Source organism: Streptomonospora alba (assembly GCF_000826685.1).
In the GTDB taxonomy this organism is placed as follows: domain Bacteria; phylum Actinomycetota; class Actinomycetes; order Streptosporangiales; family Streptosporangiaceae; genus Streptomonospora; species Streptomonospora alba.
Genome location: NZ_JROO01000044.1, coordinates 1 through 57,671 on the forward strand (window position 1 = coordinate 1; position 57,671 = coordinate 57,671).

The 57,671-nt window shown below is 72.0% G+C and carries 48 protein-coding genes (1 of these 48 running past the window's edge); 17 read left to right on the forward strand and 31 right to left on the reverse strand.

Features of this window, described 5'->3' with window-relative positions; translation table 11 throughout:
• Positions 1–555 (reverse strand): TetR/AcrR family transcriptional regulator (locus LP52_RS21275; RefSeq protein WP_040276140.1); only part of this gene is annotated, 555 nt, incomplete at its 3' end.
• A gap of 143 nt (positions 556–698) precedes the next feature.
• Between LP52_RS21275 and glpX the strand changes: the two genes are divergently transcribed.
• Together glpX and LP52_RS28790 are read left to right on the forward strand one after the other, a co-directional pair.
• Complete coding sequence (gene glpX, locus LP52_RS21280) at positions 699–1,730, forward strand: class II fructose-bisphosphatase (RefSeq protein ID WP_040276141.1); 1,032 nt, start codon at positions 699–701, stop codon at positions 1,728–1,730.
• A 216-nt stretch (positions 1,731–1,946) separates the two neighbouring features.
• Positions 1,947–3,431, forward strand: a complete 1,485-nt coding sequence (locus LP52_RS28790; protein WP_157036428.1) for a hypothetical protein — start codon at positions 1,947–1,949, stop codon at positions 3,429–3,431.
• Between the two features lie 70 nt (positions 3,432–3,501).
• Here the strand turns inward: LP52_RS28790 and LP52_RS21290 are convergent, their stop codons facing one another.
• Together LP52_RS21290 and LP52_RS21295 are read right to left on the reverse strand one after the other, a co-directional pair.
• Positions 3,502–4,335 (reverse strand): ABC transporter permease, encoded by an 834-nt coding sequence (locus LP52_RS21290; protein ID WP_084723387.1) that lies wholly within the window; start codon positions 4,333–4,335, stop codon positions 3,502–3,504.
• A complete protein-coding gene (locus tag LP52_RS21295) occupies positions 4,332–5,402 on the reverse strand; it encodes an ABC transporter ATP-binding protein (RefSeq protein ID WP_193790023.1) in 1,071 nt (356 codons plus the stop codon). The genes LP52_RS21290 and LP52_RS21295 overlap by 4 nt, the downstream gene beginning before the upstream one ends.
• Before the next feature lie 197 nt (positions 5,403–5,599).
• Here LP52_RS21295 and LP52_RS21300 point away from each other — a divergent pair, with 197 nt between their 5' ends.
• On the forward strand, positions 5,600–6,988 hold the full coding sequence (locus LP52_RS21300; RefSeq protein WP_040276143.1) for a class II fumarate hydratase: 1,389 nt from the start codon (positions 5,600–5,602) through the stop codon (positions 6,986–6,988).
• A 194-nt stretch (positions 6,989–7,182) separates the two neighbouring features.
• Here the strand turns inward: LP52_RS21300 and LP52_RS21305 are convergent, their stop codons facing one another.
• The 6 genes from LP52_RS21305 to LP52_RS21330 form a co-directional block, all read right to left on the reverse strand.
• Positions 7,183–7,842 carry an aggregation-promoting factor C-terminal-like domain-containing protein gene (locus LP52_RS21305; protein ID WP_040276144.1) on the reverse strand — a complete coding sequence of 220 codons (660 nt, stop codon included), beginning with the start codon at positions 7,840–7,842 and terminating at the stop codon, positions 7,183–7,185.
• A 437-nt stretch (positions 7,843–8,279) separates the two neighbouring features.
• Positions 8,280–8,495, reverse strand: a complete 216-nt coding sequence (locus LP52_RS21310) for a hypothetical protein (protein ID WP_040276145.1) — start codon at positions 8,493–8,495, stop codon at positions 8,280–8,282.
• A gap of 204 nt (positions 8,496–8,699) precedes the next feature.
• Positions 8,700–10,304 (reverse strand): alkaline phosphatase D family protein, encoded by a 1,605-nt coding sequence (locus tag LP52_RS21315; protein WP_157036429.1) that lies wholly within the window; start codon positions 10,302–10,304, stop codon positions 8,700–8,702.
• Between the two features lie 301 nt (positions 10,305–10,605).
• Complete coding sequence (locus tag LP52_RS21320) at positions 10,606–11,874, reverse strand: PhoH family protein (RefSeq protein WP_040276147.1); 1,269 nt, start codon at positions 11,872–11,874, stop codon at positions 10,606–10,608.
• A gap of 375 nt (positions 11,875–12,249) precedes the next feature.
• Positions 12,250–13,011 (reverse strand): isoprenyl transferase, encoded by a 762-nt coding sequence (locus LP52_RS21325; protein WP_040276148.1) that lies wholly within the window; start codon positions 13,009–13,011, stop codon positions 12,250–12,252.
• A 133-nt stretch (positions 13,012–13,144) separates the two neighbouring features.
• Complete coding sequence (locus LP52_RS21330; RefSeq protein WP_040276149.1) at positions 13,145–13,732, reverse strand: RNA polymerase sigma factor; 588 nt, start codon at positions 13,730–13,732, stop codon at positions 13,145–13,147.
• A 182-nt stretch (positions 13,733–13,914) separates the two neighbouring features.
• Here LP52_RS21330 and LP52_RS21335 point away from each other — a divergent pair, with 182 nt between their 5' ends.
• On the forward strand, positions 13,915–15,288 hold the full coding sequence (locus tag LP52_RS21335; RefSeq protein WP_040276150.1) for a serine/threonine-protein kinase: 1,374 nt from the start codon (positions 13,915–13,917) through the stop codon (positions 15,286–15,288).
• A 56-nt stretch (positions 15,289–15,344) separates the two neighbouring features.
• Here the strand turns inward: LP52_RS21335 and LP52_RS21340 are convergent, their stop codons facing one another.
• The 3 genes from LP52_RS21340 to mca form a co-directional block, all read right to left on the reverse strand.
• On the reverse strand, positions 15,345–17,345 hold the full coding sequence (locus tag LP52_RS21340) for a thioredoxin domain-containing protein (RefSeq protein ID WP_040276151.1): 2,001 nt from the start codon (positions 17,343–17,345) through the stop codon (positions 15,345–15,347).
• Positions 17,346–17,626: 281 nt separating this feature from the next.
• Positions 17,627–17,887: a hypothetical protein gene (locus LP52_RS21345; protein ID WP_040276210.1), complete on the reverse strand. Its 261-nt coding sequence runs from the start codon at positions 17,885–17,887 to the stop codon at positions 17,627–17,629.
• A 5-nt stretch (positions 17,888–17,892) separates the two neighbouring features.
• Positions 17,893–18,771: a mycothiol conjugate amidase Mca gene (gene mca, locus LP52_RS21350; protein ID WP_040276152.1), complete on the reverse strand. Its 879-nt coding sequence runs from the start codon at positions 18,769–18,771 to the stop codon at positions 17,893–17,895.
• Positions 18,772–18,928: 157 nt separating this feature from the next.
• Here mca and LP52_RS21355 point away from each other — a divergent pair, with 157 nt between their 5' ends.
• The 3 genes from LP52_RS21355 (at position 18,929) to LP52_RS21365 (ending at position 20,818) form a co-directional block, all read left to right on the forward strand.
• Positions 18,929–19,381, forward strand: coding sequence for a DUF4307 domain-containing protein (locus LP52_RS21355; protein WP_238581036.1), 453 nt, complete (start codon positions 18,929–18,931; stop codon positions 19,379–19,381).
• 171 nt (positions 19,382–19,552) lie between these two features.
• Positions 19,553–20,059 carry a transcription elongation factor GreA gene (greA, locus tag LP52_RS21360; RefSeq protein WP_040276154.1) on the forward strand — a complete coding sequence of 169 codons (507 nt, stop codon included), beginning with the start codon at positions 19,553–19,555 and terminating at the stop codon, positions 20,057–20,059.
• Between the two features lie 189 nt (positions 20,060–20,248).
• Positions 20,249–20,818 carry an RDD family protein gene (locus LP52_RS21365; RefSeq protein ID WP_040276211.1) on the forward strand — a complete coding sequence of 190 codons (570 nt, stop codon included), beginning with the start codon at positions 20,249–20,251 and terminating at the stop codon, positions 20,816–20,818.
• Between the two features lie 60 nt (positions 20,819–20,878).
• On the opposite strand, the gene LP52_RS21370 is transcribed toward LP52_RS21365, so the two are convergent.
• Positions 20,879–22,543, reverse strand: a complete 1,665-nt coding sequence (locus tag LP52_RS21370) for a hypothetical protein (protein WP_040276155.1) — start codon at positions 22,541–22,543, stop codon at positions 20,879–20,881.
• Positions 22,544–22,678: 135 nt separating this feature from the next.
• On the reverse strand, positions 22,679–23,839 hold the full coding sequence (locus LP52_RS21375; protein WP_040276156.1) for an FIST signal transduction protein: 1,161 nt from the start codon (positions 23,837–23,839) through the stop codon (positions 22,679–22,681).
• Between the two features lie 257 nt (positions 23,840–24,096).
• On the opposite strand from LP52_RS21375, the gene LP52_RS21380 reads away from it, so the two are divergent.
• Complete coding sequence (locus LP52_RS21380) at positions 24,097–25,494, forward strand: sigma 54-interacting transcriptional regulator (protein WP_040276212.1); 1,398 nt, start codon at positions 24,097–24,099, stop codon at positions 25,492–25,494.
• A gap of 34 nt (positions 25,495–25,528) precedes the next feature.
• Positions 25,529–27,487 carry a vWA domain-containing protein gene (locus tag LP52_RS21385; protein WP_040276157.1) on the forward strand — a complete coding sequence of 653 codons (1,959 nt, stop codon included), beginning with the start codon at positions 25,529–25,531 and terminating at the stop codon, positions 27,485–27,487.
• 143 nt (positions 27,488–27,630) lie between these two features.
• Here LP52_RS21385 and LP52_RS21390 read toward each other — a convergent pair whose 3' ends face one another.
• Entirely contained in the window at positions 27,631–28,449 is an 819-nt protein-coding gene (locus LP52_RS21390) for a GntR family transcriptional regulator (RefSeq protein WP_040276213.1), read from the reverse strand.
• 223 nt (positions 28,450–28,672) lie between these two features.
• Positions 28,673–29,470, reverse strand: coding sequence for a GntR family transcriptional regulator (locus LP52_RS21395; protein ID WP_040276158.1), 798 nt, complete (start codon positions 29,468–29,470; stop codon positions 28,673–28,675).
• A gap of 241 nt (positions 29,471–29,711) precedes the next feature.
• Between LP52_RS21395 and LP52_RS21400 the strand changes: the two genes are divergently transcribed.
• A complete protein-coding gene (locus LP52_RS21400; protein WP_040276159.1) occupies positions 29,712–30,014 on the forward strand; it encodes a hypothetical protein in 303 nt (100 codons plus the stop codon).
• Positions 30,015–30,139: 125 nt separating this feature from the next.
• Here the strand turns inward: LP52_RS21400 and LP52_RS21405 are convergent, their stop codons facing one another.
• The 4 genes from LP52_RS21405 to LP52_RS21420 all read right to left on the reverse strand — a co-directional run bounded on the left by LP52_RS21405 (position 30,140) and on the right by LP52_RS21420 (position 35,462).
• Entirely contained in the window at positions 30,140–31,285 is a 1,146-nt protein-coding gene (locus tag LP52_RS21405) for a cystathionine gamma-synthase (protein ID WP_040276160.1), read from the reverse strand.
• Positions 31,286–31,346: 61 nt separating this feature from the next.
• The gene (locus tag LP52_RS21410; RefSeq protein WP_040276161.1) at positions 31,347–32,441 is read right to left on the reverse strand and encodes a glycosyltransferase family 4 protein; all 1,095 of its coding nucleotides are present in this window, start codon (positions 32,439–32,441) and stop codon (positions 31,347–31,349) included.
• A 7-nt stretch (positions 32,442–32,448) separates the two neighbouring features.
• Complete coding sequence (locus tag LP52_RS21415; RefSeq protein ID WP_040276214.1) at positions 32,449–33,372, reverse strand: glycosyltransferase family 2 protein; 924 nt, start codon at positions 33,370–33,372, stop codon at positions 32,449–32,451.
• A 47-nt stretch (positions 33,373–33,419) separates the two neighbouring features.
• Positions 33,420–35,462, reverse strand: coding sequence for a hypothetical protein (locus tag LP52_RS21420; protein WP_040276162.1), 2,043 nt, complete (start codon positions 35,460–35,462; stop codon positions 33,420–33,422).
• A 221-nt stretch (positions 35,463–35,683) separates the two neighbouring features.
• On the opposite strand from LP52_RS21420, the gene LP52_RS21425 reads away from it, so the two are divergent.
• Both LP52_RS21425 and LP52_RS21430 read left to right on the forward strand, forming a co-directional pair.
• Entirely contained in the window at positions 35,684–36,532 is an 849-nt protein-coding gene (locus tag LP52_RS21425; RefSeq protein ID WP_040276163.1) for a TIGR03089 family protein, read from the forward strand.
• Positions 36,533–36,617: 85 nt separating this feature from the next.
• Positions 36,618–37,994 carry an LCP family protein gene (locus tag LP52_RS21430; RefSeq protein ID WP_238581037.1) on the forward strand — a complete coding sequence of 459 codons (1,377 nt, stop codon included), beginning with the start codon at positions 36,618–36,620 and terminating at the stop codon, positions 37,992–37,994.
• Between the two features lie 308 nt (positions 37,995–38,302).
• Here LP52_RS21430 and LP52_RS21435 read toward each other — a convergent pair whose 3' ends face one another.
• The 3 genes from LP52_RS21435 to wecB form a co-directional block, all read right to left on the reverse strand.
• Entirely contained in the window at positions 38,303–40,429 is a 2,127-nt protein-coding gene (locus LP52_RS21435; protein ID WP_084723395.1) for a glycosyltransferase, read from the reverse strand.
• A 310-nt stretch (positions 40,430–40,739) separates the two neighbouring features.
• On the reverse strand, positions 40,740–42,509 hold the full coding sequence (locus LP52_RS21440; RefSeq protein ID WP_040276165.1) for a hypothetical protein: 1,770 nt from the start codon (positions 42,507–42,509) through the stop codon (positions 40,740–40,742).
• Positions 42,510–42,553: 44 nt separating this feature from the next.
• Positions 42,554–43,660, reverse strand: a complete 1,107-nt coding sequence (gene wecB / locus LP52_RS21445; RefSeq protein ID WP_040276216.1) for a non-hydrolyzing UDP-N-acetylglucosamine 2-epimerase — start codon at positions 43,658–43,660, stop codon at positions 42,554–42,556.
• Between the two features lie 206 nt (positions 43,661–43,866).
• Here wecB and LP52_RS21450 point away from each other — a divergent pair, with 206 nt between their 5' ends.
• The 3 genes from LP52_RS21450 to LP52_RS21460 all read left to right on the forward strand — a co-directional run bounded on the left by LP52_RS21450 (position 43,867) and on the right by LP52_RS21460 (position 48,746).
• Positions 43,867–45,573: a glycosyltransferase family 4 protein gene (locus LP52_RS21450; RefSeq protein ID WP_238581038.1), complete on the forward strand. Its 1,707-nt coding sequence runs from the start codon at positions 43,867–43,869 to the stop codon at positions 45,571–45,573.
• Positions 45,574–46,046: 473 nt separating this feature from the next.
• Complete coding sequence (locus LP52_RS21455; RefSeq protein ID WP_040276166.1) at positions 46,047–47,372, forward strand: nucleotide sugar dehydrogenase; 1,326 nt, start codon at positions 46,047–46,049, stop codon at positions 47,370–47,372.
• 159 nt (positions 47,373–47,531) lie between these two features.
• A complete protein-coding gene (locus tag LP52_RS21460; RefSeq protein WP_084723396.1) occupies positions 47,532–48,746 on the forward strand; it encodes a glycosyltransferase family 4 protein in 1,215 nt (404 codons plus the stop codon).
• Between the two features lie 27 nt (positions 48,747–48,773).
• Here the strand turns inward: LP52_RS21460 and LP52_RS21465 are convergent, their stop codons facing one another.
• From LP52_RS21465 to LP52_RS21500, 8 genes are all read right to left on the reverse strand, one after another.
• Entirely contained in the window at positions 48,774–49,604 is an 831-nt protein-coding gene (locus LP52_RS21465; protein ID WP_238581042.1) for a glycosyltransferase family 2 protein, read from the reverse strand.
• A 332-nt stretch (positions 49,605–49,936) separates the two neighbouring features.
• Positions 49,937–50,707, reverse strand: coding sequence for a CDP-alcohol phosphatidyltransferase family protein (locus tag LP52_RS21470; protein ID WP_040276168.1), 771 nt, complete (start codon positions 50,705–50,707; stop codon positions 49,937–49,939).
• Positions 50,685–51,734 carry an iron-containing alcohol dehydrogenase family protein gene (locus tag LP52_RS21475; protein WP_040276169.1) on the reverse strand — a complete coding sequence of 350 codons (1,050 nt, stop codon included), beginning with the start codon at positions 51,732–51,734 and terminating at the stop codon, positions 50,685–50,687. The genes LP52_RS21470 and LP52_RS21475 overlap by 23 nt, the downstream gene beginning before the upstream one ends.
• 5 nt (positions 51,735–51,739) lie before the next feature.
• Positions 51,740–52,471 (reverse strand): phosphocholine cytidylyltransferase family protein, encoded by a 732-nt coding sequence (locus LP52_RS21480; RefSeq protein ID WP_040276170.1) that lies wholly within the window; start codon positions 52,469–52,471, stop codon positions 51,740–51,742.
• Between the two features lie 16 nt (positions 52,472–52,487).
• Positions 52,488–53,126, reverse strand: a complete 639-nt coding sequence (locus tag LP52_RS21485; protein WP_040276171.1) for a DUF5941 domain-containing protein — start codon at positions 53,124–53,126, stop codon at positions 52,488–52,490.
• Positions 53,127–53,129: 3 nt separating this feature from the next.
• Positions 53,130–54,041, reverse strand: a complete 912-nt coding sequence (locus tag LP52_RS21490) for a hypothetical protein (protein ID WP_052810112.1) — start codon at positions 54,039–54,041, stop codon at positions 53,130–53,132.
• A gap of 296 nt (positions 54,042–54,337) precedes the next feature.
• Entirely contained in the window at positions 54,338–55,246 is a 909-nt protein-coding gene (locus LP52_RS21495) for an ABC transporter ATP-binding protein (protein WP_040276172.1), read from the reverse strand.
• The gene (locus tag LP52_RS21500) at positions 55,246–56,073 is read right to left on the reverse strand and encodes an ABC transporter permease (protein WP_040276173.1); all 828 of its coding nucleotides are present in this window, start codon (positions 56,071–56,073) and stop codon (positions 55,246–55,248) included. The genes LP52_RS21495 and LP52_RS21500 overlap by 1 nt, the downstream gene beginning before the upstream one ends.
• Positions 56,074–56,265: 192 nt before the next feature.
• Here LP52_RS21500 and LP52_RS21505 point away from each other — a divergent pair, with 192 nt between their 5' ends.
• Together LP52_RS21505 and LP52_RS21510 are read left to right on the forward strand one after the other, a co-directional pair.
• Positions 56,266–57,081, forward strand: coding sequence for an IspD/TarI family cytidylyltransferase (locus tag LP52_RS21505; protein ID WP_052810113.1), 816 nt, complete (start codon positions 56,266–56,268; stop codon positions 57,079–57,081).
• Positions 57,078–57,671: the 5' portion of a glycerophosphodiester phosphodiesterase gene (locus LP52_RS21510; protein ID WP_040276174.1), read on the forward strand. Its footprint extends 192 nt past the window's final position; 594 of the gene's 786 nt are visible here — the first part of the coding sequence; its start codon is at positions 57,078–57,080; its stop codon lies off the right edge, out of view. Before LP52_RS21505 ends, LP52_RS21510 begins: the two co-directional genes overlap by 4 nt.

Genomic DNA, 57,671 nt, shown 5'->3' on the forward strand with positions numbered 1-57,671 from the left:
GGCCAGCCGCCGGGCGTCGGCGTCGCCGCGGCGCACGACCTCGTGGACGGCGACCAGCATCGCGCCGCTGACCACCATGAGCAGTGCCTCGTCCACCGGCTCCTCGGCCTTGCGGAACAGCGCCACGTTGCGGTCGGTCCACTCGCGCAGGCGGTCGCGCAGCTTCGACTCGAACCCGGGCGGGCCGTCACCGGAGAAGAACAGCACCGTGGTGTCGCGCTCGTCGATCGCGCCGTCCAGGTAGGCCCGCGCGGCGATGTACATCAGCCGCGTGGGGTCGGTCTCGCCCTGGGACCGGGCCCGTGTCACCGCCCGGTGGGTGCGCTCCTGCTGGCGCTGCTGGAACTCCTCGTACAACGCCGTGTACAGGTCGGCCTTGCCGGTGAAGTGGTGGTAGAGGCTGCCGACGCTGGCTCCCGCGTGCTCGACGACCTCGCTGACACCGGCCCGCGCGAACCCCACGGTGCGGAACACGTGCGCGGCGGCGTCGAGCAGGGCGCTGCGCGTGGCCGCGCCGCGGTGCGAGATCCGGACGGGTTTGGGCGCTTTGTCCACAGTCAACGTCGGCTTACCGTTCCTTTCCGCAGCGGCGTGCCGTCGGCCCGCCTAGGTCGAGATTACGACAGGTGATTACGCTTGTCCCAAACCACCGACCACGTCCCGCCTGGCACGCAGAGCCGGCTTCGAAGGGTTGAGCGATGAGCGTTCCCACCGCCCCGGCGGAGTCCCCGGGTGCACCCGACCGAAACCTGGCGCTGGAGTTGGCCCGGGTCACCGAATCCGCAGCCCTGGCGGCCGCTCGCTGGGTAGGCCGCGGCGACAAGAACGGCGCCGACGGCGTCGCGGTGCGGGGCATGCGGCACATGATCAGCACCGTGTCGATGACCGGCACCGTGGTGATCGGCGAGGGCGAGAAGGACGACGCCCCGATGCTGTACAACGGCGAGTCCGTCGGGGACGGCTCGGGGCCCGAGTGCGACGTGGCGGTCGATCCCATCGACGGCACCCGCCTGACGGCGATGGGTATGCCCAACGCGATCTCCGTGCTCGCCGTGGCGCCGCGCCACTCGATGTTCGACCCCTCGGCCGTGTTCTACATGGAGAAGCTGGCCACCGGCCCCGAGGCGGCCGCCGCCGTCGACATCGACGCCCCCATCGGCGACAACGTGCGGGCGGTGGCGCGGGCCAAGGGCGTCACGCCCCAGGACGTGACCGTCGTCATCCTCGATCGCCCCCGCCACCAGGACATCGTGCGCGAGGTGCGCGAGGCCGGTGCCCGGATCAGGTTCATCACCGACGGCGACGTGGCCGGCGCGATCATGGCGGCGCGCGCCGACACGGGCGTCGATCTGCTGCTGGGGATCGGCGGGACCCCCGAGGGGATCATCTCGGCCTGTGCCATGAAGTGCCTCGGCGGCGTCATCCAAGGCCGGTTGTGGCCAACCGACGACGCCGAGCGTCGGCGTGCGCACGATGCCGGGCTCGATCCGCAGCAGGTGCTGACCACCGACGACCTGGTCGCGGCGGAGGACGTGTTCTTCGCGGCCACCGGGATCACCGACGGGGAGCTGGTCGGCGGTGTCCGCTACCAGGCCGGGGGCGCACACACGGACTCCCTGGTGATGCGGGGCCGTACGGGGACCGTGCGGCAGGTGCGCAGCGAGCACCGGCTGGCGAAGCTCGCCGCCTTCAGCGGAGTGGATTTCGCATCCCCCGCCTCCGAGCAGTGACCACACGCATCAGCTGCAACGGGACGTTTGCGCATTGGTACCTTCATAGCGGATTAAGTGCGTCGCTGCGGAGGTTCGATGTCCTACCCTGATCCCCCCAACCAGCCGTCGTGGGGAGCGCCCCCGGGTCCGCCCGGCGGCCAGTACCCGCCGCCTCAGCCCGGCGCGGTATACGCATCGCCGCCGAGTGCCCCGCGGCGGTCGAATCGAATGTGGATGGTCCCTGTGGCAGCGGGGCTGGGCGTGGTCATGATGGCCGGCACCGTGTGGGCGGCGACCAGCGTCGCCCAGAACGTCTTCGTCGGCGCCCAGCCCGAATCGGTGCTGCCCGCCTCGTCCATCGCCTTCGCCAAGCTCGACCTGCAGCCCAACGGCGGCCAGCTCGCCGCCTACGCGCAGTTCGTGAACCGGCTGCCCGACTCCATGCGCGAGGACATCGACCCGGAGGCCGAACCCGGCAAGGAGCTCGTCGACTCCTACATCGAGGAGGCCGAGCTCGACGGCATCACCTACGAGGAGCACTTCGAGCCCTGGATGGGCCAGCGCTTCGGCGCCGCGACCTGGATAGCCGGCAGCGAGGACGCCGCCTCCAGCCACGCAGGCGAAGCCGTCGCCCTGGCCGTCGAGGCCGACGACGAGGGCGCCGCCGAGGAGTCCCTCAGCGAGATTCAGAGTCAGCTGGACACCGATCCCGCCTTCGACATGCGCGACGGCTTCGCCGTCATCACGGAGAACGCCGCCGCCCTCAGCGACCTGGAGTCCCAGATCTCCTCGGGCGGGACTCTGGACGAGAACGACACCTACACCCGGGACATGGAGGCGATCGGCACGGAGAACCTCGCCTCGGCGTGGATGGACCTGGAGCAGTTCGCCGCCCTGGGCGCGGAAAGCTCCGGCGGGACGGGCTCCGGCGGCCTCGACGGGTACGGCGGCGTGCAGCAGCCAGATCCGCTGGAGTCTCTGGGCGAGTACGAGGACGTCAGCGGCCGCGCGGCGATCGCGTTGCGGATCGAGCCCGAGTACATGGAGCTGCGCGGCGACATGTTCGACGTCAGCGTCGACGGCGCCGGATTCTCGGACTACGAGCTGCCCGATCCCGGCCTGCAGATGATGGGCGACCTTCCCGACGACACGATGATCGCCTTCAGCGGCACCGGCGTCTCCGATCTCCTCGGCCAAGCCTATGAGGACAACCCCGACGACTTCGGCGACCTCGACCAGATGATGTCCGAGCTCGGGCTGACGATGCCCGACGGACTCACCAGCCTGCTGGGCGAGAGCACCGCAGTGGGCATCACCGACCTCGGCGGCTCCCTCGACCAGTTCGCCAACGGGATGTCGGGCATGCCGTCCCTGCAGTACCGCGCCGAGGGCGCCGACTCGGCTGCCGTGGAGGACGCGGTCCAGCGGATGTGGGAAGGCTCCTACGACTCTCCTCCCGGCGTCAGCTCCGAGGGCCCGGTGACCATCGCGACGTCGGGCACCACCGGAACCGGCAAGCTGGGCGACGACCCCGTCTTCAAGCAGACGATGGCCGACACCGGCTCCGCCCACATGGGGATGTACATGGATCTGCGGCCCATCGCCGAGAGCGCCGACGAGGACTCGCCCGAGCAATGGGGCGCGCTCGGGGCTTCGGTGGGGTTCGACGACAAGGCGATGTCGATGCAGGCCCGCTGGGCGCCCGACGGGAACGCCTAGCTGTGATGTCCCGGCCGGGCGCCTCCCGTGAAACCGAGGAGGTGCCCGGCCGGGGGCCGCCCGGGCGCCGTCAGTCGATGAGCTTGCGGTGCATCTGGAAGACCGCCAGGCACCACGCCACGGCCACGAACGCGAAGAGGGCGGCGAAGTGGAGGGCGGCCTCGCCGACGCCGATACCGAACGCGGTGCCGCGCACCAGCTCGACGCAGTGGTACAGCGGGTTGACCTTCGCGACGGCCTGCGCCCAGCCGGGCAGGGTGCCGATCGGGAAGAAAGTGCCCGCGATGAGGAACAGCGGCGTGATGACCCCGGAGATGATGTAGTCCATCGTCTTGATCGAGGGCACCGCCGCCGACATCCAGATGCCGGTCAGCGCGAACCCGAATCCGGTGACGAACGCGATGACGGGAACGAGCAGCATCGCCCACGACGCGGGCAGCCCGAAGGCGATCGCCACCAGCAGCGGGGCGCATCCGTACACGCCCGCCTTGCAGGCGATCCAGCTGGCCTCGCCGGTGACCAGCTCGCGCACGTCCACGGGGGCGGCCAGCATGCCGTCGTAGGTGTGCTGGAAGACCCGGCGCACGTAGGTGTCGATCAGTCCGGGGAACATGGACGTGAACAGCACCGACGTGGCCACGATCCCGGTGCCCAGGAAGTGGATGTAGTCGTACCCGCCGATCGCGCCGACCAGCGAGCCCAGTCCGACGCCGAAGGCCAGCAGCATGATGACCGGCTCGACGATCGAGGCGAAGGTCGTGGGCTTCCAGCTGCGCCGGTACAGCGCCCACTCGCGGGCCAGCACCCCCGCGATCGGTGCGAGTTCGAACCGACCCGGCGGCACCTGGACCGCGGGGGCCGCGTCGGCGCTCGATCCGCCTCTGGTCCGCGTATCCGGGCTCATTCGACTCTCTCCCCCGTCAAGGTGACGAACACGTCCTCCAGATTGCCCGCGCGGGCGTTGCCGCGGCCCAGCGAGTCGCGCAGGGACTCGGGCATCGCGTCGGCGCGCAGCACCGACAGGGTGGCGCCGGTACGGCGGGTGGCCAGCCCCGCGGCGGCGACGCGCTCCTCGATCTCGTCGGCGCGCGCCCCCGGCTCCACGGGGAACTCCTCGACGGTCGAGCCCGCGTGGCGGGCGATGAGGTCGGCGGGGACACCCTGGGAGACGACCCTGCCCTTGGCCATCAGCGCCACGACGTCGGCGAGGCGCTCGGCCTCCTCGATGTAGTGGGTGGACATCAGCACGGTGACGCCCTCGGCACGCAGCTCGGTGATCAGCCCCCACAGTTCCTGGCGCACCTGGGGATCGAGCCCGACGGTGGGCTCGTCCAGCAGCACCAGGCGCGGGCGGTGCACCAACCCGCGCACGATCAGCAGGCGCCGGCGCATCCCGCCGGAGAGCTTGTCGGCGCGCAGGTCGGGGCGGTCCTCAAGATGGGCCAGGCGCAGCCCGCGATCGACGGACTCGGCGCGGCGTGCCCGCGGCACCCGGTACAGGTGGGTGAAGACCTCCAGGTTCTCGCGCACCGTCAACTCTTCGTCCAGGTTGTCGTGCTGGGGCACGACGCCCATCTCGGCACGGGCGCGCTTGGAGGCGCGGGGAACCGGGTGGCCCAGCACGGTGATCTCGCCGGAGTCGGCGCGGCTCTGGGCGGTGAGCATCTTCATGGTGGTGGACTTGCCGGCGCCGTTGGGGCCGAGCAGGCCGAAGACGGTACCGGTGGGAACCTCGAGGTCCAGGCCGTCGACAGCGGTGAAGGAGCCGAAACGCTTGACGACGTCGCGCAGCGCGACGGCGGGTGCCCCGCCGGCGTCGGCGCCGTGCGCGGGCGAGGCGCCGGCGTCCGTGCGCGGGCCGTCGCGCCCGGCGGGTTCGGCGGGCCCGGTGCGGTCGACTGGCGCGGCCGAACCGTCGGGGGCAGAGGATTCGGCGGAGCCCACAGAAGAGCTGCGTCCCGATAGCGACATAGGACAACCGTAGAAGCGGACAGTGACAATCGGCCACTGCTTTTCCGCGCCCGCGAGCGGCGGCGCATCCGGGCGGGCCCCCTCGTCCTGCTGCGCATCGCTCCAGGCGGTGCGGGGTTGCCGACGGGTGGGGCGCGGCGATCTGGCAATCTTGGGTTCAGGTTTTCCCGCGAGGTGTCATGAGGTGTGATCCAACGATGGGCGATTTCCGCGTCGAGCACGACTCGATGGGCGAGGTCAAGGTCCCCGCCGAAGCCAAGTGGCGCGCGCAGACGCAGCGCGCCGTAGAGAACTTCCCGATCTCCGGACAGGGGATCGAGCACGCCAACATCCGCGCCCTCGGGCATATCAAGGCCGCCGCGGCCAAGGTGAACACGGAACTGGGGGTGATCCCCGAGGAGTTCGGCACGGCGATCCGCGAGGCCGCGCTGGAGGTCGCCGAAGGCACGTGGAACGACGAGTTCCCCATCGACGTGTTCCAGACCGGCTCGGGCACGTCGAGCAACATGAACACCAACGAGGTGGTCGCCACCATCGCCGCCGAGCGCTCGGGCGCGGCGATCCACCCCAACGACCACGTCAACGCTTCGCAGTCCTCCAACGACGTCTACCCGTCGTCGCTGCACATCGCCGCCGTCTCGGCGGTGGTCCACGAGCTCATCCCGGCGCTGCGGCACCTGGAGGGCGCGCTGCGGGCCAAGGCGGAGGAATTCGACACCGTCGTCAAGAGCGGGCGCACCCACCTGATGGACGCCACCCCGGTCACGCTGGGCCAGGAGTTCGCCGGCTACGCGGCGCAGGTGCGCAACGGGGTGGAGCGGCTGGAGGCGACCCTGCCGCGCGTGGCCGAGCTGCCGCTGGGCGGCACCGCGGTGGGCACCGGCATCAACACCCCCGAGGGCTTCGCGGCCAAGGTCATCGCCGAGATCGCCTCGGCCACCGGCCTGCCGCTGACCGAGGCCCGCGACCACTTCGAGGCCCAGGGCGCGCGCGACGGCCTGGTGGAGCTGTCGGGCCAGCTGCGCACCGTCGCGGTGGGCTACGTCAAGATCGCCAACGACATCCGGTGGATGGGCTCGGGCCCGAGCACCGGCCTGGCCGAAATCCGGCTGCCCGACCTGCAGCCCGGCTCCTCGATCATGCCCGGCAAGGTCAATCCGGTGCTGTGCGAGGCCATGCTCCAGGTCGCCTCGCAGGTCGTGGGCAACGACGCGGCGGTGTCCTTCGGAGGGGCGTCCGGCAACTTCGAGCTGAACGTGCAGCTGCCGGTGATCGGACGCAACGTGCTGGAGTCGATCCGCCTGCTGGCCAACGTCTCGCGGGTCTTCGCGGACCGGTGCGTCGCCGGCATCGAGGCCGACGAGGAGCGCTGCAGCGCCTACGCCGAGTCCTCCCCCTCGATCGTGACGCCGCTCAACCGCTACATCGGCTACGAGGAGGCCTCCAAGGTCGCCAAGCAGTCGCTGGCCGAGCGCAAGACCATCCGCGAGGTCGTGCTGGAGCGCGGCTACATCGGCGCGGGCGAACTCACCGAGGCCCAGCTCGACGAGGCGCTCGACGTGCTGCGGATGACCAACTCCCAGTAGTCGGCCGCCCGGTGCCCGCCGCCGCCCGCCTCGGCGGGTGCGGCGGCGCCGGCACGGCGGCCTGTGCGGCCGCAGCCGCACAGGCCGCCGGAGACGGGTGCGGCCCCGGACGAGAGGGGTGCCCGGGGCCGCGGGTCGAGCCGGCGGACCGGCTCCATGCTTGTCGGCGGCTTAGGGGAGCCGCGTTTCCCGCTCTAGTACCAGCCCTGGGATTGGGAGGTCTCCCAGGCGCTGCACGGGGAGCCGTACCTGTCCTCGATGTAGCCCAGTCCCCACTCGATCTGGGTGGCGGGGTTGGTGCGCCAGTCCGAACCGGCGTCGGCCATCTTGCTGCCCGGCAGGGCCTGCGGGATGCCGTACGCGCCCGAGCTCGGGTTCTGCGCGGTGTGGTCCCAGTTGCTCTCCTTCTCCCACAGGGGCTCCAGGCAGGAGAACTGGTCGGATCCCCACCCGTAGTCGGACAGCATCGAGCGGGCGATGGACTTGGGGTCACCCGTGGCCGTCGACCCTCCGCCGGAGGAGCCGGAGTCGGATTCGGTCTCCTCGGGCTCGGGCTCGGGCTCCTCCTTCTTCTCCTGTTTCACCGTGGCCGACCCGTTCGCCGGGCCGGTGACTTCGCCCAGGCGGTCGCGGACCTTGTCCCGCTGCTGTTCCAGCTGCTTGTCGGAGACCTGCTCCGTAGCCGCGAAGAACCGCTGCGGGCCGCTGGTCGCATCGGGGACCACCACGGAGGCGCTTTCGCCCGGGTCGCCCCCCTGGTCGGCGAATGCGGTGACGGCGAACGCCGCACCTGCGACCACCGCTGCCGAGCCGACCGCCGAGGCCACCCGCAGCGAGATCCGGTTGAGTAGCAACAATCGCCCTTTCGCCTGTCGCGCACCCGGCGATGCGTGCGCGAATGAGCCTGTCCCCTGGGTCTCCACAGAACTGAGGAAAAGAGCGGGGGGAGGTGCGCATCGCGTCGACCGCCGGCCGGCCTCACCCCGAGGAGAAGACCGCGTGGAGGGTCGGGGGTCAAAGATCCGTCACACGCGCCCCAAGGGCTCCCTATACAACAGCAACCACCCTGCCGCATGATCACGACTGCGTAACACCGTTTGAACTATGACGTGGTTCACAGTGCGCAGAGTTATCAACGGAAATCCCGACATAGCGGGAGAGGACGAAGCTGACCTCGGAATCGTATCGGATCGCGGGGCGGCACCGGCAGGCAAAAAGCGGGTAATCACCATGCGTGACCGGGTGGCCATCCCCACCCTCGGCGCCGCCGGTTCGCACACGGCGGGCGGAATCAGTCCAGCGGCAGGTGCCGGTGCTCCTTGCCGGTCCCCGCGCACATGCGGCACGGTTCCTCGACCCACTCCCAGGTGATCATGCCGTTTCCATCGGCGACCGGGCGCTCGGGGGACCACCGTCCCTCGCCGTCGCAGTAGTGGCACGCGATATCGGTACGACTGCACCACGGGCAGTCGGTGAGCGCGCAGCATTCCCGCGTCGGTGTGTCCATGGATGCCCCCTCCCGAAACGGCTGTAGCGTCCCACAGGCCCGGAACAGCGTCCACCCCGGCCGAGTCGGCCCAGGCCGGCACCGGCTGAGCGCGGCGGCTCCCGGCACCGGGCTGCGTCCCGCGGAGCCTCGGCGCCGCGTGCCGGCGGGAACCCACCGGGACCAACACGCAAGCGCCCCGTGTTCCCGGTGGGTTCCCGGGTTCTACGCGCTGCCCTCGGCGACGAGCGTCTTCTCCCAAAGGGCGTCGCCCTGGGAGTCGCGCAAGGCCACGGTCAGCTCCTTGCTCTCCGGGTCGATCTCGACCTCGCCGAAGTGCTGGAAGCCCTCCATCGGTGAGGCGTTGGCCGCCGGCGGCGCGTGCACGAACGCGGCCTCGGGCCCGAACGTGGGGTCCAGCTCGTTGGGGCCGAATCCGCCCGCGTGCAGCGGGCCGGAGACGAACTCCCAGAACGGGGAGAACTCGCGCGCAGCGGCCCGCTCGGGCGAGTAGTGGTGCGCGGCCGTGTAGTGCACGTCGGCGGTCAGCCACACCACGTCGCGCACACCGCGCCGGTGCAGCCCGTGCAGTACGCGCTCCAGCTCCGATTCGCGCCCGCGCGGGCGGCCCGCGGAGCCGTCGGCCACGCCCTCGATCCTCTCGCCGTCGGGCACGACGAGCCCGATCGGCATGTCGGAGGCGACGACCTTCCAGGTGGCCCGTGAGCGTGCCAGTCCGTCCACCAGCCAGGCCGCCTGGCGCCGGCCCAGGATGCCGGCGAAACCGTCGGCGTCCGCGGTGTTGGGGTCCCGGTACGGGCGCATGTCGATCACGAAGACGTCCAGGTCGGGCCCGTAGTCGATGCGGCGGTAGATCCGGCCGTCGACCGCCTCGGAGGCCGCGATCGGCTGCCACTCGTGGAAGGCCCGGTGCGCACGGCGGGCCAGCACGTCCACCTGGCGTACGCGGTAGCGGTCGTCGTCGAGGACCTCGCCCGGGTACCAGTTGTTGACGACCTCGTGGTCGTCCCACTGCACGATCTGCGGGACGCGGGCGGCGAAACCGCGCAGCGCGTCGTCGAGCAGGTTGTAGGCGTACTGGCCGCGGAACTCGTCCAGGGTCTCGGCCACCTTGGACTTGGCCTCGGTGACCAGGTTCCGCCAGATCCGCCCGTCGGGCAGATCCACCCGCTCCTGCAGCGGCCCGTCGGCATAGCAGGCGTCGCCGCTGTGCACGAAGAAGTCGGGTTCGCGCTCGGCCATGGCGGCGAAGACCGGCATGCCGCCGATGTCGGGGTTGATGCCCCAGCCCTGTCCGGCGACGTCGCCCGACCACACGAAGCGGATCGGCCGGTCGCCGCCGGGCGTGCGGAAGGAGCCTTCGAGCACCTCGCTGGTGTGGCGGCCGGACTCGGCGTGCACCCGGACATAGGCATCACCGCCCGGCGCCAACCCGCGGATGCGGACTCGGCCGGTGCCGTCTGCGCCGGGCGAGAGGTGAGGGCCGCGCAGCGTGCGCGCGTTCGCGAAGTCGGGGCGGTCGGAGACTTCGACGACCATGCGCGCGGGCCGGTCAGCGCGGGTCCACACCACAGCGCCGTCCTGCCGGGGGTCGCCGAACTGCAGGCCGTGGGTCAGCTGCGGCCGGTTGCGGCCCTGAGCGAGGGCGGGAGCGGCGGGCACGGCTCCCATCGCCGCGGCACCGAGCCCGGCCGCGCCGTAGCGCAGCACGGTCCGCCTGTCAGGGCTCTGCGATGCGGTGGGACGGGAGCGGGAGGGGTCGGCGGACGACGCTTCGGGGGAAGGGGACGGCTCGGGGAACCCGGGCATGGGGGCCTCCAGGGGGCGGGCTGGGACTCGCCGGACCGTTCTATCGGGGTTCCGCCGCGTCTCGCCCGCCGCCATGGGAACGGCGGATGAACGCCGGCGATCGATGTTCGCCGGCGCACCTGGCGGCGGTTGCGACTGTGCTTGCGGTGCCTCGCACGCCGCCGATCCGCGGCAGGCCGCCCCGTGGAACGCCGAAGGCCGGTGCCGGCTCCCTATAGCGGAGCGGCACCGGCCTTGACGGCCCGGCCGCCCGCGCCGCCCCGGCCCCGGCCGGGGCCGGGGCGGCGCGGGCGGCGGCGGGTCAGCCTTCCAGCATCTCGGTCACCAGGGCCGCGATCGGTGACCGCTCGGACCGGGTGAGGGTGATGTGGGAGAACAGCGGGTGCCCCTTGAGCTTCTCGACGACGGCGACGACGCCGTCGTAGCGGCCCACCCGCAGGTTGTCGCTCTGGGCGATGTCGTGGGTGAGCACCACCCGCGAGTTCTCGCCCAGCCGTGAGAGCACGGTCAGCAGCACACCGCGCTCCAGCGACTGCGCCTCGTCGACGATGACGAACGCGTCGTGCAGCGAGCGGCCGCGGATGTGCGTCAGCGGCAGGACCTCCAGCATCCCGCGGTCGACCACCTCGTCTATGACGTCTTGCGTGGTGACGGCGGAGAGGGTGTCGTGCACCGCCTGCGCCCAGGGCGACATCTTCTCGTTCTCGGTGCCGGGAAGGTAGCCCAGCTCCTGGCCGCCCACGGCGTACAGCGGCCGGAAGACCATGACCTTGCGGTGCTGGCCGCGCTCCAGAACGGCCTCCAGGCCCGCGCACAGCGCCAGAGCGGACTTGCCCGTGCCGGCGCGGCCGCCCATGGAGACGATGCCGACCTCGGGGTCGGTGAGCAGGTCGAGGGCGACGCGCTGCTCGGCGCTTCGCCCGTGGAGACCGAAGACGTCGCGGTCGCCCTTGACGACCTTGACGGACTTGTCGGGGAGCACGCGTCCCAGGGCCTTGCCGCGCTCGGACACCAGTACGAGCCCGGTGTGGCAGGGCAGTTCGCGGGCCGCCTCGATGTCGGCGGTGCCGTCGCCTTCGAACAGTGCCGAGACTTCGTGGGCGGGGACCTCCAATTCGGCCATGCCGGTCCACCCGTGCTCGATCGGGAGCTCGGCGCGGTATTCGTCGGCCGCGAGCCCGATCGAGGACGCCTTTATCCGCATCGGCAGATCCTTGCTGACGAGGACGACGTCGGCGCCCTCCGCCCGCAGGTTGGAGGCGACGGTGAGGATTCGGGCATCGTTGTCGCCGAGCCGGAAACCCGCCGGAAGGACGGACTGGTCGCTGTGGTTGAGCTCCACCCGCAGCGTTCCGCCCTCATCGTTCACCGGGACGTCGACGTCGAGGCCGCCGTTGTCGACCCGGAGGCCGTCCAGCCGGCGCAGTGCCTCTCGGGCGAAATATCCCAGCTCGGGGTGGTGCCGCTTGCTCTCCAGCTCGGTGATAACGACGATCGGCAGAACCACCGCGTGCTCGGCGAACCGGCCGATCGAGGCGGGATCGGCCAGCAGCACGCTCGTGTCCAGCACGTAGGTGCGGCGCTCGCCTCCTCGCTCGGCTAGGTCAGGAGTGTCGTCGGCACTGAGGTGGATCGAGGAACTAGCCACTCGTTCTCCCCTTTGGGCGCGCCGCGGCGCCCTGGTCTCACGGGATACCAAGGACCGGGACCAGCCCCGCAAGGGCCGGGACCGGCCCTCGTCTCCATGAGCTCCTTCACTGGCCAGGACCTCAAATGCTCGGGGCCTCCCGAGTAAGCGGATGGGCACCGCTCACTTGATTCGACGGTACCCGGCTCCCGGCAAAGAGCAAGACCCCCAGGTCGCACGGCATGTGAACACCCCGTTACGCGGCGATTCCTCCGATCCGGGAGCGGGGCGGTGCGACCGGTCCGGCGCGGGGGCGGCTCAGGAGCCGAAACGCCGGTTGCGCGCGCCGTAGGCGCGGAGCGCTCGGAGGAAGTCCACCTTCCGGAAGGCCGGCCAGAAGACCTCGCAGAAGTAGAACTCCGCCTGTGCGCTCTGCCAGAGCATGAACCCGGAAAGTCGCTGCTCCCCCGAAGTGCGGATGAGCAGATCCGGATCCGGCTGGCCGCGCGTGTAGAGATGCTCGGCGATGTGGTCCAGGTCGAGTCGCTCGGCGAGCTCCTCGAGACTGGTGCCTTTGGCCGCCTCGGCGACGAGGAGCGACCGCACCGCATCAGCGATCTCACGTCTTCCTCCATACCCGACCGCAACATTCACAATCAGGCCGGAGTTTCCGGATGTGGCGGCGTGGGCCTCTTTCATCACCCGCGCGGTGGAGTCGGGCAGCAGGTCGAGCGCGCCCATGGGGTTGACGTTCCAGCCCTCGCGGCGCAGGCGGGTGACGGTGCCTTCGATGATCTTGAGCAGCGGTTCGAGCTCCTCGCGCTTGCGCGTGAGGTTGTCGGTGGACAGCAGCCAGAGTGTGACCACTTGCACGCCGATCTCGTCGCACCAGCCGAGCAGGTCGAAGATCTTCTCGGCACCGGCCTGGTGGCCCGCCTCGGCGCTGGCGAGCCCGCTGATCCGGGCCCATCTGCGGTTGCCGTCCAGGATGACGCCGACGTGGCGGGGGATCTCGAACGTGCCGAGCGAGCGCTCCAGCCGACGCTCGTACAGCCAGTACAAGGGGTCACGAAGCCCCATGGGACGCTACCTTTCGCCGCGTTCGGGGGGGGGACAGGCGCCAACGCACCCGTCCGGTTCACCGCGCTCCGGCGCAGCGACCGCGAGCGTGCGCGCCACCGTGTCCAGCGTAGGGCGATAAGTCGGGTTCACGTTACTGCAGCGAGGCGCGGACATGCTTGCGGCCTTCGTGGATACGGGACTTCACCGTGCCCAGAGCGAGGTCGAGCTCGGTGGCGATCTCCTTGTAATCCATCTGGCACAGGTCGCGCAGCACCAGCGGGGCGACCAGGTTGGGCCGGTCGCGCTCCAGCTGGTCGAGCGCCTCCAGCAGGTCGATCCGGGAACCCGCGATCACGCTCGTGGTGCGGGGATCGCGATGGTTCGGGATGCGATCGGACTCCGTCGGCATCTCCGCGGAGCGCCGCTTCATCGACCTGTAGGTCTGCCGTGCCGAATTCGAAACCACCGTATACAGCCACGTGGTGAAGAGCGAATCGCCCTTGAAACCGCCGATGTTGCGGGCGACGCGCAGCAGCGCGTCCTGGCAGGCCTCCTCGGCGTCCTGGCGGTAGGGCAGGAAGCGCGCGCACCTGCGCAGCACCTCCGGCTGGATCCTGCGGAGCAGATCGTCCAGCGCCGCGGAGTCGCCGTCGCGCGCCCGCCCGGCGAGCTCCTCAAGGGAGTCGTCGACCTTGGCGGCCGACCGCCGGGACCCGGGCCCTTTGTCACTGTTATCCACGACTGACAGCTCCCTGCACGAGCGGTTGCCCTCTACATGTCTTCCACGTCCATCCCCCACCATGAGGTTCACATCCCCGTTGGACGCGTAGGAGCCCGCGGCGGCTCCGCAGCCGCCGAGACCCCGCGCTGCGCACGCGATTTCCCACGTTTGGCCCCCGCGGCACTGGTAAGGCAGTTCCTGTGGCACAACCGGACACTTTCGGCCGATACCGCGTTATCCGGCATCTCGGCTCGGGCTCGTTCGCGACCGTATGGCTCGCGCACGACGACCAGCTGGACACCCCCGTGGCCGTCAAAGTGCTGGCCGAGAACTGGGCTCACCAGCTGGATGTCCACGACCGCTTCGTGGCCGAGGCCCGCATCCTGCGCCAGGCCGACTCGGCATGGCTGGTCAGAGTGCACGATATCGGCACGCTCTCCGACGAGCGCCCCTATTTCGTCATGCCCTACGCAGACCAGGGCAGTGTCGCCGATCTCATCGCCAAGCGCCCGCTTCCCCTGGACGAGGCGCTGCGGCTGCTGACCGAAATCGGCCAAGGTGTCACCGTCCTCCACCGCCACGGCACCATCCACCGCGACATCAAGCCCTCAAACGTACTCCTGCAATCCTCGCCCGTGGGCCAACGCGTTCTGGTGGCCGATCTCGGCTTCGCGAAGAGCATCGACGGCGCCTCGGGGTTCACGGCGGCCGCGGGCACCCCCGGCTACATGTCGCCGGAGCAGCACGGCCCCGGCGGCGACCTGGACGTGCGCGCCGACGTCTACTCGCTGGGCGCCGTCGCCTACGAGCTGATCACCGGCCGCCGCCCGCCGGCGCCGCCTGTGCGGGTGCCGCCGCGGCGGCTGCGGCCGGGCGTGCCGCAGGCGCTGGACGAGTTGATCATGTCGGCTCTGGCCGAGGACCGCACCGCCCGACCGCCCGACGCCAAGGCCTTCACCGACCGCATCCGGGCCATCCGCATGGTGCCCGACCTGCGCTCGGAACTGCCGTGGTGGGTGCGCCACCGCTCGTTGTGGCGGCGGGCCGTGGCCGTGCTCGCAGCGCTGGCACTGGTGCTGGCCGGCACCACCGGTGCCGCGGCCTCGTCGACCCGTGCGCTCACCGAGGTCCGCTACGCCGGCGACGAACTGCACCTTGCGGTACCCCAGGCCTGGGCCCGACAGTTCCACAACGGGCGCGCGGTACCCAGCGCTGTGGAGTCCGACCGCACTTCGGGGGTGCTGGTCGCCACCGACCTCGAGGCATGGGACGAACCCCGGGCCTCCGTGGCCGGGGTGTTCGCCGCGCTGCTGCCGGGAACCGGCCACGACCTCGATTCCCTGCTGGACGGCGCGCCCTGCCCGGGCCCGGTGGAGCGGCGCGGATTCGCCGGTCCCGAGTGGTCGGGGGAGATCCGCCAGTGGCCCTCGTGCGCCGGGCGGCCGGGCGCAGTCGCCGTGGCGTCGCTGGCCAGCGCACACCGCGAGACGACGTTGTACCTGGAGGTCCGCCAGCCCGGCCGCCGCCCCGACGTGATCGACAGCATCATCGCCGCCACACGGCTCTCACGCTGACCCGCGCCGCTCCCGCGTGTCCGCCTACGGACGCGCGGGAGCGGCGGGACGGACCTTCACGCCCGGGCCCCGGCGATCTGCTCGCGCAGCGAGTCGGCGTCGGTCACCGGGAGACGGCAGGTGAAGCCCTGGCACACGTATGCCGCAGGCGCGCCGCCGATCAGGCCTCGGCCCTCCAGCAGCGGCACCTGTTCCGCACCGGCGCCGTCCCCCTCGCCGCGGGTGACAGCAGTGCCCAGGGGCGCATCCACCAGAGCGGTGCGCAGCAGCTCCTCCGTCGCAGGGACGCCGCGCGGACCCACAACCGCGATCTCCAGCGGACCCGACAGCAGTGTCTCGGCGACCGCCAACCCCCAGCCCGCCGCACGCGGCGCCTTGCGCGCCAGCGGGACGGCCACGGCCAGGGCCTCGTCGGCGGCCTGGCGATGGCGCGCCGAGCCCGTCAGCGCGGAATAGCCGAGCAGTGCGCCCGCCGCGGCGAACCTGCCGGAGGGCGTCGATGCGTCGGTGGGGTCCTGCGGGCGGTTGAACAGCGCCTCGCTGTCGTCGGCGGTGTCGTAGAAGCCGCCTTCGGCGTCGCCGAAGTGCTCCAGGACGGTGTCGAGCAGCCGGCCGGCCGACTCCACCCGCTCGGGCTCGCCGGTGACCGCGTGCAGCGCGAGCAGCCCTTCGGCCACGTCCGCGTAATCCTCCAGCACGCCCGCGCTGCCGCCGGCCCTGCCGTCGCGCGAGGTGCGCACGAGCCGGTCGCCGCTGACGTGGACGCGGGCGATCAGGTCGGCCGCCTCCCGCGCACGCTCGACCAGGTCGGGCCGGTCGAACAGCGCGCCGGCCTCGGCCAGGCCGGCGACGGCCAGCCCGTTCCACGCGGCCACGATCTTGTCGTCGCGGTCGGGCCGCACCCGCTTGGCGCGTGCGTCCAGCAGCGCGGCGCGCACCCGCTCGTAGCGGTCGGGGTCGCCGGGGTCCGCACGCAGCTGCAGCACGGAGTAGCCGTGCTCGAACGTGCCCTCCTCGGTGACGCCGAACAGGTCGGCGGCCCAGGCGGCGTCCTCCTCGCCGAGTGCGTTGCGCAGTTCGGCGGGCGTCCACACGTAGTAGCGCCCCTCCTCGCCCTCGGTGTCGGCGTCCAGCGCCGAGGCGAACCCGCCCTCCTCGGTGCGCAGGTCGGCGACCATCCAGTCGGCGGTCTCCAGAGCCACCCGGCGCGCCAGCGGTTCGCCCGTGGTGCGCCACAGCCGGGTGTAGGCGCGCAGCAGCAGCGCGTTGTCGTAGAGCATCTTCTCGAAGTGGGGCACCACCCAGCCGGCGTCGACGGAATAGCGGGCGAACCCGCCGCCGAGCTGGTCGTACATGCCGCCGCGGGCCATCGCCTCGGCCGTGTGCCGGGCCATGGCCAGACTGCGCTCGGCACCGGTGCGTCCGTACTGGGCCAGCAGGAACGACAGCACCATGGACGGCGGGAACTTCGGAGCGCCGCTGAAGCCGCCGTTGGCGTCGTCGTACTCGCGGGAGAGCGTCTCCACCGCTTCGTCGAGCACCTCCGGGCCGGGCGCGTTCCCGCGCCCCACCGAACGGGGGCCGCTCAGCGCCTCGACCACGCGCCGGCCCTGCTCGACCACGCCTTCGTGCTCGTCGGACCACGCGCGCTGGACGCTCATGAGCAGCCGCTGGAAGTGCTCTCGGGGGAAGTAGGTACCGCAGTAGAACGGGGCCCCGTCGGGCGTGAGGAAGACGGTCATCGGCCAGCCGCCCTGACCGGTCATGGCCTGGGTGGCTTCCATGTGGACCGCGTCGACGTCGGGTCGCTCCTCGCGGTCGACCTTGATGTTGACGAACCCCGCGTTCATCATCTGCGCGGTAGTGGGGTCCTCGAAGGACTCGTGGGCCATGACGTGGCACCAGTGGCAGGCGGAGTAGCCCACCGAGAGCAGGATGGGCACCTGTCGGCGCCGTGCCTCGGCGAACGCCTCCTCACCCCACGGATACCAGTCGACAGGGTTGCCCGCGTGCTGGAGCAGGTAAGGGCTTGTCGCTTCGGCGAGACGGTTCGGCATACCCCCACTCTGCCCACGCACCCGCCGTGGATGCCACCGCGGGCACGGCGCGACCGTGCCGGTGCCGCCGCCCGGGTCCCGCTTGGACGGCGTCATGGCGGAGACCGGGCGCGACCGGCTGTGACACAGCACGCCGGCGCCGACCACGGCGGGCAGGGCGCGCCGCCTACTGCGACGGCCTCACCGGCAGGCTGGTCGCGACCCCGCGGTCGCCTCGCCCCACCGGCTGAGCGCCGCCCCGGCCCTCGCCGCGGAGCGGTCGGCGGAGGCGGCGCATCCACCTACGACGGCGGGGAGGCGGTGCCCGTCGTGTCGGCGGCGGGGCCGGAGCCGTCGTCGGCGGTCTCCGCGGAGTCGGAGTCCGTCCGGGAGTCGCCGGTGTCGTCGCGCGCGACCTGGATGCCGTCCAGACGCTTGCGCATGGACTTCATCAGGAAGTACAGCGCGACGCCCACGGAGGCGATGGCGACGAACCCGAGCACGCCGGGGGTGACGGTGTCGGCTGCAGGCCCCTCGGAGGCCAGCGTTACCAGGGCGTTCATGCCGTTCATACTCTCACCGTGTCGCGCACGCCCGCGAAGAGGTCGTCCTCGGGGACGTCGGTGTCCACCAGCGAGCGTGCGAGGTGGTAGTCCTCATGCGGCCATGCTTCGCGCTGCACGTCCATCGGCACCGCGAACCAGAACCCGTTGGGGTCGATCTGGGTGGCGTGGGCGATCAGGGCCCTGTCGCGCGTCTCGAAGAACTCGTCGCACTTGACCTGCGTGGTGATGTCCCACTCGGGGAACTCGCGCTTGCGCATGCGCTCCAGCCACTCGGCGAGGGGGTTCTCCAGTCCGCGCTCGTCGAGGAGTTCGGCCACGCGCTCGAACCGCGCCTGGGGGAAGGAGACGTGGTAGTAGAGCTTGAGGGGCTGCCAGGGATCGCCGGTGCCCGGATAGCGCTCGGGATCGCCCGCGGCGTCGAAGGCCTCGACCGACACCTTGTTGGTCATGATGTGGTCGGGGTGGGGGTAGCCGCCCTTCTCGTCGTAGGTGGTGACCACGTGCGGACGGAACGACCGCATCGAGCGCACCAGGGGCTCGGCGGCGGTCTCCAGCGGCTGCATCGCGAAGCAGCCTTCGGGCAGGGGCGGCAGAGGGTCGCCCTCGGGCAGGCCGGAGTCGACGAAGCCGGCGAACTCCTGGTGGACGCCGAGGATCTCGCGGGCCTCGGCCATCTCCTTGCGGCGCACCTCGGCGATGTTCTCGCGGATCTCCGGGCGGTCCATCGCCGGATTCAGGATGGAGCCGGCTTCTCCGCCGGTCAGCGTGACGACGAGCACTTCGGCGCCCTCGTTCACATAGCGGGCCATGCTGGCCGCGCCCTTGCTGGACTCGTCATCGGGATGGGCATGAACGGCCATCAGCCGCAGACGCTCGGACAACGGAACGGTCCCCTTGGGTAGTCGCGTGAGACGAATGTACGGGCGGGAAAGGCGTCCGCCCGCGGGATCGGCCCGCGCCGCCGGCCTTGCGGACATGCGAGGCAGGGGTGGGACAGGGGCGACCCGGGACGGGGCTATCTTAGACAACGTAGACCCCATGTTCGGAGATTCCCGTATGCCCGACCGCCCCGCCGGCTCCACGTCCGGCGAACCCGAGCCCGCGTCCGGCACCGCCGAGTCCGCCGCCTCGTGGACGCGGCGCCGCCTGGGCAACACGCCTGTCTTCTTCGTGGTGGGGCTGCTCGCCGCCGTGGTCTTCACGATCGGCTGGGGATACGCGCTGATGAGCTACAGCGGCTCCGGGGGCGCTTCGGTGCAGGTGGTGTCCTGGCAGACCGAATCGCAGGAGGCCAGCGTGAGCTTCCAGGTGAACAGCGACGCACCCGCCGAATGCGTGATCACCGCGCGCGACGACAAGCATGTCGTGGTCGGGCAGAAAAGCGTCGACGTCGAATCGGGAATCCGCGACGTCACCGCGACTGTTGACACGATTCGTGAGGCTTCCGCGGTAGAAGTGGGCTCTTGCAGGGAACAGAGTCCCACAAGGTAGTCCGGCTCCGCCGCCCGTCCGGGCTCCCCGCCGCCCGACCACGCCCATCCTCCAGCCACGCCGCGCGGACCAGCGTTTATCGCCCCGCCGTCCGAATGGCGCGGTGATAATCTCGTAAGTTCATCTACGGCCGATACGGCCGCAGTCACTAGTAGCACCAAGGGAGTTCCCGTGACCGAGACCCGCGATGACAACGTCACCTGGCTGACTCAGGAGGCGTATGACCGGCTCAACGCGGAGCTGGAGCACCTTACGGGCACTGGTCGTATCGAGATCGCCGACAAGATCGAAGCCGCCCGCGAAGAGGGTGACCTCAAGGAGAACGGCGGCTACCACGCCGCCAAGGAGGAGCAGGGCAAGATCGAGGCCCGCATCGCCCAGCTCCAGAACATCCTGCGCAACGCGCGCGTGGGCGGCGCGCCCCCGAAGGCGGGCACCGTCGCTCCCGGTATGACGGTCACCATCAAGTTCGAAGGCGACGACGAAGAGGTCACCTTCCTCCTCGCCTCCCGGGAGGAAAGCGGCGCGCCGATCGACGTGTACTCGCCGAAATCGCCCCTGGGCAGCGCCATCAACGGCAAGAAGATCGGCGAGACCGTCTCCTACACGCTGCCCAACGGGCGCAGCGCATCGGTCGAGATCATCGACGCCGTCCCTTACGGCTCCGAGTCCTCCTGACGGGCTCCCACAGCACGCAGTACGCATCGAGAGGGGGCGGCCGAGCGGCCGCCCCCTCTCGATGGCGGGAGCGGATTTCGGACCTGCGGTGATCGCACGTCCGTTCCCGGCCGGATCCGGCCCGCGGCCTCGCCCCGGCCCCGCCGCCGTCCGGTGGCTGCTCGCGGCCTGCGGTGACACCATATGTCGGTGGCCTATTCCCCGTACCCCTGGAACAGCACGCCCCCCGGCCCGCCGGGGTATCCGAGCCCGCCCGCCGGACCGGCGCCGTACTACGGCTCTGGGCAGCACGGTGGGGGGCAGCGGCCCGCGGCCTCGTTCGGCCGGCGCCTCACCGCCCGCGTGATCGACTACGCGGTCATCGGCATGGTCGTCGTCGTGTCCTTCATCCTGATCTCGCTCCTCGCCGAGGTCTCGACCGGCCGGCAGGACATCGCCGACCGCTACTTCGACGCGTGGGCCTACCTGTTCCTCTTCGGCACCGGCCCGGTCATGTTCCTGCACGACTGGCTGTGCAACGCCGCCCGCGGGCGCACGCTGGGCAAGGCCGCGATGGGCATCCGCGTCGTCCGCAGGGACGGCGGCCCTCTGCGCCAGGGCCAGTCGGCGGGCCGCGCCGCCGTCTTCGGCCTCCCCCAGACCCTGCCGTGCCTGGGCACCCTGTTCACTCTGCTCGACTGCCTGTCCGCGCTCGCCGACGCCGACACCCTGCGGTCACTGCACGACCGCATCAGCGGAACGATCGTGGTCCGCGGCTGACCGCCCCGGTGCGGACACCTTCACCAGGAATCCGCCACCGCCCGCCGGAGACGCAGCGCGTCACCCGCCTTCCTCCGGCTCGGAGTCCGGGCAGGCCGGTGCGCTGTCGCCGCCGCGTACGTGGGCCGCGGGAACGTGGTCGTGCGCTGAGATCCGGAACCACGTGTCGCTGACCCCCTGCGGTCCGGTGACCTTCGTGCCCGCCTCATGACAGAGGACGTCGACCGACGCCCCCGCGGAGGCGAGCCCGCGTTCGGGGTGGAACGTGCCCGGTCCCGACCGCACCGGCACGGTCTCCTCGGCGGCGGCGCCGGAGATCTCCCCGGGGTGGGCGTACCCGGCCGTCCACAGGTAGTCGACGTGCACCCAGGCGTTGGTGGCCAGCTTCAGCCCGTCGTCGAACGTACCGTCGGCGAGGTCGATCCCGGCGGGGTTGAGGACCCGGCGACCGAACCCGTCGAGGCCGCCGTTGTAGCCGTACTGCCGCGCCGCCTGCGCCTGCGGCAGACCGCGCGGCAGGTCCGCCCAGTCCTCGCGCTCGGCATTCCAGTAGTCGTCGGTGATGTTCCACGGGCCCACGTCCCAGACCGGCGCGTAGACGCAGCGGCCCCCGGGCTCCGTGCCCTCCCGCTGCCCGCCGCCCTCGCCGGCCTGCTCGGTGCACACCCGCACCGTGTAGTCCCCGGCACCGCGCTCGGACAGGCCGCGCCGCGACGGCAGCGCGACGAAGTGGGCGTTCTCGCCGATGCGGTACCCGTTGGCCGTCAGCCGGCCGACCTGGCCGATACGGGTCGCGAACACCCGCGCGGAGTAGGGCCGGGGCCGCTCGGGCAGGGCCTGGTCGGCGTCCTGGCCGTCACCGGCCCCGTCGTGGTCCGCGTCCGCGGAGCCGCCGACGCCTTCGGCATCGGCATCGGCATCGGCATCGGCATCGGCATCGGGCCCATCTTCACCCGGCCCGGCGTCGCCGCCGCCGTCCGCGGCGGATCCCGGCGCCTCCTCGGCGCCGTCCCCGGACTCCTCCCCGGACGGCTCGGCGCCGCCCGACTCATCCGTTTCCGGCTCCGTCGGCTCCGGCTCCGACTCACCGGCGGGTCCGTCCGCCTCGCCGGTGTAGCCGACGGGACGCAGCCGCACGTCGGAGACCACGACCGCGCGCTCCCGGGGCTGCCCGCTCTCAGCCGAGCCGCCCTGCTCGGCGCCGCCGACCGAGATGCGCACCTGCAGCCGCGCCACGGGAGCGGGCAGTCCGAGGCGGGCAAGCACCTGCGACTCCGCGTGCGTAGGCGCCTGCCCGTCCCCCTCGTCCGGGGTGACCTCGGGGCGGTTCGTGCGCCACTCGGTCCACATGCCGTCGACGCGCACCCCGCGCGCCTCGACGACCAGGCCGTTCGCGGTACCGGTGAGGTCCATCCACACCTCGACGGCGCGGGCGGGCTCCTCCAAGGGGTGGTCGGCGAAGGTGGCCGAGGCCCCCGAGGACCCGGCGGTGCGCTGGGCGGCACCCGGATTCCGCGATGCGGGCAGCCGCAACTCACCGCCGCCTGTCAGCTCGGCGCCGACCCGGTCGGCGGCCGACGGTTCCTGCTCGATCCAGCCCGTGCCCGGCGGCCCGGCCGGTGCCTCCGCCGCCGCGGCGGTCGGATGCCCCAGCACCATCGGCGGAATCAGCAGCAGAACACCCGACACCCCGGCACACGCGGCCTGTCCCCAGGAAACCGACATCTTGCCCCCTCACTGCGTCACTCTCAGTAAGAGGGAAACCACAAAAAGCGGCAATCGCGGCGCGCCGGGCACACCGGAACAGGGCAGGGTAAAGACGCCCGAGCGGGGATATGCCCGGGCGCCCTCGGCTCTGGATCAGTTCTCGAAAGCCAGCACGCAGGCCGTAAGGCTGTGCACGTGGTTGCGCCCGGCGACAGGGCCGATCTCGCCTGCGGCGAAGAAGCCGCCCACACTCTGGATCCCCAGGTTCTGCTGCACCAGCCGGACGTCGTGGTCGGAGGTGGCGAACATCGCCGTACCGCGGCTGTTGCAGGAGAACAGCAGCGCCGCCGCGCTGCGCCCGCCGGTCTCCTCGTTGAACACCTGCAGGCGGTCGACCAGATCGGCGGCCGCACTGTCGTAGTCGCGGACCTGGAAGCGCACCGTCTGGCCGACGTCGACCATGTCGCCGATGGTCAGCGAACCCGCCTCCGGGTCGGCACCCACCACCGAGCGCACGAGGAAGTCGCCGTGTTCGTGGTCGTCTGCGTACTCGTCCATGGCGATGCCGATGTGCAGGCCGTTGGCCGCCAACTCCTGCTCTTCCGGCGGAAGCGAGTTGACCAGGCTCTCCAACCGCTCGTAGGCGGAGTCGCCGGCCAACTCCAGGATGACGTTGCCCTCGGCCTTGGTGACGACCATGGCGCGGCCGATGGGCCGGCAGCCCTGGCTGACCATGGTGCCCACCACGCCGGAGCCGCCCAGCATCAGGCCGACCGCACCCGCGTCGACGACCTCGCCGCCGCAGAACAGCCGGACGGAGTCCTGGCCGCGCATGCCGTCGGCCAGCCCGCCCACGATGGGCAGTCCGTCCAGGGCGTCGGTCGAACGCTCCACGAACGACTGCGCCGGGAACTCGTAGGGGTTGACCAGCAGCAGGGCCGCGCGATCGTCGGAGTCGGGCTCGTGCATGCCCACGACGGCCAAGTGGTCGCCCTCGGGGATGACGTCGAGCCGGAAGGGGGCCAGCGTCACGTCAGGCAGATGCGCCGCCCACACGCTCACCGCGCCCTGCTCCTCCATCCCGCGGCCGGCGCCGACCACACCCGTCGCGCTGCACCCGAGTGTGACCGCGTCGCCGGCCAGCGCCATCACGCGCTGACCCGCCAGAGTCACTTCGTCGGGGTCGGCGCCGCAGACGAAGAAGCAGATGAGGTCGGCGTAGGCGTCGAGCGAACGCGTCGCCTCCAGCACCGCCCGCTCGGCGGCGCTCACTAGGTCGGCGCCCGTCGCCAACGCGTCACCGAACCTGGCCATCGACTGCCACCTCGCTCATCGGACCCGACGTCTTCAACCGGACCATACTCCCAGTCACACGCGGTCAAACCCGTGCGGCGCCTGACGTATTTCGCCACATCCCCACACCGAGGCGAGCGGCCGGCGCGATGTGGCCCAGGCCACTGGCGGAATCCGCGCGCGTGCATAGACTCGACCCCGTGTCTGCCTCGACTGACGGCCACACCGTCCCCGAGCCGCCCGCCCGCGAACCCGCCACCGCCCCGAGCGGAGACGCCATGCGTCACCTGCCTTCGACACTCGGCGCCCTGCGGGCCTCCGGGCACGTGCACCGCCCGGTCAAGCACGAGGTGCGCGACAACCTCCTGGCTCGCATGCGGGCCGGCGAAGAGCGCTTTCCCGGCATCGTCGGTTTCGACGAGACGGTGCTGCCGCAGGTGGAGCGCGCCCTGCTGGCCGGTCACGACCTCGTTCTGCTGGGCGAGCGCGGCCAGGGCAAGACCCGGCTGATCCGTACGATATCCGTGCTGCTCGACGAATGGACGCCGGTCGTGCGGGACTGCCCCGTCAACGACCACCCCTACGATCCGGTGTGCACGCGCTGCCGGACCCTGGCCGCCGAGGCCGGCGACGATCTGCCGGTGACGTGGTGGCACCGCGACGACCGCTACGGCGAGAAGCTGGCCACACCCGACACCGGTGTGGGCGACCTCATCGGCGACGTCGATCCGATCAAGCTCGCCGAGGGCCGCAGCCTCGGCGACCCCGAGACCGTGCACTACGGGCTCGTGCCGCGCACCAACCGGGGCGTGTTCTGCCTCAACGAACTGCCCGACCTGGCCGCGCGCATCCAGGTGGCGCTGCTGAACGTGCTGGAGGAGCGCGACATCCAGATCCGCGGGTACGCGCTGCGCCTGCCGCTGGACGTGCTGCTGGTGGCCAGCGCCAACCCCGAGGACTACACCAACCGGGGCCGCATCATCACCCCGCTCAAGGACCGGTTCGGCGCCGAGGTCCGCACCCACTACCCGCTTGAGCTGGAGGAGGAGGTCGACCTGGTGCACCAGGAGGCCGACCTCGTCTCCGACGTGGTCGTGCCCCGGCACCTGGTCGAGACCGTCGCCCGGTTCACCCGCCTGGTGCGCGAGTCCTCCTCGGTGGACGACCGCTCGGGCGTCTCGGCGCGCTTCGCGATCGCCGGCATCGAGACCGTCGCCGCCTCCGCGCAGCGCCGCGGCGCGCTCACCGGCGAGGACCACCCGGTCGCACGCGTCTGCGACCTCCCGCCGATCGTCGAGACACTGCGAGGCAAGGTCGAGTTCGAGGTCGGCGAGGAGGGCCGTGAGAGCGAGGTGCTGGCGCACCTGCTGCGCCGGGCCACCGCTGAGACGTTCCGCCGCACACTGGGCGGCGCCGACCTCACCGCGCTCACCGACCTGTTCGCCGACGGCGGCACGGTGGAGTCCGGAGAGCTGGTCAGCGGCACCGAACTGCTGCGCGGCTTGGGTCCGCTGCCCGGCCTGGCCGACCTGATCGCCCGCCTCTCCCCCGACGGGGACACCGGCGAGACCCCGGGCTTCGCGGCCGCGGCGGTGGAGTTCGCGCTGGAGGGGCTGTATCTGAACCGGCGGCTGTCCAAGGACACCGTGCGCGACCGCACCGTCTACCGGACCTGACACCGCCGCTCTGCCGCCGGAGGGGAGACCTCCCGTGAACCGCTTCCGCTACGGCGAATTCGACGACGGACCCGACCCACTGGCCCCGCCCTACGACGTGCGCACCGCGGTCGACGAGCTGGGCCGCGACATCATGGCCGGCAGCGACCCGAAGCGGGCGCTGCGCGACCTGCTGCGGCGCGGCACCCAGGGCGTGCGCGGGCTCGACGACCTGCTGCGCGACGTGCAGCGGCGCCGCGAGCAGATCCGCTCACGCGGACGCCTGGACGGCACGCTGGAGGAGGCGCGCGCCCTGCTGGACCGTGCGCTGGGCCAGGAGCGCGCCGAGCTGTTCCCCGACCCCTCCGACGACGCGCGGATGCGCGAGGCCGAGCTGGATTCCCTGCCTGAGGACACCTCGGCGGCGGTGCGGCGGCTGTCGGACTACCGGTGGCGGTCGCAGGCGGCCGCGCAGAGCTTCGAGGAGCTGCGCGACCTGCTGCGCCGCGAGGTCCTCGACACCCGTTTCCAGGGGATGAAGGAGGCGCTGGCCGAGAGCACCCCCGAGGACATGGAGCGGGTGCGCGAGATGGTCGAGGCGCTCAACGCGATGCTGGAGGCCGACGACCGCGGCGAGCACACCCAGGCCGACTTCGACCGCTTCATGGACGCCTACGGCGACATGTTCCCCGAGGAGCCCAAGCCGCGGAACCTGGAGGAGCTCGTCGACTCGCTGGCGCGGCGCGCCGCGGCGGCCCAGCGCATGATGGACTCGCTGACGCCTGAGCAGCGCTCCGAGCTGCAAGGGCTGATGGACGAGGCCAACGCGCAGTCGGGGATGAGCCAGGCCCTGGACCGGCTCTCCGGCGCGTTGCGCGCCCGCCGCCCCGACCTCGACTGGAGCGGCGGCGAGCGGATGGAAGGTGAGCAGGGCCTGGGCATGGGCGACGCCACGACCGCCCTGCAGGAGCTGGCCGACCTCGCCGATCTCGACGCCGCTCTGAACCAGCGCTATGCCGGGGCCGGGCTGGACGACATCGACGAGGAGGCGGTGCGGCGCGCCCTGGGCCGCGCGGCCGTCGACGACCTGGAGCGGCTGCGCGCGGTCGAGCGGGAGCTGCGCGAACAGGGCTATGTCGAGGGGTCGCGCAACAGGCTGCAGCTGACGCCCAAGGCGGTGCGGCGCCTCGGTGAGACGGCGTTGCGCGAGGTATTCGCCGACCCCTCGAACACCCCGCGCCCCGGCGGGCACTCCGACGACGCCGCCGGGCACTCCGGCGAGGCCGTCGGGTCCACGCGCCCCTGGGCGTTCGGCGACGAGGAGCCGCTGGATGTGGTGCGCACCCTGCAGAACGCCGTCGCCCGGGGCGGAGCCGAGGCCGGGGGGCGGGTGCGGATGCGCCCGGAGGACTTCGAGGTCGCCGAGACCGAGCGCCGCGACGCCGCCGCGGTGTGCCTGCTGGTCGACCTGTCCTACTCGATGGCGCTGCGCGACCTGTGGAGTACCGCCAAGCAGACCGCGATGGCGCTGCACTCGCTGGTGACCACCCGGTTCCCGCAGGACGCCGTGCAGGTCATCGGGTTCAGCGACTACGCGCGCGAGTTGCCCCCCAACGGGCTGGCCGAGCTGAGCTGGGAACCCGTGCAGGGCACCAACCTGCAGCACGCCCTGCTGCTGGCGGGGCGGCACCTGGACCGGCACGCCGACTTCGAGCCGATCGTGCTGGTGGTGACCGACGGCGAGCCCACGGCGCACCTGCAGCGCGACGGCTCGGCGGCCTTCGCCTGGCCGCCGTCACCCGAGACCACCGCGGCGACCTTGGCCGAGGTCGACCGCATGACCCGCCGCGGCGCCGACCTCAACGTGTTCCTGCTGGCCGACGACCCGCGCCTGGAGCAGTTCGTGGACGAGGTCGCCCGCCGCAACGGCGGCCGTGTCGTCCGCCCCGACGCCGACCGCCTGGGCGGCTACGTCGTCCGCGACTTCCTCTCCCGCAGGCGCCGTACGGCCTAGAACCGACGCCGTGCAGTCGAGCAGCACCCGCCCGCCCCCACGCCGTTGATCTTGTACTCACGGTGACTCTCGGCCGCCGCGAGTGACCTTAGGTACAAGATCAACGGCGTGGGGGCCGCGTCGGCGGGGGCGCCCGTCGGCGGTCAGTCGGGGTGGGAACTGGCCGCCATCGCTTCCTCCAGCGCGTCCTCGGTCGTCGCGCCCTCGGTGTACATGAGCTGATGGCGGTCCGCCGGCATCACGGTCTCGGTGTAGCGGACCGGCCGTTCCGGATGCTCGGAGTCGCCGCCGTAGGCGAGCCGCTCCTGCACGAGCAGCGGCACCCCCCGACCGATCCCGAAGGCCCGTTGCTGCTCGTGCGAGGGCATCTCGGCCCGGATGACGTCCCAGGACCAGGTCTGCGGAAATCCGAGGCTCGCCAGGACCTCCCGCGTCCCCTCCTCGATGTCCACCGGATCCCGCAGCCGGGTTCCGGCCGCGATGCCGCCCGGGTAGTAGGAGTCCTGGCGCTCCCACAGCTTCGCCCCGAAGATCCTGTCGCACCGCCGCCGCCACAGGTCCGACTTGTCACCGAAGCGATCGAGTTTCAGCAGCCGCGCTATCCGCTCAGCGTCCTCCAGCTTCACCGTCGTCACCGTGAGAGCGAGCCGGGGTTCGCCGAGCTGTCCTCCCAGCCGCTCCAGATAGCGCGTATACCGCTCGTCGTCCGGGAGGCCCCGGACGGCCGAGGCCAGGTGGACGGTCGGTCTGAGCCGCTCGGGAACTCTGCTGCCGCTGCCCTGCTGCTTGACGATGCGGCCGCGCTGCGCCAGATCGTCCAGGGCACGGCGCACGGTGTTGAGGGAGACGCCGTAGCGCTTCATCAGCTCGTCCTCGGTCGGCAACCGCCGGCCCGGTTCGATCTCCCCCTGGTTGATCCTGCGCACCAGGTCGTCGGCGATCTCGTCGCTGAGAGCCGCCATGGTCACCCCTCACCCCGGCAGCAGGAGCCGCCGGCCGCTCATGGAGCACGCACCCGAACGAACGGGTCTTCCCCTTGGTAAGACTTATGGGAATGAATCACCGGGAATGCATCGGACAGTAGACCGTCTGCGGCAGGCGTTCAAGACACGATCCCGAACCGCCCGCCCTGACGGCCCGACCGGGCGTGTCCGGGAGGTCGGCAGGTGACGCGGCCGGGCCGGGTCACCGGTCGTAGACGTTCACATCCGAGGCCGTCTGCAGCAGGTCGTGGGAGATCTCGCCCTCGGCGTAGAGCAGTTGGTGGCGGTCGGCCGGCAGGAAGGTGCGGGTGAACCGAACCGGCGTGGTGTCGGAGTAGGCCACCCGCTCATGGACGAGCAATGGGACGCCGGGACCGAGCCCGAACCGGGAGGACTCCTTGAGAGAGGGCATCTTGGCGCCCACGACGTCCCACGAGCCCGTCTGCGGGTATCCGAGCTCGGCCAGCGTCTTCTTGGTGCCGTCGGGGATGCTGGCGGGGCGGTCCAGGTCGGTGCCCTCGGCGATGTAGTCGGGGTAGAAGGACTCCTGCCGCTGCCACAACCGCGAGCCGAGGAAGCGGTCGTAGCGCCGGATGACGACGAAGCCCCGCGCGTCGGAGGGGTCGAGCTGAAGGAGGTGGGCCAGCATGCCCGTGGCCGCCTCGCGCCCGACCGTCAGCTCCTCACGCGGCACCTGGCCCTGCTCGCGGCGTATGCGTTCGATGTACTCGTCGTAGCGCTCGTCCTCGGCCTGCCCTTCGATCGGCGAGGCGAGGTGGACCGTGGGGCGGTAGTCGCGGACCCGGCTGCCGCTGCCCTGCTTGGTGTCGATGCGCCCGCGGCTGGCCAGCTCCTGGAGCGCCCGCCGTACCGTGTTGCGCGAGGTGCGGTAGGTCTGGATCAGCTGGTCCTCGGTGGGCAGAGTCTCGCCGGGGCGGTAGCGCCCGTCTTCGATCTCCTCCATGAGCTCCTGAGCGATCTCGATATGCCGAGGTTCCACTGCCACTCCCAGCGAGTTCTTCGATTCGTTCTAATGAGTCTACTCAAACGGCTTGACGGATGACTACATAGATCGCATCGTAAGAGTTGTAGGAATGAATCGCATAAGGCTGAACAGGAGACGAAGAAGTCTAAGCCGACCACCAGAGCGAACCCGAGCGGAAAGATTCATTCCTCTTCCGGCTCCCAGCCGGAACGTGCGGCCGTCGGACGGGTGGCCGCACGGAGCGAGAGGAGGGGCAATGTCCCTGGCAATCGGAATGATCGCGGTAATCGTCCTCGTCGCGTTGTTCAGCGCGCTGCTGGGCATGCTCGTCGCCGCCTCGATCGGCATCCGGCGCAGCGACCACGGCCGCTACCGGGCCCTGCGGAACGGGCGCGACGACAGCAGGTTCTCCGGCGCGGCGCGCAGCTTCAGCGGCCTCCGCTTCGTCGAGAACAGCTCGATCCCCGAAGCCGACGACGACGCGGAAGACGACGAGGGGCAGGACGACGGCCGCGGTGACGGCTCAGCCCGCAACGGCCGCCCGCACGCCGTCGCCTGACTCCCGGCGGGGATCGAAACCCCGGTTCGCTCGGCAGGCGCGCCGCGTGCCCGGCCACCCCGGGCACGCCCGCCTCGCCGGCGCCTACCGGATGTCGACCCAGCGGCACACCTGCCGCGTGCGGCTCACTGCTCCAGAGCGCCGGTCAGGTCCGCGATCAGATCGTCGGCGGACTCGATGCCGACCGACAGGCGCACCAGATCGCCCGGAACCTCCAGCGGGGAGCCGGCGGCCGAGGCGTGGGTCATCCGACCCGGGTGCTCGATCAGCGATTCCACGCCGCCCAGCGACTCGCCCAGGGTGAACACCCGCGCTCGATCGCACACCTTCAGCGCCGCGTCCTCGCCTCCGCGCACGCGGAAGGACACCATCCCGCCGAAGGCGCGCATCTGCCGCTGGGCGACCGTGTGCCCGGCGTGCTCGGGCAGGCCCGGGTAATAGACCTCGGTCACGGCCGAGTGGCGCCCCAGCGCCTCGACGACGCGCTCGGCGTTGGCGCAGTGCCGGTCCATGCGCACGCCCAGCGTCTTGATGCCGCGCAGGGTCAGCCACGCGTCGAAGGGCCCGGCGACGGCACCCATCGTGTTCTGGTGGAAGGCCAGCCGGTGGCCCAGGTCCGGGTCGGAGACGACCAGGGCGCCGCCGACCACGTCGGAGTGCCCGCCCAGGTACTTGGTGGTGGAGTGCACCACCACATCGGCGCCCAGGGTGAGCGGGCGCTGCAGGTAGGGCGAGGCGAAGGTGTTGTCGACGACGAGCAGCGCGCCGCCGTCGTGGGCCACCCCGGCCAGCGCTTCGATGTCGCTGATGGTCAGCAGGGGGTTGGTCGGCGTCTCCGCCCAGATCGCCACGGTCTCGGGGCGCACGGCGCGGCGCACCGCCTCGGTGTCCGACTGGGGCACGGCCTCCCACTCCACTCCCCAGCGCTCAAGCACCGTGGAGAACAGCCGGAACGTGCCGCCGTAGGCGTCGGAGGGGATGATCACGTGGTCGCCGGGCTTGGCCACCGTGCGCAGCAGGGTGTCCTCGGCGGCCATGCCCGAGGCGAAGGCCAGCCCGCGGATGCCCGATTCCAGCGCCGCCAGGCACTCTTCCAGCGCTCCGCGGGTGGGGTTGGAGGTGCGGGAGTACTCGTATCCGCTACGCAGCCCGCCGACGCCGTCTTGGGCGTAGGTGCTCGTCTGGTAGATGGGCACCACGACCGCGCCGGTCTCGGCGTCGGCCTCCTGCCCGGCGTGGATGGCCAGCGTCTCGAACCCGTCGAACGTCATGGGCAACACACTAGGTCAGTGCGAAGGGTGCGGGCGCGGCCTCCACAGGACTCCACCGGAATCAGCCGAGAAGCTCGTCGATGTAAGCCTCCCACGGCGGCCCGGGATCGGCGGGGCGGACAGCGGCGCGCAGGCGCTCGGCCTCGCCCGGCGAGTAGAACCGGCGAAGCGCGTCGGCGAGGTCGTCGACATCGTCCGGGGCGCACAGCAGCCCGTCCTTCCCGTCCGCCACCTGGTCGGCCAGTGCGCCTGCGCGGGTGGCGATCACCGGAAGGCCGTGCTCGTGAGCCAGGTGCACGTTCTGGCTGGCCGTCGCCGAGCGGTAGGGCAGCACAAGCGCGTCGGCCTCGGCGAACAGGCCGGGCAGCTCGTCGGCGGGCACGTAGCCCTCGCGGAAGCCGACGCGATCGGCGACTCCCAACTCGGCCGCGAGATCGCGCAGCTCCCGCGATCCGCCCCAGAACTCGCCGGCGACGGTGAGGCCGACGTCGGCGGGCGCGCTTCGGGCGAAGGCGCGCAGCAGCACGTCGACTCCCTTGTAGGGCCGGACGATGCCGAAGAACAGCAGCCTGCGGCGCGGTCCGCCGCCCGCCGCGGGGACCGGGCCGGCGTCTCGGGCGCGGGGCAGGTGGGGCGGCAGCGGGGCCCAGCGCACGGGGACGCGCTCGCCCACGAGCCCGCGGGCGGTGCGGGCCTGTTCGGGCGAGTGCGCCAGGACCGCGCCGACGCGCCGCACCAGGGTGCGCATCAGGGCGGCGTCGCCCCGTCTGCGCTCGTGCGGCAGCACGTTGTGGCACAGCGCCAGCGTGCGTGCCCGCCGCCCGACTCCGGCGAGGACGCCCAGGTAAGGCACGGCCTGGGCGGGAATCAGCACGGTGACCACGACCAGATCGGCGGCCGCGCCCATCCTGCGGCCGGCGCGCCACCACCCCAGCGGTCGGTTCCAGGACAGCTCGCGCCGAGTGGCGGAGAACGGCTCTCCCTCGGGAGCGGACACGGTCTGGCGGCCGGGATACAGCAGCGCCGGATACTGGGCCCGCCACGACTCGACGGCCACCTCGTGTCCGCGCGCGGCCAGCCGGTGGGCCAGTTCGGTGGTGTGGAGCGCGCCGCCGCCCTTGTAGGGGTGGGCTGGGCCGACCAGGCAGATGCGCATGGGCGGCTCAGGAACCGTCGCGCGAGCGCACGATCAGATCGGCCAGCAGGGCCATGGCCGCCACGATCAGGCCGCTGGTCACCAGCATGATCGTGTTGTTGGGGACGTAGAGCGGCTGACGCACCTGGTCGAAGACGAACTTGGCCGCGCCGATGCCCAGCAGCCACAGCGCGAGCGGCATCAGCACCTTGAGCGGGTTGAAGTACATGACCATCCGCAGCACCTGCAGCAGGTAGCGGTAGGCGTCGCGGACGAAGTGGAACTTGGAGGTGCCCGACCGCTTGGCGTAGTCGATCGGGATGTAGAGGACGGGGTGCTGGTTGGACAGGAACGCCAGCGTGAGCGTGGTGACGCAGGAGAACCCGGGCGGCAGCAGGCGCAGATAGGGCAGCGAGACCTCGCGGCGGAAGGCCCTCAGCCCCGAGTTGAGGTCGGGGATGCGCGTGTTGGTCAGCCGCTCGGCGAGCTTGCGGATCAGCCACTTCATTGGGACCCGCAGCACCCGGTGGCTGCCCGATTCCTGAGTGCGTGCGCCCACCACCTGGTCGAAGCCGGAGTCGGCGGCGAGCAGGTCCACGAACTCGGGGATGCGCTCGTTGGGGTAGGTCATGTCGGCGTCGGTCCACACGACGATGCGACCGCGGGCGCGCTGGGTACCGAGGCGGCGCACCGTGCCCGCGCCCCCGTTGTGCCCGAAGGCCACAACCCTCAGGTGCGGGAACAGCGGCTCGGCTTCGCGCAGCAGCGCCAGGGTGTCGTCGGTCGATGCGTCGTCGACCGCGAGCAGCTCATAGGTGTGGCCCGAGGCGTCCATCGCCGCGCAGACGCGCTCGACCTCCTTGATCACGTGCTCCTGCTCGTTGTAGCAGGGCAGCACGATGGTGACATCGGGCGCCTGCTCGGGCGCGCCGCCTTCTTGGTTCAGGGACATCTCGCTCACGGTGGGGTTCAGGATAGCTCCGCGGCTCAGCGGTGCGGTCAGCGCACGACGGCGACCCACACGTCGCCGTCGAAGACCCACGCGCCTGCCGGCGGCTCCATCAGCGTGCTGGGATCCTGCTCGGTGTTGACGTCGAAGGGATGGCTTATCCGGGTGCCCGGCGGCACGTGCGGAAGGATGTGGCGCGGTTGCGAGGCGGCGAGCACGGGGGTGCGGCCGCGCTCCTCGATCTCGGCGACGACGCGCGCGACGTCGCGGCCCGGTTCGGAGGAGCTGAGGCCGGCCGCGGGCACGCCGCACATGCCCCGCACGAGCTGAAGATAGCCGCCGTAGAGCCCGTCGACCACGAGCACGCTGGCGTCGTCCGGTATGGCCCGGCACAGTTTCCGTGTCGCTTCGACGCTGCCGACGTCGGAGCGGTAGGTCATCACCCCCGCTGCGGTGATCGCGGTGGGCACCAGCATCGCGGCGATGCTCGCGGCCGCCGCGACGGCCGCCGTCGTCCGGCGCACCTCCGGGCGGCTCACCTCCGGCTCGCTGTTCAGCCGACGCGTCAGCCAGGCGGCGAACCACACCGCGAAGAGGATGAACGCCGGCAGCACCAGCACGATCAGCCGCCTGCTGGCCCAGGGGTGGTCGGGGGTGATGGCGGGGCGCAGCAGTGTGGTGACCACGGTCCACGACAGCACCATCGCCGGCAGCACCCACTGCGGCGCCCTGCGGCTCATGATCCGGCGCACGATCAGCGCCGCGCCGAAGCTCGCCAGCAGTACCGTGCTCAGCCCCACGTACCAGCCCACCCAGTGCAGGCTCATCTCGTAGTAGGTGCGGTCGGGGTGGACGGGCAGGCCCTCAAGCTCCTGCACCTGGCCGATGTAGGCGGCGGTGGCCTCGTCGCCGTGCCCGGTGTCGGTGTAGAGCAGCGGGCGCAGCGCGATCACGGCCATCACCGCGATCACGGCCCAAGCGGCGGCCGTGGGCAGCCACGAGGGCCGGTCGCCGCGCGGCAGGCCGCGCCGCCACAGCAGCGCCACCGCCGCCGCGACGCAGGCGACCACGGCCGCGCTGATCCACAGCAGCGGCACGAGCGAAGCCGAGAGGTGCTCCAGGTAGGGGCGCGAGAGTCCGTAGCCGGCCACGGCACCGTAGCCGACCCCTACCGCCAGACCGCCCAGCAGCGGCAGCGCCTGGCCGCGCCGGGCCACCAGCAGCAGCCCGGCGAAGGCCACCAGGGGAAGCAGGTCGCGCAACGCGGTGATGCGTACCATCAGGCCCAGCCCGAAGACCAGCCCGGAGGCGGCAGCCAGCGTGTGCCACCGGCTCCAGCCGCCGCCGAGCGCGGTCCTGCGCGTCAGCGCGTCGAAAGCCAGCACGAGGGCGCCCAGCAGCAGTACCTGGGCGACGGGTTCGCTGTAGGTGGAGCGGCTGATCCACTGCTGGGTCTGGCACACCGCCAGCACCGACGCGGCGGCCGGCGCCCAGCGCGGGCCGATGAGGCGGGCGGCCAGCCCGCCGAAGGTGAGCACGCCCAGCCCGCCCACGACCGGGGGCACCAGGACCATCCCGGTGAGCCCGCCCAGCCAGTGGCCGACGGTGTAGACCAGCGGTGCCCCGGCGAGGAACTGGGGCCAGATCACGTCGCCGACCTCGTAATAGGCCAGGCTGCCGTAGACCAGGGCGGGATCGTCGCCCGCGATGAGGCCGCGCTGCTGGGGGATCGGCAGCCGGCCGTGCTGGGCGATCCAGGCGGTGTACTGCGCGTAGGAGGCGGGGTCGCGGCGCACGACGAGGATCTCGGAGTGGTAGCCCAACTGCACGGCGACGAAGGCGACGGCGATCCCCGCGGTCAGCACGAGCGGCCACCACGGCAGCCGGGCGCCGTCGCCGTCCGACGGCCCGGGCACCGACCGCACGATCAGCACCACCCCCGCCGCCACGGCCGGGATCCCCAGCAACGCGCCGGTGAGTGGAGTGAGCACCCCGGCCACCAGCAGCGGAAACGCCACGAGGAGCCAGGCCGCCAGGACGACTGCCGGCGCCGCGGTGACGCGCGCGAACAGGCGTGCGGAGGTCCATCCCATGAGGGCACCTTCTCAGCTTCGGCAGCCGGGCCGCGCCACCCCGGGCGCCTGCGGCGCCTGTGGCGCGTGGGCCCCCGAGGGCGTGGGGGATCGGCGCCATGGGCGGTGCAGCCCCGGGTTCCCCGCGAGTAACATGTGCCCCGGCGCAGGGCCGCTCCCTCACTCGCCCCCAGGCGGTTCCGGGCGCCGAGCTCCCTGCCGGCGACGTGGAAAGGACCTCCGTGGGCGCGGAAACCCCTCTGGATCTGTGGCGCTCCGCCGTCGCGGCGGATCCCGCACGCCCGTTCGTGACCGTCTACGACGAAGCCACGGGCGGCCGGGTGGAACTGTCGTTCGCCACCTTCGACAACTGGGTCTCCAAGACGGCGAACATGCTCGTCGACGGCCTCGGCGCCGAGCCGGGTGAGCGGGTCGGACTGGCGCTGCCGCTGCACTGGCAGAGCCTGGTGTGGCTGCTGGCCTGCTTCTCGACCGGCACGACCGCCGTGGCCGGCGCGCCGGGCCGGGTACCCGAGTGCGACATCGCCGTGGCCGACGCCGACCGCCTGTCGGCGGCGCTGGACACGCCCGCGCGCGAGGTCGTGGGGACGTCGCTGCACCCGCTGGGCGCTCCTCTGGACGAGTGCCCGCCGACGGCCATGGACTACGGCGTCGAAGTGCGCGGCTACGGCGACCACTTCGCCGGCGCACCGGTGGATCCCGCAGCGCCGGCGTTCGAGGTCCCCGCGGACGCTGCCGGCGGCACCGACCTGCTGGGGACCGAGATCTCGGCGGGCACGCGCACCGGCGCCGAGCTGGCTGAGGCCGGCCGCCGGAAACTGGCCGAGTGGGGGCTGACAGCCGACGATCGCGTGGCTATCATCACCTCCGCACCGGACTCCCCCGCCGCCTTGGGATCGCTCCTGGCACTGCTGCTGGCTCCCCTCGCCGGCGCGATTCCGCTCGTGCTGCTCCCCGGCGGCGCTTCGGCTAGCCTGCAACAGCGGCTGGACATGGAGCGCGCCACGGCGACAGCCGGTGCGCAGGCCGGCGCTCCCGCTCTCGCCGACCCCCGCAGGCTGCTGACCTGACCCCTCCCCTCATTGGTGCGAAATGCCCGGAAAACGCTCGTCCCGAGGCTCCGCGAAGGGCCGCGCGGCGCGGAAGAGCCTGTCTGTGGGCGGCTGGATCGCGGTACTGACGACCGCGGTGGTGATCGGAACCAGCCTTACCGCCTATGCCGCCTACTACGACATCTACGGCAACATCGAACAGCAGAACATCAACACGGACGCGTTCGGCGACCGGCCCAGCAGGGTCGAGGGCGCGATGAACATCATGGTGATCGGATCGGACATCCGCACCGGTGAGAACGGCGAATACGGCGAGGCCGAGGGGCAGCGCCCCGACACGCTCATCATCGCGCACATCTCCCCCAACAACGGCCGAGCGACGCTGGTCAACCTGCCCCGCGACCTGATGGTGGACCTGCCCGCGTGCGAGGGCCAGGGCGACACCGCAGGCATGCCCGCTCAGCGCGGCATGATCAACTCGCCGATGTCCCTGGGCGGCGTGCAGTGCCAGTGGAAGGCCGTCGAGACCATCACCGGCGTCCACATCGACCACTTCGTGAGTGTCGACTTCACCGGGTTCAAGGGCATCGTCAACTCCCTCGGCGGCGTGCGGATGTGCATCCCCGAGCCCATCGACGACCCCAAGGCCAAACTGCACCTGGAGGCCGGCGAGCAGAAGCTGAACGGCGAGGAGTCGCTGGGCTACATGCGCTCGCGCTACGGCCAGGGCGACGGCAGCGACGTCAGCCGCATCGAGCGCCAGCAGGAGTTCCTCGGCGCGATGCTCAACCAGGTCATGCAGGGCGAGATCCTCAGCAGGCCGAGCACCATCACGGGCTTCCTCAGCTCGGTCACCGAGACCATGACCACCGACGACGAGCTGACGCTGGAGGTCATGACCGACCTCGCCATCTCGATGCGCGAGGTCGACCTCGGCAACATCAACTTCGTCACCGCCCCCAACGGCGCCGACCCCACCGACTCCAACCGCCTGGCACTCAGCCAGCCGCAGGCCTCGGAGCTGTTCGAGACCATCGCCAAGGACCAGAGCATCACCGGCGACGACGGCGGCAAGGGCGGCGGTGACGGCGGCGGCAGCGGCGAGGAGAAGGCGCAGGTCGAGCCCGGGGACATCTCCGTGGAGGTGCTCAACGGCGAGGGCACTCCCGGCCTGGCCGACCAGGTGGGCCAGTGGCTGACCACCGAGGGCTTCCAGGTCGCCAACACCGGCAATCCGGTCCAGGTCCCCGCCCAGACCACGATCTACCACGGGCCCGGCAAGAAGGCGCACGCCCAGGCCCTCGCAGACGAGGCCGTCAACGCCACCGTCGAGGAGAACCCCAACCTCGGCGACACGGTACAGCTGGTGCTCGCCCAAGACTGGGACGGTTTCACCAGCACGGCCGGCGAGTCCTCCGGCGGCGGGGCCGGCGGCGTGGACGGCACCACGGCGAAGGAAGCCAAGCAGCAGTGCGGTTAGGGCGTGTGCTTCGCGGAGCGCCGGCCGCCGGCGCTCCGCGAAGCACCCTGCGGGAACCACCGGGGCCGGCCGCCCCAGCAGGTCGCGGCGACGGGGCCCGTGTAGCGCGAAGCGCTGTGACCCTGTCTGCAGCCGAGCGGCGAGGGCGCGCCCGGCGCGTTCCCGAGAGGCCCGTCGGCCTGTGGACGCGCCTCTTCACGAAGCGCCGCTCGCCGAAACCTCGTCGCCCGCTCAGCAGGACCCGGCGCCGCGGACCTGCCGCCGCGGATCCGCCGCCCGCCGTCGGCGGGCGGCGGAGCGGTCCGTCCTCAGGCGGTTGCGGCTCCCGCCGAATCCTCGGCGGCGGGGACCTTGCCGTGGACGATCAGGTCGGTCCACATCTCGCAGACGCGGTGCAGCGAGTAGTTCTGCGTGATCTCGGCCTTGGCGGCCATGCGCGCGGCGTCGAAGCGGCCCTCGGAGACGACGGCGTGGATCGCCTCGGCCATCTCGGCCGGGCTGTCGTGCAGCCAGCGCCCGGAGTAGATGGTGTCGGCGCCCGGCCAGGTCAGCACCGCCGGAACCCCGCCCGAGGCCGCGCATTCGGCCGGGGCCAGGTGGAAGCTCTCGTCGTCGCTGGTGGAGAGCATGAACCCGACCCGGCGCAACCACGTGGCCACGTCGGGGCCGAACGGGTCGAAGACCACGCCCTCGGCCAGCAGCGGGTCGCGCTGGATCGTGCGGTAGGTGCGCTCGTAGTACTCGCGCTCCTCCGGCCGGTTCCACACCCACCAGTAGTCCCAGGGCTGCTTGGTCTTGACCGCGAGCGTGTAGCGGGGGTCGCGCCGACGCAGCGCACCCAGCACCTCGATACCGCGGTCCAGCCGCTTGCGCGAGGGCGCGATGCCGACCATGCCGAGCGTGAACTCGGCTCCGGACAGCTTGGGCCGGTCGAGCTGGTCGACGTCGACCCAGTTGGGCAGCACGACGACCTTGTCGGCGGGCCATCCGGCGAGTTCGCGGGTCAGCGACGCGTAGTAGGGGCTGACGCACACCACCGCGTCGACCTTGTCGATGTCGAGCTTGCGGGGCCACTCCGCGTAGAGCTCGAAGCGGTGCAGGCGCACCACCAGCCGCTGGTCCGCCCTCTTGTGCTCGGCGTAGAACAGGGCGTTGGGGCCGCACCACTCGCAGATGACCACGTCGGCCCAGGCGGCCAGCTCCCTGCTGCGGTACTGGTCGTGGTTGCGCAGCGACTCCCACTGGTCCACACGCACGTCCAGGCCGGGCAGTGAGGTCAGGAACTCGGAGAGCCGGGTGAAGAACTTCAGGTCGTGCCCGGCGATGACCACCTTGATCGGCCGCTGCGGGTCGGTCCCCGCGGGCGCCTGCGGGCAGGCCAGCTCCAGGTAGCCGCGCAACCGCTCGGCGGCGCGCTCCAGACTGAAGTCGGCGGCCGCGGCGCGGCAGCGCTCGGCCGCCTCCCCGTACAGCTCGGGGTCGGCGGCCAGGGTCAGCGCGTCGGCGACCGAGTCGGCGTCCTCGCCGGCGAAGAGCGGGTAGTCGGCGCCCAGCAGCCGCTCGTGCATCGGGGTGCGGTTGACCACAACGGGCAGCCCCAGCGCCCCCAGCTCCAGGACCTTGGTCGACAGTTCCAGGCTGGCGTCCATCTCGGGGGCGCGCCAGGACAACCCGACGTCGCACTGGGCCGAAAGCCGCAGCGCCTCGGCTCGCGGTTTGCCGCCGTGCCAGGTCAGGCCGTCGGTGCTCTCCAGCGCCCGGCTCATGGAGCGAGCCCACTCCGGCGAGTCGCGGTGCACCTTGTCGCCGATCATGTGCAGCTCGGCGGGCACGCCGCGGCGCGCCAGGGCGGCGGGCAGCTCCGTCATCTCCAGCGTGTTCCAGCGCGGGGCGAACTTGCCGGTGTAGACGAGCTTGAGCGGCTGGTGGGGTTCACCCGTGCCCTCGACGTCCTCCGGTGTGACCACCACGGGCGGGAACAGGACGCTCTTGCCGCAGGCGGCGGGCACGGAGGACTCCAGGAACCCGCGCAGCTCCTCGGTCTGGCACAGCAGCAACCGCGAAGCCACGGCGATGTCGGAGATCTCCGAGACCGCGGTCGCGGTCATGCCGGCGACGCTCTGCGGCACGTCGGTGAGGTAGGTCCACAGCCGCCCGGTCAGCTGCTCGCTCTGGGCGGCGGCGACGGCCAGTCGGCTACCGCGGACGACGACGAGGTCGTACCCGTGCTCGGCGTCCAACCGGGTGATCAGCTCGACCGCCTGGTCGGGGGTCAGGCCTCGCTCCCCCGCTTCGGGCACCAGGCCTTCCTCGTGCGGCCGGCGGACGGTCACGCCCGGCGCGTCCGCCAGCGGCGCGATCAGCCGGTCGGTGGTCACCGGTGCCTTGAGCAGCAGTGTGGCCTCGCACCCGGCGGCGGCCAGGCCCTGCGTCATCGACTGCGCCCAGATCGCCGAGCCGTCGATGATGTTCAGGTCGACGTCGCCGTAGACGAGGGCGCGCAGGCTGCGGGTACGCCCGCTCCCCGCGCCGGCGGCGCCGGTCCGTGAGCCCGGAACGTCGCCGCCTCCGCTCGCGGGATCGCGTTCGCGCGGATGGTTGGTCACGTACTTCCCTTCGTTCCGATCCTCCGGGCCGCGCCCGTGTGGACGCCGGTCCGGCCCGCTCGGCCGGCGCGGAGCGCGGTCGGCGGCCGGCCTGTTCGGATCGTGCTGACAGCGGTGTGCTCGGGGGCGGTGCGGGGCATCAGCCGGTGCCGGGTGTGGTCCGGGCCCGCTCGGAACGGGACTCGCCGGTTCCCAGCAGCGGCCCCAGCGCCAGCAGCCGCGCACCGTGCCTGTTCCACACGCCCGGCTGCAGCGCCCGGCAGAGGAGTTCGCGGCGGGCCAGCTCCGGCACGATGGAACCGACGAAAACATACTCCTGCTCGGCCGCCGCGTGGCCGACCGCATCGGCCGAGTCCCCGATCGGCCGCCGCTGCGAGTGTCCGTCGGGCACGGCCGGCCCCACCGCGTCGGCACCGGAGCACTCCGCGGCGCACAGCAGGTCGGCGAGGAAGTGCTCGCCGCGAGGGCCGCTCCACAGCGCCGCCCACGGCGCGGCGGCGGCGCGGGCGAGGCGCGCCCAGTCCTCGGGCTGCGGAGCTCCCTCGGGCGCCGCGCCGGCGGCCGTACGCACGGGGACTCCGTGCGAGCGCAGCCGCTCGATCCCGGCCAGGTGCACCGCGCTTTCGGGCACCACGACCTCGTCGGGGGCATAGGACTGCTGCAGCACGTCGCCGGCCAGGGCGAGGCTTTCGGCGTCGTCGCCGGGCAGGGCCAGCAACGCGGTCTGGCGGCTCTTCAGCGGCAGCGACGGGCTGCCCGAGCCGGGTGCGAACCCGAGTCGGCCGAAGATCTCGGCGAGGCGCACCGGGGTGGCGTCGGTGAGGAACACCGAGCGCAGCACCAGGCGCAGCTCTTCGGAGGTCAGCGGGCCCGCCTCGCGCAGCCGGGCCAGCTCCTCGATCGCGGCGCTGGAGCGCAGGGCCCGCACGTCGGCGGCGACCGTGCGCACCGCCGCGTCGCGCTCGTCGGATTCGCCGCGCGACCCGCCGCCCAGCAGCAGGGCCCGGGCGCCGCAGGCCAGAGCCCTGTCGGCCAGCGCGGTATCGTCGACGACCACTCCGGAGGATGCGCGCAGCCGGGCAGGCAGCTCCTCCGGATCCTCGCGCACGCCGGCCAAGCGGCGCATGCCGTCCTCGGCCAGCCGCTCGACCAGCCGGTCGGCCACGACCCCGGCCGGGGCGGGCGAGGGAACGTAGGCGGGTTCGGGGTCGCGCTCGGGTTCGGCTGCCACGGGGTTGAAGCGGTGCAGCGGAACACCGGTGTCGCCGCGGTGGACGTGGTCGAACTCCAGGGCCGCCAGCCCGGGCGGGGCGGGGGCGTCGGCGATCAGGACGGTGGGCACGCCGCGCGCCGAGGCCGACTCGATCACCCAGTTGAGCACCCGAGTACGGTCGCTTACGGCGGGGTCGCCGGCATGGGCCCACAGCGAGCCGGGGGCCGCGGCCGAGGCGGACACGCACACGACGTCGACGTCGACGGACTCGAAGGCCGCCTGGGCGTCCTGGGGCCGCAGCGGCACGACGCGCACATACGGGGCCAGTGCCGCGTGGACCTCGGGGGCGAGGATCCCGGCGACCACAAGCCGGCTGTCGCGCACGCCCACGCCGCCGGAAAGCAGCCGGGCCTCTTCGCGCTCGGCGTCGAAGGAGCGCACCGGCTGGGTCTTGCGGCCCCTCCCGGTGGCGGGCTGGGTCCGGCCGGCCCTGCGCCAGAGCCGGAACAGGTCGCGCGGCAGCCGTACCAGGCCGCGCCCGGGCCGCTTGGCCGCCGCGGTCAGGGCGCGGCCCACCTGCAGCGAGGTCGAGCCTTCCACTGCCGCCAGCCGCGCCTTGGCCTCCTGGAGCTGGGCCTCCCGCTCGGACAGGGCTTGTCTCAGCTGTTCGGTGTGGCTCAGTTCACGCCGTTTCACGGGATACTTCCTGCCTTGGGGTGCGGATCCGGTGGGGCACGGGCTCAGGCACTGCGATTCCGGCCGGGCGCCGGCGCACCGGACGTCCAGTCGGCGAGGACTGTCGCGATGCGCTCGCCGGCGTTGCCGTCCCACAGCGGGGGGACGTCGGCGAGGGCCGCGGTGTCGATGCCCTCGCCGGCCAGGATCTTGGAGACCAGGCCGGGCAGTTCGGAGTCGGTGACGAGCCGGTTGCTGCCGTGGGTGATGGTGATGGGCCGTTCGGTGTTGGGGCGAAGGGTCAGGCAGGGCACGCCCAGGATGGTGGTCTCCTCCTGGACTCCGCCGGAGTCGGTGACCACGGCGGTCGCGCCGCGCACCAGCGCCACGAAGTCAATGTAGCCCAGCGGCTCCAGCATGTGCATTCGCGGATGATCGGCCAGGCCGGCGGCCGTCAGCGACGCGCGGCCGCGCGGGTGGACGGGCATCACGACGTCGATCTGGTCGGCGACCTCGTGCAGGCGCGCCACCAGGCGCGCGACGGTCTCGGGGTCGTCGACGTTGGCAGGGCGGTGCAGGGTGGCGGCGACGTAGGAGTCGGGCAGCTCCAGGCGCTCGCGCAGAGCGGCGGTGTCGAAGCGGTCGAGCCGTGCCAGCAGCGTGTCGATCATCGGGTTGCCGACCAGGTGCACCCGGTCGACCGCGACCCCCTCGGCGGCGAGGTGGCCGATCGCCTCGGGGCTGGTCGCGAAGCACAGGTCGGCGAGCTGGTCGGTGAGCCGGCGGTTGACCTCCTCGGGCATCGACCAGTCGAAGGAGCGCAGACCGGCCTCGACGTGGGCGACCGGGATGTGCAGCTTGGCCGCTACGATCCCGGCGGCCAGCGTGGAGTTGACGTCGCCGTAGACCACCACGAGAGCCGGTGAACGCTCGATGAACTCCCGCTCCAGCCCGGTCATCAGCGCCGCGGTCTGCTCGGCGTGCGATCCCGACCCCACACCGAGGTCGACGTCGGGCCGGGGCAGCCCCAGCTCGCGGAAGAAGACCGCCGACATGCGGTCGTCGTAGTGCTGGCCGGTGTGCACGACCGACTGGCGCAGCCCGCGGGCCTCCAGCGCCGACACGACCGGCGCGGCCTTGACGAAGTTCGGCCGCGCGCCGACGATGTGCACGATCTCAGCGGAGCCCGGACCACCGCCGGAAGCGGAACGCACCGCCTCGGCCGCGTGCCCAGGAGCCTCCGTGCCATCGGCGGGCCGGTCGGCTCTGTCACCGCCGGAACGGGCGGCCGGTGCTGACGACATCGTGTTCCCTTCGTTTCGGATCCCCGGGACCGCCTCTGTTGGACGCCCAGACGTCACCGGCGGATCACTTCGACGTGGTTGGATACTCCACCGTGCGCAATTTCCTCAAAGCGGCCACCTTCACCGCGAGCCTGACCTGGAGGCACCTCAGGCGCGAGCCCGCCCGGCTGCCGCTGCTGGGCCTGCGGCTGCTGCCGCGGCGCGCGCGCAACGGCGCTCGAACTGTACTCGGCCGTAGTGGTGCGTTCCCTCGGGCCTACGCCCTGTGGGACGCGGGCCACCGAGCGGAGTCGCTCGACGCCGTCCGCGGGGCCGCCCATGGAGCCTCCCCCCGTCGCCTCGCCCGTCTTGCCGCCTTCGCGTTGGCGGTCGAGCAGCCCGGCCTCGCCGAGGAGCTCATCGCCGCGCTTCCCCACGGCCGGCTGCGCAGCGCGCTGGCCCACCGGTCGGCGCTGACGACGGGCCGCGCGGTCCGCGAAGCGCCCTCGGGCCGGTGGCCCGACCTCACGGTAGCTCCGAGGGGGAGAACGCCACACCACGACACGATGAACGATCGGGGATCACCCGGCGCCGTCCGCCGTGTGCTTCACCTGGTCACCAACGCCCTGCCGCACACCAACGCCGGCTACACCCAGCGGACCCACCGCATCGCCCAGGGCCAGCGGGCCGCCGGCCTCGACCCCCACGTGGTGACCCGAGCGGGCTATCCGCTGACCAAGGGAATCCCCGACACCCGCGCCAGGGTGGACGTGGACGGCGTCTGCTACCACCGGCTGCTGCCGTGGCTTGCACCGGCCGACGAGGCCGCGGAGCTGCGGGCGGGTCTGCGGCGGTCGCTGCCGCTGGCGCGGCGGCTGCGCCCCGACGTGCTGCACGCGGCCAGCAACCACGGCAACGCCCGCCTCGCGCTGGAGCTGGGGCGGCGGCTGTCGCTGCCGGTGGTCTACGAGGTACGCGGGTTCCTGGAGGAGTCCTGGCTCTCGCGCGACCCGTCGCGCAGCACCGACGACGCCTTCTACGCCGCCGAGCGTGCCCGCGAGACCGCCTGCATGCACGCCGCCGACCTGGTCGTCACGCTGGGCGAGACCATGCGCGCCGAGATCGTTGGCCGGGGCGTCGATCCCGACCGCGTGATCACCGTGCCCAACGCGGTGGACGAGTCGTTCCTGGAGCCGCTGCCCGACGGCGCCGGCCTGCGTCGCGAGCTGGGCGCCGGGGAGGACGCCTTCGTGGTGGGCACCACGACCAGCTGCTACGGCTACGAGGGCCTGGACACGCTGATCGACGCCGTGGCCGAGCTGCGCCGCCGCGGGGTCGCGGCCCATGCGCTGATCGTGGGCGACGGCCCGGAACTGGAGGCTCTGCGCGAGCGCGCCGCTGCGGCAGGGCTGGGCCGGGCGGCCCACTTCCCCGGTCGGGTGGCGGCCGACGAGGTCCGCCGCCACCACGCAGCGCTGGACGTGTTCGCCGTTCCCCGGCGCGACGAGCGCGTCAGCCGCCTGGTGACGCCGCTGAAGCCGGTGGAGGCGATGGCCGGCGGACTGCCGGTGGTGGCCTCCGACCTGGAGGCGCTGCGCGAGATCGTCGAGCCGGGCGCCACCGGCGAGCTGGTCCGGCCCCAGAGCCCGGGCGAGCTGGCCGACTGCCTGGAGAAGCTGGCGGCCGCCCCGGAGACGCGCCGCGCCTACGGCCGGGCGGCGGGTGAGCGCGTGGGCCGCGACCGTACGTGGAAGGCGGCCGCGCACCGCTACATCGAGGCCTACACGTCGCTGCGGGCCTGACCGCGCCGCGCCGACCCATTCGGTCCCGCCGGCGCCCGCGACCGGCGGCGCTGCGAAACGTGATCATTCGCGTAGCACCCCCGGCTTCTCGTCCGTTTCATACAATTCAACGCCGTTTCTGTCCCAAGAAGGACAAACACGAAATCCCGGGTGGCGTACTCGTAAATTCCTCCCCACACGTGGGAGTTTCCGTGTGGCACGGCCGGTGCGCTGCCCTACAGTCGGAAACCAGGGGAAACGGAGGCCTTTGCCCTGTGCAGAGGCCCGCGAACCTGGACTACACCCGGCATGCGCCGCACACCGGCTCGGAGAATCCGCTGGAGGGATCCGCGGAGATGACCGATTTGGGCCGTCTTTCGAAAAGATGCCAACGGGCGGCCGCACCTACGCGTCCTCGTCTCGGTAAGGCAGCCATGGCGGTAAGCCGCACCCCGGTGCTCCAACCACGCAAACGAAGGCGAGGGTGACCCTCAGTGGACGTCGCAACCCCAACATCGGATCTGGTCGTCGTCGGCCTGGGCTACGTCGGCCTGCCACTGGCGCACCAGGCCGCGTGCGCCGGACTCACCGTCACCGGGCTGGACGCCGGTCCCGCGGTGACCGCGGGTCTCAACGAGGGGCGCTCCCACATCGACGACCTCGGCGACGCCGACATCGCCGCCATGCTCGAACGCGGCTTCACCGCCACCACCGATCCCTCGGTGGTGGCGGGCGCCCGCAACGTCGTCATCTGCGTCCCCACGCCCCTCTCCGCGGAGGGCGGCCCCGACCTCGGCGCCGTGACCGCCGCCGGCCGGTCCATCGCCGGATACCTGGCCCCCGGAACCCTGGTGGTCCTGGAGTCGACCACCTACCCGGGGACCACCCAGGAGGTGCTGCGACCGCTGCTGGAGGAGTCCGGGCTGGTCGCCGGCTCCGACTTCCACCTGGCCTTCTCGCCCGAGCGCATCGACCCCGGCAACCCCACCTTCGGGGTGGCCAACACGCCGAAGGTGGTCGGGGGCATGACCGAGCAGTGCGGCGAGACCGCCGCCGCCTTCTACCGCCGCTTCATCGACACCGTCGTCCAGGCGCGCGGCACCCGCGAGGCCGAGATGGCCAAGCTGCTGGAGAACACCTACCGCCACGTCAACATCGCCCTGGTCAACGAGATGGCGATCTTCTGCCAGGAGCTGGGCGTGGACCTGTGGGACGCGATCTCCTGCGCCGCCACCAAGCCGTTCGGCTTCCAGGCCTTCTACCCGGGCCCCGGCGTGGGCGGCCACTGCATCCCCATCGACCCGAACTACCTGTCGTACAAGGTCAAGACCCTGGGCTATCCGTTCCGGTTCGTGGAGCTGGCCCAGGAGATCAACGCCCGCATGCCCAGCTACGTCCTGCAGCGCTCCTTGGAGCTGCTCAACGACGCCGGCCTGGCGCTTTCGCGCTCGCGGGTCCTGCTGCTCGGGGTGACCTACAAGTCCGACATCGCCGACCAGCGCGAGTCGCCGGCCAGTCCCGTCGCCCGCAAGCTCGCCGAGAAGGGCGCGACCCTGACCTACCACGACCCCCACGTCGAGGAGTGGCGCCTCAACGGCGAGCCGCTCCCGCGCGCGACCGACCTGGAGCAGGCGATGGCCGAGGCCGATCTCACCATCCTGCTCACCGACCACAGCGTCTACACGCCCAAGCTGCTGACCGAGCACGCCCGCCTGCTGCTGGACACCCGGGGCGTACTGCGGCGCCTGCCCGCGGGCGCGGTGCACGAGGACGGCCACACCACGGCTCCGATCGAACGCGAAGGGGCGGTGGTCCTTTGAGGCAGCCGCGGAGCCCACGGGGCCTTCACCAGGTGAACCTCCCGGCGTAACCCCGGTTTTCACCTGCTGTTCCCCCGGCTCCCTAGCATGAGCGACAGAGCAGAACGGCTCCGACCGCAAAGCGCCGGGAATCGGCGTTCGGAAGTGGTGAACTCGCACATGCACGTTCTCGTGGCGACCGTGGTGCACCATCCCGAAGACGCGCGCATCCTGCACCGCCAGATCCGCGCGCTGCTCGACGCCGGCCACCGCGTCACCTACGTGGCGCCCTTCGCCGACTGCGGTGTCACACCGTGGCAGGAACTCGCCCCGGTGAACGTTCCGCGCGCGTCGGGCCGGCGCCGCACGGCCTCGCTTCGCGCGGCCCGCGCCGTCCTGGCGCGCCTGGCACCGCAGTCCGACGTCCTGCTCCTGCACGACCCCGAACTCCTGCTCGCCCTACCGCGCACCCGCCCGGCCACAGTGTGGGACGTCCACGAGGACGCGGCGGCGGCGCTGCTGACCAAGCCGTGGCTGCCCCGGCCCTTGCGGCGCCCGCTGGGTCCTGTCGTGCGCGGCATGGAGCGGCGCGCCGAGCAGCGGATGCACCTGCTGCTGGCCGAGGAGGGTTACCGCGAGCGCTTCGCCCTGGACCACCCCGTCGTACCCAACACCACCTATGTGCCGGAGCGGCCCGAGCGCAGCCCGGGCACGGACCGGGTGGTCTACCTGGGCCACCTCTCGGCCGCGCGCGGCGCCGGCGAGCTGGTGGAGATGGGCCGGCTGCTGCGCCCGCACGGCGTTCGGGTCGAGATCATCGGCGCGGCCGACCCCGGCATCCGGCCGATGCTGCGCGACGCCCACCGCGAGGAGGCCGTGGAGTGGTACGGCTTCGTGCCCAACGACCAGGCCCTGCGCATGATCTCCGGTGCGCTGGCGGGCGTCTGCCTCCTGCAGGACACCCCGAACTACCGCAGCTCGCTGCCGACCAAGGTGGTCGAGTACATGGCTCACGGCCTGCCCGTGGTCAGCACTCCCAATCCGGCGGCGGTCTCGCTGGTCAACGGTCGCCCCGAGGGCGACTGCGGCACCGTGGTGCCCTTCGGCGACGCATCGGCGGCCGCCGATGCGGTGCTGCAGCTGCGCTCGGACGCCATGCTGCGCGAGCGCTTCTCCGCCGCCGGGCACTCCATCGCCCGCTCCGCCTTCCATTGGCCGCTGCAGGCCGATCCGTTCGTGCGCCAACTGGAGGAGTGGGCCGGCGTCGAAAGGGGCCCCCGGCTGCCGCTGCAGTCCTCCACTCCGGTCGGCGACGCGCACGAGAGGGAGGTCGCGCCGGCGGCACTGCACAACCACGGCGCCGGCGCCGAGCCCGCCAGGCGGATGCCGCTGTGAGTCGCGGGCACGGCCCAGACCGCGGAGTCAGACCACGGGCGGGCGCCCGTCCACGGTCATGCGCCAGACCGTGGACCAGCGCATGGGCCTGCGCGGGCCGCAGTCGCTGCGCCAGCCCTCGCGGAACCCGCGGAACCACGCCCGCAGCTCGGGCAGCGAGCGCTCCCGCAGCACGGTGATGCCGACCCATACGGCCAGGTGGGCCAGTGCCAGCGTCCAGGGAAGGTTCCGCCGCGCCAGCCACACCCGGTTGCGCGCGTTGAGCCGGTAGAAGTCCTCGTGCCGGCTGGGGTGGGTCGAGGGGTGGTACATCACCGCCTCGGCGTCGTACTCGATGTGATAGCCGACGTCCAGCACGCGCCAGGCCAGGTCGCTTTCCTCGTGAGCGTAGAAGAACCCGCCCGGCAGCCCGCCGGCCGTGTCGAAGGCGGCGCGGCGCACCGCGGCGGCACCGCCCAGGAACGTGGTGACACGACTGGAGCGCAGCGGGTCCCCCACGCGCAGGCGCGGGACGTAGCGGCGCAGGTCGGGGCCGCCGTCGGGGTCGACGATGCGGAAGGTGAGGATGCCCAGTCGCGGGTCGGCGGCGAAGCGGCGGCTGACGTGGTGGACGAGGTCGCGCGAGCGGTACCAGCCGTCGTCGTCGAGGAACAGGATGATGTCGCCGCTGGCCGCTTTGACGCCCTCGTTGCGCCCCTCGGGGATACCGATGTTCTCGGGCAGGCGGACCGTGATGACGCCGTCGGGCAGCTCGGGCAGCTCGGCGCCGTTGCTGACCACGATCAGCTCCAGGTCCGCGCCCTCCTGCTCCAGAACGCTGGTGACCGCACGGCGCAGCTCGGCCGGCCGAGTCCCCATCGTCAGGATGACGCAGGAGGTCTTCAAGGCCAGCTCACCTCCGCACCCGACCGCTTTCCCGTCGTCAACCGTACGCGACGACGAGGCTCCACGGTCCGCGCTGCGCTGCGGTGCTGCGGCGGGCGGGTCGGACGCTGCAGGGTCGGTTTCGCTCGGCAGGCCTGGACTGGTCATGGGTACCGTTCGTAAACGTGGACGCATGGTGGACGGATGATGAGCGTTGCACATCAGGTATAACGGAATGATAAATCACTACGGTCGCCGACCTGCTCACCAGCAGGGCCGCCGGGTGCCCGGCGGTGCGGCACCGGGCACCCCCGCTCGCGGTCGGTCTACTCCAACCGCCGCGATGCCAGCACGCTGACCATGTGCAGGATCGTCTGCACCGCGGCGACCGCGACGCACACCACCACCAGCACCCGGGTCGCCATCAGGTCGCCGCGCGCCAGGTCGATCACCGCGGTACCCAGCGCCAGCAGCGAAAGCTCGACGGCCTGGATGATGCGGTGGAACCGCAGCGCCGAGGCGGCCTTGCGGGCCAGACCCAGCCGCGGCGAGCGGGGCTGGAGCTGGTCGTCGGCGATCTTCTCCGAGAGCCCGGCCTTGGCGCGGGCCACGACCACGTTGTCGGTCTCGGCCTTGATCAGGGCGGCGCCGAGCGCGGCGGCCATGCCGGCGATCACCCACCCGCCGGCGTCGAGCCCGCCCTGGGCTCGCACGCCGAGCCCGATGAGCAGGGCGACCTCGGCGAGGTAGTGGCCGATCCGGTCCAGGAAGATCCCGGCGACGCTGGTGCGCCCGGTGAAGCGGGCGACCTCGCCGTCGGAGCAGTCCAGCAGCAGGTAGAGCTGCACCAGGACGACCGCCGCCGCGGCCGACCAGAATCCTCCCAGCGCCAGGACGCCGCCGGCCAGCACTCCCGATCCCATCATCAGGTAGGTGATGGGGTTGGGCGGCACGCCCAACCGCACGAAGACCGTGCTGAGATAGGGCGACAGGTCGCGCATGTAGAGCCGACCCGCCCAGTGCTCCTCGTTCAGCCGCTGCTTGATGCCCTCGGGCTGACCGCCCGAGCGGATCTCAGCGATCGATGGCTTGGACATATTCCGCCACGCTCCGCCTGATGTCGTCGTCCGAAAGGGCCAGGTGCTCCAGCACGGTGTAGCGTCCCGGCCGGGTGGCGGGGGCGTGGGCCACCGCTCGCGCGAACTGCTCCTCGTCCAGGCCGACGTCGCCGGGCAGGGTGGGAAGGCCGTGGCGAAGGAGGCAGGCGCGGATCTCGTTCATGCGCGCCTCGCCGAACCCCTGGTACCGGCTCCGCAGGAAGTAGGCGTAGAGGGCGCCGATTCCGGCCAGCTCTCCGTGGTTGCTGGTGCCCGGGTAGAGCTGGTCGACGGCGTGCAGTACCTCGTGGCACGCGCCGCTGGCAGGGCGGCTGGAGCCTGCCACCGACATCGCCATGCCGGAGAGCACGAGCGCCTCGGCCAGCGCGGTCAGGAAGTCCTGGGAGTCGACGGTGTCGCCCCGGTTGACGATCGCCTCGGCCGCGGTGCGGGCGAAGGTGACCGCCATGCCGTCGACGGGCTCGCCCTGCTCGCGGCCGGCCAGTTCCCAGTCGGCGATGGCCGACAGGTTGCTGACCACGTCGCCCACACCCGAGCGCACCAGGCGCGGCGGGGCGGCGCGCACGTAGTCGACGTCGACCACGACCGCGACCGGCATGGTGACGCCGTAGGAGCCCTTGCCGCTCTCGTGCTCCAGGGAGCTGACCGGCGAGGCGATGCCGTCGTGGGAGAGGTTGGTGGCCACGGCGACCATGGGGATTCCGGCCATGGAGGCGGCGAACTTGGTGACGTCGATGGTCTTGCCGCCGCCGATTCCGGCAACGGCCTCGTAGGCGCCCGAGCGCAGCTTCTTGCCCAGCTCGGTGCCCACGTCGACGCTGCCGCCCTCGACCTTGAAGACCTCGCAGTGCGGCAGGTCGAGCTCGGCGGCGATCTGGGAACCCTGTCCGGGGCCGACGGCCACGGCGATGCGGCCCTCGTTGGCGATGCGGCGGTCGGCCAGCACGGATCCCAGCGAGGCGATGGCGCCCTGGCGGACGTCGATCGCCAGCGGCGCATTGATCATGCGGGCTAGTAGTGGCATGCGATCTCCCTGGCGCGGTTCAGATCGTCGTGGTCGTCGACCTCGACCCAGTCGACCTCGCCGATCGGCGCGACGGCGACCTTGCCTCCGCGGTCGACCAGCTCCTGGAAACCGTCCTCGTAGTAGAGCTGGGGGTCGCGCTCCCACGTGGCCCTGAGCGCGTCGGCGATCCGGTCCGACAGCGAGCCCTCGATGAGGGTGGCGCCGATGTACTCGCCGGCGGCCTCGGCGGGGTCTATGAGCTTGGTGATGCGGCTGAGGTGACCGGAGCCGTCCAGGGTCACCTTCATCTCCTCGTCGGCCAGAGTTTTGGCGCTGTCCACCGCCAGGAGCAGTTCCGGTCCTCGCGCGGCGAGTAGCGTCTCTTCCACGCTGACCGGATGGACGGTGTCGCCGTTGACGAGGAGGACGCCTTCGGAGAAGTACTCGCGCGCGGTCCACAAGGAGTAGGCGTTGTTCCACTCCTCGGCCTTGTCGTTGTAGGCGAGGGTGAGTGAGACGCCGTGGCGGCGCTCCATCTCCTGCTTTCGCTGCTCGACGGCCTCAGCGCGGTAGCCGACGACCACGACCACGTCGGTCAGGCCCGCGGCGGCGAGGTTGCGCAGCGAGATGTCCATGATGGTGGTCTCACCATCGACCGGCACCAGTGCCTTGGGCAGGGTGTCGGTGTAGGGGCGCAGTCGGCGGCCCGCTCCTGCGGCAAGAACCATACCGAGCATGTAGGCGTGTTCCTCCTTACATCGTGGAGGCGTCCACGCCTCCCGACTCGTTGCGCGGAGCCCGTGCTTCCGCGATCGGGGCAGCGAGCCAGCTCGTCGTGGCCTCCCAGACGAGCAGCACCGCAAGGTAACCCGTCAGTACACCGTAGGTGAACGGCAGCCAGCCCAGTGCCCCGCCGGCGGCCAGGACCAGCATCCGCCCGTCCCATCCGAGCATCGCCCGCATGACCCAGGCGGGCGGGCGCAGACCGGTGCGGGTGCGGTGCACCGCGTCGGCGTGGTGCAGCGCGACCGCAGCCAAGAGTACGAAGACCAGCGGGCCGCCGACGCCGGACCCGTAGCCGAGCGCCAGGACATAAAGGTACTCCGTCACGCGCAGGAGGGGCGGGACCAGCCGGTCGAACCGTCCGCTGTGAGGGTGCCCCGAGGCGACTCCGGAGAGCAGTAGCGCGGCCACCGGTGCGAACAGGGTAATGCCTGCGAGATGGTTGAGGCCCGTCGCCATCAGTGCTCCGGCCACCAGGGCCCCGGCCAGGGTGGGCAGCAGCGGCGGGAGCCCGCCGGCGGCGAGCCGGCCCATGGCCGTGCTCAGATGCCCGTCGTCACGGAGATAGCGCAGGTCCACGCCGACATCGGGCGGTGGGGAAGCGCCCATGGCTCACCTCGTGGTGTCGTCGGGGCGGCCGGTGAGTTCGGCGGTGACAGCGAGGACGCACCCCACGATCAGTGCGACGAACGTCACTCGGGCGTCCCAAATCGTTATCGTCAGGGCCACTACGCCGAAGCGCGCGGCTTGGGGGAAGGCGGCGAGCCACGTGCGGAAGCTCGGCCGCGGCCCGGGCACGGGAGGTCCCGTGCCGGTGTCGGCGGTGTCGGACGGGAGCGCGGGGCCGCCCGGGGTTTCGCGGTCGTCGGCGGAGGACGCCGCACCCAGAGCGTCGGCGCGGCCCTCGGACCAGCCCGGCCAAGGTGCGCCCTTGGGAACCGTGCGGATCCCGAAGAGCAGGCCGTCGCCGGGAGCGGCGGATGCGGCGCCGCCGGAGGCGTCCCCGTCGGAGGCGTCGCCGTCGCCGTCGCCGTCCGCGACGGTGTCGGCAGTGGCGTCCGCGGACTGTTCCGGGGCCCCGAGGAGCTCGGCCGTCAGCGACGCGTCCCCGGGAGCGCTGTCGTCCGGGCGCCGACTGGGGTCGACCGCCTCGATGGGCCGGGGCAGCCCGGACTCGGGTGTCCACTCGGGCCGGCCGACGTCGGCCCTACGCGCGGCCGCCACGGAGTCCCGCAGCGCGAGGGCGATGAGCGCGCCCGCCGCCCAGGCCCACGCGTCGGGCACGCCGGCGGCCGTGCCCCCGACCGCGAGCCCGACGTAGACGACGTACTCGCGCAGGCGCCCCAGCACCAGCGCCAGCCACACGTCCAGGCGGTCCCGGCGCCCGCCGCGCAGCCGGTCGGCCACCGGATCGGTGACGAGGACGGCTCCGAGCAGGAGCGAGCCGACGACGGCGCCGCGAAGTCCGCCCTCGGTGAACCACACGGCCGCCGCGACGGCCAGTACGAGCCCGATCCGCGACATGGCCGACGGGCTGACCCGTCCCCGGCGCGACCGACCGCCGAGGGGTCCGGTGCGCCTGCTGCCTCCGCGGCCGGAGTGAGCGTCGACGTCTGACACGGCAGTGCCCCTCCCACGCGGCCTCGAACTCACCGTGTACCCGCGGGGGTACGCATGGCAACCACCGGCACACCGGACGCGCGGTAAGAGCGGAAAGTCCAAAAAGCCGGGGAGGACGGGAAATCCGGGGAGCCGGCGAACCGCGTGATACGGGTCGCCGCGGACGACGGGGCCCTGGCGGCCCTCTCGCCGGGGCGCGCTCAGGCCGCCCGGCCGCCGTCCCCCGGTTCCCGGCGCCCGCGGTCGCCGCCCCGCTCCGCGGCGGGAGCGTCGGCGCTCTCGGGACCCCCGAGCCGGCGGGCCCGCCGGTCGGCCCCGCCGGCGGCCGTCCCGCCCGGCTCCGACGGCTCGCCGCGCTCCTGCTCCTCGGCGGCGCGATCCTGCTCGTAGGCCCGCAGCGCTGTGTCGATGCCGGTGTCCAGAGCCAGGCCCCCGTCCCTCAGGTACAGCCCGCGGGTGCAGAAGCGCCGCAGGTCGGCCTCACTGTGCGAGACCAGGACCATCGTCCTGCCGTCGGCCAGCATCCGCTCGACGGTGCCGTAGCACTTCTCCCGGAACTCCTGGTCGCCGACTGCCAGCACCTCGTCGACGAGCAGCACGGGGTGCTCCAGCTGGGCGACGAGGGCGAAACCGAGCCGGACCTTCATGCCGCTGGAGTAGTGGCGTACCGGCATGTCGATGTAGCTCTCGCGCAGGTCGGCGAAGTCGACGATCTCGTCGAAGCGCTCGTCGATGTCCTGCCGGCTCATTCCGTGCAGGGAGCCGACGAGGTAGATGTTCTCCCGCCCGGTGAGCCGGCCGTTGAACCCGGCCCGCAGCTCCAGCAGCGGAGCGACCCTGCCGCGGACCGCCACCCTGCCCTCATCGGGGATGAGGACCCCCGCGATCAGCTTGAGCAGGGTGGACTTGCCGGTTCCGTTCTTACCGACGATGCCCACGCACTCGCCCCGACGGATCCGGAAGGAGACATCGCGCACCGGCCAGAAGGCTCCCTCCGCACCCGGGCCGCGCCCGGCGCCCAGCAGCAGCTCGCGCAGGCCGCGCCTGCGCCTGCGGTTCGCGGAGAACCGGATACCGAGGCCCTCGGCCTCGATGACGGGCTCGGTCATCACAGCTCCTTCAGCACCGAGGCCTCCAGACGCCGGAACGTCGCGTACCCGACCACCAGGACGAGGATCGCTCCCCCGATGCTCGTCGACAGGACCAGGGCGCCGGGAGCGTCGGCCGGATACCAGACGGCGTGGTGCATCTTGAAGAGGCCCAGCAGCGGGTTGAACTGGAAAAGCGTCGTGAACCAGGTGGGGAAGCGGTCGGACTCCAGCACCAGGCCCGAGGGGATGATGATGGCCGACGCGTAGAACAGCACCCGGTTGAGGATGCGCACCATCCGTTCGACGTCGCGCACGAGCACGTTCACCGTCGCCAGCAGCAGTGTCATCCCCAGCGAGAACACCAGCTGCACGGTGATCGCCAGCGGCAGCCACACCAGAATCCCCTGAGCGCTGGTGCGCCCGCCCAGCGCGAAGACGAAGGCGAGCAGCACCGGCCACGTGAACAGGTAGTCGGCGAACTTGGCGGCGGCCGCCTGCACGGGGAAGATCTCCCGCGGCATGCGCATCGTGGTGATGAGCTTGCTGTGGCTGATGATCGCGTTGGGCGCCTGGTTCAGCGACTGGGCGAACCACAGCCACGGCAGCAGACCCGAGATCAGAAACAGCAGGTAACCGCCGGGCGCGTCGCCGCCTCCGGGAACACCGCGGTTCGTGTCGAATACGAGGCCGAAGACGAAGAAGTAGACCCCCGCCATCGCCAGCGGCTCCAGCATCGACCAGGCGTATCCCAGCAGCGAACCCTGGTACTTGACCTTCAGGTCCCGCCGCACGAGGAGGCCGACGACCCGCCGGCTGTGCCAGACGGCCAACGCCCGTGACGCCACCGAACCCCCTCCCCGATGCCGCCGTCGCCGATCCGGCGGCGCGGCGGCGGCCCAGCCTACCGGCGGGGCGCCCGGCTCAGCGGCGCGCGACGGCACCGGCCGCCCCGCGCCGGTGGGCTAATCTCGGCTGCGATGCAGGGCTCGCCGGACGAGCCCGACACAGGCCCTCGGCCGCAGCGGGAAAGGACGACGATGCAGGTGGACTCCGCCACGCCCGCGCATTCGCAGACGGGTGCGCGCCCCCACGTCACGGCGGCGGTGCTGGCGGGCGGCGTCGGCGCACGCATGGGCGGGCCCTCCCCCAAGCAGTTGCTGCCGCTTGCGGGCCGCCCGGTGCTGGAGCACGCCCTGGCCGCGTTCTGCGCCGCGCCCGAGGTCGACGACGTCATCGTGCTGATGGTGCCCGAGCATCTGGACGAGGCCGAGGAGATCGTCGCTCGTGCGTTCCCGGACCGCGTCTCGGCCGTCCTGCCGGGCGGGGAGAACCGCACCGAGACCTCGGCCGCGGCGCTGCGCGCGTTGGATCACCGCGGCGACGAGGACCTGGTGCTCCTGCACGACGCCGCCCGTCCGCTGGTGACCCCGGAGATCATCAGCGCGTGCGTGGACGCCCTGGCCGAGGCCGGGGCCGCGGGCGTGGCCGTGCCCGCAGGCGACACGGTTGTGGAGATCGCCCCGACGTCCGGCGGCGCCGAGGTCCTGCGCGACGTCCCGCCCCGCTCCTCGCTGCGCCGGATGCAGACGCCGCAGGGGTTCCGGCTGGAGGTCGTGCGCCGCGCCTACCGCCTGGCGCTTGCCGATCCCGATCTGGTGGCCACCGACGACTGCGGCGTGGTGCTGCGCTACCTGCCCGGCGAGGAGGTGCGCATCGTCGCCGGCGACGAGTCCAACATCAAGGTCACCAATCCCGGCGACGTCGAGATCGCCGAGACCCTGATGCGCGTGCGCGGCGGCACTGCCGCCGCTCCGTCCGCGGCCCGGGCGCGGCGGCAGGAGGCCCGCGGGTGACGGTGTTCAGCGCACCCGAGGTCATCGGGCACCGCGGGGCGGGGCGCGGCACGGCGTCGGGCTACCGGGAGAACTCCGCCGAGTCCTACCTGGCCGCGATCGGGGCCGGAGCGCACTGGGTCGAGATCGACGTGCGGCGCACCGCCGACGACGCGCTGGTGATCCACCACGACGAGGCCTTGCCGGACGGTCGGCCGATCGCCGACCTCCCGGTGGAGGCGTGCCGCGAAGCGGGACTGCTGCGTCTGGACGAGGCGTTCGCGGCCATCCCCCTCTGCGCGGGGGTGGACGTCGATGTGAAGTCGGTGATGGAGGACGCGGTCGATCCGCCCGAGCGGCGCACCACGGCGCTGCTGCTGCCCGCCCTGCGCCGCGAGGCCGAGCGCCGCCGCGCCGCCGCCGGCTGCGAGCGCGTGTTCGTCTGCTCGTTCGACCCCGCCGTGCTGCTGGCCGTACGCGAGGGGGCACCGGAGATTCCGCTGGCGTGGATGCCGTTCGTGCGCAATCCCCTGGACCAGGCGGTGGCGGGCGCGGCGGGGTTGGGCTGTGCGCTGGTGGCGATCGACGCCCGCTCCTTCGGCCTCGCGGGC

Excerpts from the sequence above, each read along its gene's own strand:
- glpX (WP_040276141.1), top strand. The coding sequence starts at position 699 with ATGAGCGTTCCCACCGCCCCGGCGGAGTCCCCGGGTGCACCCGACCGA.
- LP52_RS28790 (WP_157036428.1), top strand. The coding sequence starts at position 1,947 with ATGGTCCCTGTGGCAGCGGGGCTGGGCGTGGTCATGATGGCCGGCACC.
- LP52_RS21290 (WP_084723387.1), bottom strand. The coding sequence starts at position 4,335 with ATGAGCCCGGATACGCGGACCAGAGGCGGATCGAGCGCCGACGCGGCC.
- LP52_RS21295 (WP_193790023.1), bottom strand. The coding sequence starts at position 5,402 with ATGTCGCTATCGGGACGCAGCTCTTCTGTGGGCTCCGCCGAATCCTCT.
- LP52_RS21300 (WP_040276143.1), top strand. The coding sequence starts at position 5,600 with ATGGGCGATTTCCGCGTCGAGCACGACTCGATGGGCGAGGTCAAGGTC.
- LP52_RS21310 (WP_040276145.1), bottom strand. The coding sequence starts at position 8,495 with ATGGACACACCGACGCGGGAATGCTGCGCGCTCACCGACTGCCCGTGG.
- LP52_RS21315 (WP_157036429.1), bottom strand. The coding sequence starts at position 10,304 with ATGCCCGGGTTCCCCGAGCCGTCCCCTTCCCCCGAAGCGTCGTCCGCC.
- LP52_RS21325 (WP_040276148.1), bottom strand. The coding sequence starts at position 13,011 with ATGGGGCTTCGTGACCCCTTGTACTGGCTGTACGAGCGTCGGCTGGAG.
- LP52_RS21340 (WP_040276151.1), bottom strand. The coding sequence starts at position 17,345 with ATGCCGAACCGTCTCGCCGAAGCGACAAGCCCTTACCTGCTCCAGCAC.
- LP52_RS21345 (WP_040276210.1), bottom strand. The coding sequence starts at position 17,887 with ATGAACGCCCTGGTAACGCTGGCCTCCGAGGGGCCTGCAGCCGACACC.
- LP52_RS21355 (WP_238581036.1), top strand. The coding sequence starts at position 18,929 with ATGTTCGGAGATTCCCGTATGCCCGACCGCCCCGCCGGCTCCACGTCC.
- LP52_RS21370 (WP_040276155.1), bottom strand. The coding sequence starts at position 22,543 with ATGTCGGTTTCCTGGGGACAGGCCGCGTGTGCCGGGGTGTCGGGTGTT.
- LP52_RS21375 (WP_040276156.1), bottom strand. The coding sequence starts at position 23,839 with ATGGCCAGGTTCGGTGACGCGTTGGCGACGGGCGCCGACCTAGTGAGC.
- LP52_RS21380 (WP_040276212.1), top strand. The coding sequence starts at position 24,097 with ATGCGTCACCTGCCTTCGACACTCGGCGCCCTGCGGGCCTCCGGGCAC.
- LP52_RS21390 (WP_040276213.1), bottom strand. The coding sequence starts at position 28,449 with ATGGCGGCTCTCAGCGACGAGATCGCCGACGACCTGGTGCGCAGGATC.
- LP52_RS21400 (WP_040276159.1), top strand. The coding sequence starts at position 29,712 with ATGTCCCTGGCAATCGGAATGATCGCGGTAATCGTCCTCGTCGCGTTG.
- LP52_RS21405 (WP_040276160.1), bottom strand. The coding sequence starts at position 31,285 with ATGACGTTCGACGGGTTCGAGACGCTGGCCATCCACGCCGGGCAGGAG.
- LP52_RS21410 (WP_040276161.1), bottom strand. The coding sequence starts at position 32,441 with ATGCGCATCTGCCTGGTCGGCCCAGCCCACCCCTACAAGGGCGGCGGC.
- LP52_RS21415 (WP_040276214.1), bottom strand. The coding sequence starts at position 33,372 with ATGTCCCTGAACCAAGAAGGCGGCGCGCCCGAGCAGGCGCCCGATGTC.
- LP52_RS21420 (WP_040276162.1), bottom strand. The coding sequence starts at position 35,462 with ATGGGATGGACCTCCGCACGCCTGTTCGCGCGCGTCACCGCGGCGCCG.
- LP52_RS21435 (WP_084723395.1), bottom strand. The coding sequence starts at position 40,429 with ATGACGCAGGGCCTGGCCGCCGCCGGGTGCGAGGCCACACTGCTGCTC.
- LP52_RS21460 (WP_084723396.1), top strand. The coding sequence starts at position 47,532 with ATGCACGTTCTCGTGGCGACCGTGGTGCACCATCCCGAAGACGCGCGC.
- LP52_RS21465 (WP_238581042.1), bottom strand. The coding sequence starts at position 49,604 with ATGGGGACTCGGCCGGCCGAGCTGCGCCGTGCGGTCACCAGCGTTCTG.
- LP52_RS21470 (WP_040276168.1), bottom strand. The coding sequence starts at position 50,707 with ATGTCCAAGCCATCGATCGCTGAGATCCGCTCGGGCGGTCAGCCCGAG.
- LP52_RS21475 (WP_040276169.1), bottom strand. The coding sequence starts at position 51,734 with ATGATCAATGCGCCGCTGGCGATCGACGTCCGCCAGGGCGCCATCGCC.
- LP52_RS21480 (WP_040276170.1), bottom strand. The coding sequence starts at position 52,471 with ATGCTCGGTATGGTTCTTGCCGCAGGAGCGGGCCGCCGACTGCGCCCC.
- LP52_RS21485 (WP_040276171.1), bottom strand. The coding sequence starts at position 53,126 with ATGGGCGCTTCCCCACCGCCCGATGTCGGCGTGGACCTGCGCTATCTC.
- LP52_RS21490 (WP_052810112.1), bottom strand. The coding sequence starts at position 54,041 with ATGTCGCGGATCGGGCTCGTACTGGCCGTCGCGGCGGCCGTGTGGTTC.
- LP52_RS21495 (WP_040276172.1), bottom strand. The coding sequence starts at position 55,246 with ATGACCGAGCCCGTCATCGAGGCCGAGGGCCTCGGTATCCGGTTCTCC.
- LP52_RS21505 (WP_052810113.1), top strand. The coding sequence starts at position 56,266 with ATGCAGGTGGACTCCGCCACGCCCGCGCATTCGCAGACGGGTGCGCGC.